Annotated in this window: 48 protein-coding genes and 14 pseudogenes (2 of these 62 only partly in view); 38 read left to right on the top strand and 24 right to left on the bottom strand. The window is 68.0% G+C overall.

Features of this window, described 5'->3' with window-relative positions; genetic code table 11:
• The 3 genes and pseudogenes from ACIP63_RS14990 to ACIP63_RS14980 all read right to left on the bottom strand — a co-directional run.
• Positions 1-433, bottom strand: partial view of a cytochrome P450 gene (locus tag ACIP63_RS14990; protein ID WP_401515402.1) — the beginning only. 938 nt of this gene lie to the left of the window's left edge; the window shows 433 of its 1,371 coding nt (coding positions 1-433); its start codon is at positions 431-433; the stop codon falls past the left edge of the window.
• 410 nt (positions 434-843) lie between these two features.
• Positions 844-1,287 carry a hypothetical protein gene (locus ACIP63_RS14985; protein WP_401516951.1) on the bottom strand — a complete coding sequence of 148 codons (444 nt, stop codon included), beginning with the start codon at positions 1,285-1,287 and terminating at the stop codon, positions 844-846.
• Between the two features lie 11 nt (positions 1,288-1,298).
• Positions 1,299-1,914: pseudogene (locus ACIP63_RS14980) on the bottom strand (hypothetical protein); the annotation flags it as partial.
• 25 nt (positions 1,915-1,939) lie between these two features.
• On the opposite strand from ACIP63_RS14980, the gene ACIP63_RS14975 reads away from it, so the two are divergent.
• The gene (locus tag ACIP63_RS14975) at positions 1,940-2,065 is read left to right on the top strand and encodes a hypothetical protein (RefSeq protein WP_401515399.1); all 126 of its coding nucleotides are present in this window, start codon (positions 1,940-1,942) and stop codon (positions 2,063-2,065) included.
• Positions 2,066-2,166: 101 nt separating this feature from the next.
• On the opposite strand, the gene ACIP63_RS14970 is transcribed toward ACIP63_RS14975, so the two are convergent.
• Both ACIP63_RS14970 and ACIP63_RS14965 read right to left on the bottom strand, forming a co-directional pair.
• Entirely contained in the window at positions 2,167-2,382 is a 216-nt protein-coding gene (locus ACIP63_RS14970; RefSeq protein ID WP_401515396.1) for a DUF6243 family protein, read from the bottom strand.
• Between the two features lie 433 nt (positions 2,383-2,815).
• The gene (locus tag ACIP63_RS14965) at positions 2,816-5,404 is read right to left on the bottom strand and encodes a glycoside hydrolase family 9 protein (RefSeq protein WP_401515393.1); all 2,589 of its coding nucleotides are present in this window, start codon (positions 5,402-5,404) and stop codon (positions 2,816-2,818) included.
• 1,295 nt (positions 5,405-6,699) lie between these two features.
• Between ACIP63_RS14965 and ACIP63_RS14960 the strand changes: the two genes are divergently transcribed.
• The 4 genes and pseudogenes from ACIP63_RS14960 to ACIP63_RS14945 all read left to right on the top strand — a co-directional run bounded on the left by ACIP63_RS14960 (position 6,700) and on the right by ACIP63_RS14945 (position 11,214).
• Complete coding sequence (locus tag ACIP63_RS14960; RefSeq protein WP_401515390.1) at positions 6,700-7,194, top strand: hypothetical protein; 495 nt, start codon at positions 6,700-6,702, stop codon at positions 7,192-7,194.
• Positions 7,191-9,143: an ATP-binding cassette domain-containing protein gene (locus ACIP63_RS14955; RefSeq protein ID WP_401515387.1), complete on the top strand. Its 1,953-nt coding sequence runs from the start codon at positions 7,191-7,193 to the stop codon at positions 9,141-9,143. The genes ACIP63_RS14960 and ACIP63_RS14955 overlap by 4 nt, the downstream gene beginning before the upstream one ends.
• Positions 9,144-9,352: 209 nt before the next feature.
• Positions 9,353-9,591 (top strand): annotated as a pseudogene (locus ACIP63_RS14950) (IS5/IS1182 family transposase); the annotation flags it as partial.
• An 825-nt stretch (positions 9,592-10,416) separates the two neighbouring features.
• A complete protein-coding gene (locus ACIP63_RS14945) occupies positions 10,417-11,214 on the top strand; it encodes an inositol monophosphatase family protein (protein WP_401515384.1) in 798 nt (265 codons plus the stop codon).
• Between the two features lie 55 nt (positions 11,215-11,269).
• On the opposite strand, the pseudogene istB (ACIP63_RS14940) reads toward ACIP63_RS14945, so the two are convergent.
• From istB (ACIP63_RS14940) to ACIP63_RS14920, 5 genes and pseudogenes are all read right to left on the bottom strand, one after another.
• Positions 11,270-12,067: pseudogene (gene istB, locus ACIP63_RS14940) on the bottom strand (IS21-like element helper ATPase IstB).
• Positions 12,064-12,351, bottom strand: coding sequence for a hypothetical protein (locus ACIP63_RS14935; protein ID WP_401515382.1), 288 nt, complete (start codon positions 12,349-12,351; stop codon positions 12,064-12,066). Before ACIP63_RS14935 ends, istB (ACIP63_RS14940) begins: the two are co-directional and overlap by 4 nt.
• 418 nt (positions 12,352-12,769) lie before the next feature.
• Positions 12,770-12,994, bottom strand: a complete 225-nt coding sequence (locus ACIP63_RS14930; protein ID WP_401515379.1) for a hypothetical protein — start codon at positions 12,992-12,994, stop codon at positions 12,770-12,772.
• Positions 12,995-13,282: 288 nt separating this feature from the next.
• A complete protein-coding gene (locus tag ACIP63_RS14925; RefSeq protein ID WP_401515376.1) occupies positions 13,283-14,443 on the bottom strand; it encodes a serine hydrolase domain-containing protein in 1,161 nt (386 codons plus the stop codon).
• A gap of 58 nt (positions 14,444-14,501) precedes the next feature.
• Positions 14,502-15,590, bottom strand: coding sequence for an alpha/beta hydrolase (locus ACIP63_RS14920; RefSeq protein WP_401515374.1), 1,089 nt, complete (start codon positions 15,588-15,590; stop codon positions 14,502-14,504).
• Positions 15,591-15,771: 181 nt separating this feature from the next.
• Between ACIP63_RS14920 and ACIP63_RS14915 the strand changes: the two genes are divergently transcribed.
• The 4 genes from ACIP63_RS14915 (at position 15,772) to ACIP63_RS14900 (ending at position 21,393) form a co-directional block, all read left to right on the top strand.
• Entirely contained in the window at positions 15,772-18,324 is a 2,553-nt protein-coding gene (locus ACIP63_RS14915; protein ID WP_401515371.1) for a helix-turn-helix domain-containing protein, read from the top strand.
• A 539-nt stretch (positions 18,325-18,863) separates the two neighbouring features.
• Positions 18,864-19,772 (top strand): zinc-binding dehydrogenase, encoded by a 909-nt coding sequence (locus ACIP63_RS14910; protein WP_401515368.1) that lies wholly within the window; start codon positions 18,864-18,866, stop codon positions 19,770-19,772.
• A 100-nt stretch (positions 19,773-19,872) separates the two neighbouring features.
• Complete coding sequence (locus ACIP63_RS14905) at positions 19,873-20,790, top strand: cupin domain-containing protein (protein ID WP_401515365.1); 918 nt, start codon at positions 19,873-19,875, stop codon at positions 20,788-20,790.
• A 174-nt stretch (positions 20,791-20,964) separates the two neighbouring features.
• Positions 20,965-21,393, top strand: a complete 429-nt coding sequence (locus tag ACIP63_RS14900; RefSeq protein WP_401515362.1) for a hypothetical protein — start codon at positions 20,965-20,967, stop codon at positions 21,391-21,393.
• A gap of 406 nt (positions 21,394-21,799) precedes the next feature.
• Here the strand turns inward: ACIP63_RS14900 and ACIP63_RS14895 are convergent, their stop codons facing one another.
• Positions 21,800-22,432, bottom strand: coding sequence for a hypothetical protein (locus ACIP63_RS14895; RefSeq protein WP_401515360.1), 633 nt, complete (start codon positions 22,430-22,432; stop codon positions 21,800-21,802).
• Positions 22,433-22,502: 70 nt separating this feature from the next.
• Positions 22,503-23,018, bottom strand: a complete 516-nt coding sequence (locus tag ACIP63_RS14890; protein ID WP_401515357.1) for a DUF6228 family protein — start codon at positions 23,016-23,018, stop codon at positions 22,503-22,505.
• Between the two features lie 140 nt (positions 23,019-23,158).
• Between ACIP63_RS14890 and ACIP63_RS14885 the strand changes: the two genes are divergently transcribed.
• Complete coding sequence (locus ACIP63_RS14885; protein ID WP_401515354.1) at positions 23,159-23,848, top strand: SMI1/KNR4 family protein; 690 nt, start codon at positions 23,159-23,161, stop codon at positions 23,846-23,848.
• A 30-nt stretch (positions 23,849-23,878) separates the two neighbouring features.
• On the opposite strand, the pseudogene ACIP63_RS14880 reads toward ACIP63_RS14885, so the two are convergent.
• Both ACIP63_RS14880 and ACIP63_RS14875 read right to left on the bottom strand, forming a co-directional pair.
• Positions 23,879-24,222: pseudogene (locus ACIP63_RS14880) on the bottom strand (transposase); the annotation flags it as partial.
• Between the two features lie 73 nt (positions 24,223-24,295).
• Positions 24,296-24,988 carry a cysteine hydrolase family protein gene (locus tag ACIP63_RS14875; RefSeq protein ID WP_401515351.1) on the bottom strand — a complete coding sequence of 231 codons (693 nt, stop codon included), beginning with the start codon at positions 24,986-24,988 and terminating at the stop codon, positions 24,296-24,298.
• Positions 24,989-25,044: 56 nt separating this feature from the next.
• On the opposite strand from ACIP63_RS14875, the gene ACIP63_RS14870 reads away from it, so the two are divergent.
• The 4 genes from ACIP63_RS14870 (at position 25,045) to ACIP63_RS14855 (ending at position 27,259) form a co-directional block, all read left to right on the top strand.
• Positions 25,045-25,557 (top strand): PadR family transcriptional regulator, encoded by a 513-nt coding sequence (locus ACIP63_RS14870; RefSeq protein ID WP_401515348.1) that lies wholly within the window; start codon positions 25,045-25,047, stop codon positions 25,555-25,557.
• A gap of 179 nt (positions 25,558-25,736) precedes the next feature.
• Complete coding sequence (locus tag ACIP63_RS14865; RefSeq protein WP_401515345.1) at positions 25,737-25,946, top strand: hypothetical protein; 210 nt, start codon at positions 25,737-25,739, stop codon at positions 25,944-25,946.
• Positions 25,947-25,958: 12 nt separating this feature from the next.
• Positions 25,959-26,474 (top strand): GNAT family N-acetyltransferase, encoded by a 516-nt coding sequence (locus ACIP63_RS14860; RefSeq protein ID WP_401515343.1) that lies wholly within the window; start codon positions 25,959-25,961, stop codon positions 26,472-26,474.
• Between the two features lie 410 nt (positions 26,475-26,884).
• The gene (locus ACIP63_RS14855; protein ID WP_401515341.1) at positions 26,885-27,259 is read left to right on the top strand and encodes a hypothetical protein; all 375 of its coding nucleotides are present in this window, start codon (positions 26,885-26,887) and stop codon (positions 27,257-27,259) included.
• A gap of 34 nt (positions 27,260-27,293) precedes the next feature.
• Here the strand turns inward: ACIP63_RS14855 and istB (ACIP63_RS14850) are convergent.
• A pseudogene (gene istB / locus ACIP63_RS14850) lies at positions 27,294-27,836 on the bottom strand (IS21-like element helper ATPase IstB); the annotation flags it as partial.
• A 195-nt stretch (positions 27,837-28,031) separates the two neighbouring features.
• Between istB (ACIP63_RS14850) and ACIP63_RS14845 the strand changes: the two are divergent.
• The 7 genes and pseudogenes from ACIP63_RS14845 (at position 28,032) to ACIP63_RS14815 (ending at position 34,990) form a co-directional block, all read left to right on the top strand.
• The gene (locus ACIP63_RS14845; RefSeq protein ID WP_401515338.1) at positions 28,032-28,889 is read left to right on the top strand and encodes an MBL fold metallo-hydrolase; all 858 of its coding nucleotides are present in this window, start codon (positions 28,032-28,034) and stop codon (positions 28,887-28,889) included.
• A gap of 436 nt (positions 28,890-29,325) precedes the next feature.
• Positions 29,326-29,931 (top strand): DinB family protein, encoded by a 606-nt coding sequence (locus tag ACIP63_RS14840; protein WP_401515335.1) that lies wholly within the window; start codon positions 29,326-29,328, stop codon positions 29,929-29,931.
• 313 nt (positions 29,932-30,244) lie between these two features.
• Entirely contained in the window at positions 30,245-30,589 is a 345-nt protein-coding gene (locus tag ACIP63_RS14835) for a hypothetical protein (RefSeq protein WP_401515333.1), read from the top strand.
• Between the two features lie 133 nt (positions 30,590-30,722).
• Positions 30,723-31,718: an ArsR family transcriptional regulator gene (locus ACIP63_RS14830; protein WP_401515330.1), complete on the top strand. Its 996-nt coding sequence runs from the start codon at positions 30,723-30,725 to the stop codon at positions 31,716-31,718.
• 520 nt (positions 31,719-32,238) lie between these two features.
• The gene (locus tag ACIP63_RS14825; protein WP_401515327.1) at positions 32,239-33,291 is read left to right on the top strand and encodes a transposase family protein; all 1,053 of its coding nucleotides are present in this window, start codon (positions 32,239-32,241) and stop codon (positions 33,289-33,291) included.
• Between the two features lie 129 nt (positions 33,292-33,420).
• Positions 33,421-33,579 (top strand): annotated as a pseudogene (locus tag ACIP63_RS14820) (helix-turn-helix transcriptional regulator); the annotation flags it as partial.
• Positions 33,580-33,634: 55 nt separating this feature from the next.
• Entirely contained in the window at positions 33,635-34,990 is a 1,356-nt protein-coding gene (locus ACIP63_RS14815) for a hypothetical protein (RefSeq protein ID WP_401515325.1), read from the top strand.
• Between the two features lie 632 nt (positions 34,991-35,622).
• Here ACIP63_RS14815 and ACIP63_RS14810 read toward each other — a convergent pair.
• Positions 35,623-36,021: a hypothetical protein gene (locus ACIP63_RS14810; protein ID WP_401515322.1), complete on the bottom strand. Its 399-nt coding sequence runs from the start codon at positions 36,019-36,021 to the stop codon at positions 35,623-35,625.
• 660 nt (positions 36,022-36,681) lie between these two features.
• Here ACIP63_RS14810 and ACIP63_RS14805 point away from each other — a divergent pair.
• Entirely contained in the window at positions 36,682-37,227 is a 546-nt protein-coding gene (locus ACIP63_RS14805) for a hypothetical protein (protein ID WP_401515319.1), read from the top strand.
• Between the two features lie 116 nt (positions 37,228-37,343).
• On the opposite strand, the pseudogene ACIP63_RS14800 reads toward ACIP63_RS14805, so the two are convergent.
• A pseudogene (locus ACIP63_RS14800) lies at positions 37,344-38,578 on the bottom strand (IS701 family transposase).
• A 469-nt stretch (positions 38,579-39,047) separates the two neighbouring features.
• Between ACIP63_RS14800 and ACIP63_RS14795 the strand changes: the two are divergent.
• From ACIP63_RS14795 to ACIP63_RS14785, 3 genes and pseudogenes are all read left to right on the top strand, one after another.
• A complete protein-coding gene (locus ACIP63_RS14795; RefSeq protein WP_401515317.1) occupies positions 39,048-39,986 on the top strand; it encodes an aldo/keto reductase in 939 nt (312 codons plus the stop codon).
• A gap of 22 nt (positions 39,987-40,008) precedes the next feature.
• Positions 40,009-40,356, top strand: coding sequence for a MerR family transcriptional regulator (locus ACIP63_RS14790; protein WP_401515316.1), 348 nt, complete (start codon positions 40,009-40,011; stop codon positions 40,354-40,356).
• A gap of 242 nt (positions 40,357-40,598) precedes the next feature.
• Positions 40,599-40,949: pseudogene (locus ACIP63_RS14785) on the top strand (hypothetical protein); the annotation flags it as partial.
• Between the two features lie 48 nt (positions 40,950-40,997).
• On the opposite strand, the gene ACIP63_RS14780 reads toward ACIP63_RS14785, so the two are convergent.
• Positions 40,998-42,800, bottom strand: coding sequence for a cholesterol oxidase substrate-binding domain-containing protein (locus ACIP63_RS14780; protein ID WP_401515313.1), 1,803 nt, complete (start codon positions 42,798-42,800; stop codon positions 40,998-41,000).
• Between the two features lie 342 nt (positions 42,801-43,142).
• On the opposite strand from ACIP63_RS14780, the pseudogene ACIP63_RS14775 reads away from it, so the two are divergent.
• From ACIP63_RS14775 to istB (ACIP63_RS14760), 4 genes and pseudogenes are all read left to right on the top strand, one after another.
• A pseudogene (locus tag ACIP63_RS14775) lies at positions 43,143-43,481 on the top strand (transposase); the annotation flags it as partial.
• Between the two features lie 185 nt (positions 43,482-43,666).
• Positions 43,667-44,044: pseudogene (locus ACIP63_RS14770) on the top strand (class I SAM-dependent methyltransferase); the annotation flags it as partial.
• 123 nt (positions 44,045-44,167) lie between these two features.
• Positions 44,168-45,586, top strand: a complete 1,419-nt coding sequence (istA, locus tag ACIP63_RS14765) for an IS21 family transposase (protein WP_401515310.1) — start codon at positions 44,168-44,170, stop codon at positions 45,584-45,586.
• On the top strand, positions 45,583-46,353 hold the full coding sequence (gene istB / locus ACIP63_RS14760) for an IS21-like element helper ATPase IstB (protein WP_401515307.1): 771 nt from the start codon (positions 45,583-45,585) through the stop codon (positions 46,351-46,353). Before istA ends, istB (ACIP63_RS14760) begins: the two co-directional genes overlap by 4 nt.
• Before the next feature lie 15 nt (positions 46,354-46,368).
• Here the strand turns inward: istB (ACIP63_RS14760) and ACIP63_RS14755 are convergent, their stop codons facing one another.
• Complete coding sequence (locus ACIP63_RS14755; RefSeq protein ID WP_401515305.1) at positions 46,369-46,755, bottom strand: hypothetical protein; 387 nt, start codon at positions 46,753-46,755, stop codon at positions 46,369-46,371.
• Between the two features lie 76 nt (positions 46,756-46,831).
• Between ACIP63_RS14755 and ACIP63_RS14750 the strand changes: the two are divergent.
• From ACIP63_RS14750 to ACIP63_RS14740, 3 pseudogenes are all read left to right on the top strand, one after another.
• Positions 46,832-47,260, top strand: a pseudogene (locus tag ACIP63_RS14750) (class I SAM-dependent methyltransferase); the annotation flags it as partial.
• A gap of 158 nt (positions 47,261-47,418) precedes the next feature.
• Positions 47,419-48,486: pseudogene (locus ACIP63_RS14745) on the top strand (IS701 family transposase); the annotation flags it as partial.
• 4 nt (positions 48,487-48,490) lie between these two features.
• Positions 48,491-48,823, top strand: a pseudogene (locus ACIP63_RS14740) (IS5/IS1182 family transposase); the annotation flags it as partial.
• A gap of 29 nt (positions 48,824-48,852) precedes the next feature.
• On the opposite strand, the gene ACIP63_RS14735 reads toward ACIP63_RS14740, so the two are convergent.
• The 4 genes from ACIP63_RS14735 to ACIP63_RS14720 all read right to left on the bottom strand — a co-directional run bounded on the left by ACIP63_RS14735 (position 48,853) and on the right by ACIP63_RS14720 (position 50,990).
• Positions 48,853-49,122, bottom strand: a complete 270-nt coding sequence (locus ACIP63_RS14735; RefSeq protein ID WP_401515302.1) for a hypothetical protein — start codon at positions 49,120-49,122, stop codon at positions 48,853-48,855.
• 70 nt (positions 49,123-49,192) lie between these two features.
• On the bottom strand, positions 49,193-49,453 hold the full coding sequence (locus ACIP63_RS14730) for a hypothetical protein (RefSeq protein WP_401515300.1): 261 nt from the start codon (positions 49,451-49,453) through the stop codon (positions 49,193-49,195).
• 213 nt (positions 49,454-49,666) lie between these two features.
• A complete protein-coding gene (locus ACIP63_RS14725; RefSeq protein WP_401515298.1) occupies positions 49,667-50,251 on the bottom strand; it encodes a S1 RNA-binding domain-containing protein in 585 nt (194 codons plus the stop codon).
• Between the two features lie 118 nt (positions 50,252-50,369).
• Positions 50,370-50,990: a TetR/AcrR family transcriptional regulator gene (locus ACIP63_RS14720; RefSeq protein WP_401515295.1), complete on the bottom strand. Its 621-nt coding sequence runs from the start codon at positions 50,988-50,990 to the stop codon at positions 50,370-50,372.
• Between the two features lie 36 nt (positions 50,991-51,026).
• Between ACIP63_RS14720 and ACIP63_RS14715 the strand changes: the two genes are divergently transcribed.
• Together ACIP63_RS14715 and ACIP63_RS14710 are read left to right on the top strand one after the other, a co-directional pair.
• Entirely contained in the window at positions 51,027-51,824 is a 798-nt protein-coding gene (locus ACIP63_RS14715) for an alpha/beta fold hydrolase (protein WP_401515292.1), read from the top strand.
• Positions 51,824-52,827, top strand: a pseudogene (locus ACIP63_RS14710) (IS481 family transposase). Before ACIP63_RS14715 ends, ACIP63_RS14710 begins: the two are co-directional and overlap by 1 nt.
• Here the strand turns inward: ACIP63_RS14710 and ACIP63_RS14705 are convergent.
• Positions 52,824-53,474, bottom strand: a complete 651-nt coding sequence (locus ACIP63_RS14705) for a TetR/AcrR family transcriptional regulator (protein ID WP_401515290.1) — start codon at positions 53,472-53,474, stop codon at positions 52,824-52,826. The pseudogene ACIP63_RS14710 and the gene ACIP63_RS14705 sit on opposite strands and share 4 nt — an antisense overlap.
• Positions 53,475-53,550: 76 nt before the next feature.
• Between ACIP63_RS14705 and ACIP63_RS14700 the strand changes: the two genes are divergently transcribed.
• The 4 genes from ACIP63_RS14700 to ACIP63_RS14685 form a co-directional block, all read left to right on the top strand.
• Positions 53,551-54,393 carry an arylamine N-acetyltransferase gene (locus ACIP63_RS14700; RefSeq protein ID WP_401515287.1) on the top strand — a complete coding sequence of 281 codons (843 nt, stop codon included), beginning with the start codon at positions 53,551-53,553 and terminating at the stop codon, positions 54,391-54,393.
• Between the two features lie 333 nt (positions 54,394-54,726).
• A complete protein-coding gene (locus ACIP63_RS14695; RefSeq protein WP_401515284.1) occupies positions 54,727-55,197 on the top strand; it encodes a DedA family protein in 471 nt (156 codons plus the stop codon).
• A 568-nt stretch (positions 55,198-55,765) separates the two neighbouring features.
• Positions 55,766-55,990 (top strand): hypothetical protein, encoded by a 225-nt coding sequence (locus ACIP63_RS14690; RefSeq protein ID WP_401515281.1) that lies wholly within the window; start codon positions 55,766-55,768, stop codon positions 55,988-55,990.
• 376 nt (positions 55,991-56,366) lie between these two features.
• Positions 56,367-56,863: the 5' end (the start) of a PQQ-binding-like beta-propeller repeat protein gene (locus ACIP63_RS14685; RefSeq protein WP_401515279.1), read on the top strand. The gene runs 1,009 nt beyond the window's last position; 497 of the gene's 1,506 nt are visible here — the first part of the coding sequence; the start codon lies at positions 56,367-56,369; its stop codon lies off the right edge, out of view.

Genomic DNA, 56,863 nt, shown 5'->3' with positions numbered 1-56,863 from the left:
TGGCCTCGCGGACGTCGAGCTGACGGCCGGGGGCCCACGAGTCGACAGCGGTGGTCGTCGCGCCCCGCATGATGTCGACGTACCGGGCGATCTCAGGCCGGGCGAAGGCGGGTTGGAGCTGGCGTCGCTTACGGACGTGCTCCTGGCCGGCGGCGGTGACGACGGAGTCGCCCAGCAGCTGACCCATCTTCTCGAAGAAACGTCCCTTGTCGAGACCGGGGCCGAGGTCGGTCAGCATGGTGCGGATGAGATCGGGGTCCTGGACGATCAGAGTGCGGGTACCGGGCTGGAGAGTGATCTCGACCAGCGGGCCGTAACGGGCACGGAGTGAGGCGATGAAGCCGAGGTTGTCGCGTACGAGCTGTACCGCGTGACCCAGCAGCGGGACCGAGCCAGCTGCTCTGGGTATGGGGGGAGGCGCTACGAGCGTCACGAAAGCATGCCACCTTTCGAGCTGATCTTGGGCGTCATATGGCTTCCCTGATCGATCCTCGGGGCAATCCACCCGGCGACGTGGTATGCGCCACGGAGAAGGACGTTTGGCGCGTGCCGACGAGGGACAGTCCCCGGTGGCCGCCGCACGAGCGGGGATGGATGTCGGGACCGGGCCGGCGCTCCGGGTGTCTCGCGTTCACCGGCCGGTGGGGTGGACTCCGGTAGCGGCTGAACTCCACCCACGGTTCCACCCGTGGGTCCAGGCGCTACGAACCCGTCCTGGGACTCTTGAAGGCACGACAGCGACCGAGCGGAGCACCGCCATCGGATCAGGACTGACCTGACCCGGCTGACGCACCCGGAGACGGACGGCCGGGCCGGCTCACGGCATCCGGCGGAGGTCCAGCATCATGTCGAGGGACAGCGAACCGTCCGCGCCGACAAGGAACCGACCGGCGGGAAGCCGTACTTCTCGTAATACCGGATGGCGCGAGCGTTGTCGGCGAGGACGTCTCCGCACAGGATGATCCCCGTCCTGCCGAGCCGCCGCGCGACGTCCCTGATGAGCTCCGTGAGATCGATGGCGGCGTCCCTGTAGCGCGCGATGCCGGCGAGAGCGAGGGCGAGACCGAGTTCGAGAAGGCCGACGATCCTGGAGGACGGCACTTCCTCGAGCACCAACCTGAGCTTGTCGTAGCGCGCGATCGCATCACCCAGCTTCCGGGCAGCCACGATGCCGTAACCGCCGAGCGTGCTGAGCCCCCTCGATTCCGGGGGCTGGCCATCGAGGAGACAAGCCAGACGCTCGGTGTCGGCCGGGGTGAGAGGGCAGCCGAATCTACCGGCGACCACGATTCGGCCGCGCTGTAGCTCGTACCGATGTCGACGAGCCGCATCCTGCCCGTCCCGGTGTCGATGAGGGACACCTGCTCAGGCCGTTCCAGCTCGGCGTCCTTGTCCGTCTTGTAGTCGCCGAGGGCCACGGGCGACTCGTCGGACCCGGCCTGGTTGCCGATCCGGCCGTACTCCGCGGGGCTCTTCACCTTCTTGATGGCGCCGTCCTTGTAGACCAGGACACCATCCTCGCAGCCGATGACGACCGCCTCGCCCTGCGCGGCCGCTTCCCCATGGCCACCGGGGCTCCTCGCTGCGGGTGATCTCCTTGCGGTCCTTGTCCAACACGGCGATGCCGACGCGCTTCTCCTCCGTACCGAGCGTGGTCACCAGCTTGCCGTCGGCCAGCTGGATGGCGACACCGTGGTGCGGGGCGGCGGAGGTGTACGTCCCGGCCTTCGGCTTCGTCCCGCCCAGGTCCTCGGGATCGAAGACGGTGACCACACCGGTGCCATCGGCGAAGAGGATGGTCCTGCCCGCGTGCCGGACGACGTGGCCCGGCTTGCTGCCTTCGAACTCGACCTCGGTGAGCTGGCGCCCTGCCGCGTCCAGCACCCGGAAACCGGTCGCGGTCGAGACCATCACAGTCCAGGCGACCCACGACCCCGAGGTGGCCAGATCGGCGGGCCATCTCCTGCTGCTCCAGGACGGCCGGCTGCGAGGACAGGGCGACCCCCGGGCGGTGCTGACCGGAGACGCGATCGACGAGATCTGGAGGCTGCCATCGAGGACGTGAGGCACGGTAGCGCCACCGTCGACGGCGGCAGCAGGGCTCGGCCGCGCGTCGCGGTCCGGGCCCTGCTGCTGTGCGGCGCCGCCCCCTGCGGCGGTGGTGCGTCAGCTCTGTGCGGGGTCGTCGTCCGCCTGCCCGGCGCCCTCGGCCGCTCCTGCCCTCTCGCGCATCTTGCGTACCAGCTCGGCCTTCTGGTCGGCCGCACCCTGGCGGTCGAGGTTGCGGTGCGGACCGTTGTTCTGCCGTTCGGCGCGCGACAGCCTCTTGCGCTGGCCGCCGCCCATGCCCACGGGGTTGTTGATGTTCTTGCTCACGGTCATGGGGTTCTCCCGGATAATGATGTGAAGTGATCTACGGATTCATCGGTGAGGGACGGGCGGCGACGTCGAAGGACGTCAGCAGGGGCTCATCACGCGCTCACTCGTAAATCGTCGTCTGGAAGAACATGACAAATACGTTACCCGGTTCCGGCGACGCCGCACACCAACCCCGCGGTGCCCCGACGCCGGTCGGGTCTTCGGCGAGCGCGCGTCTCACCCGTTCCCTGCCGTAACCATCGCCTCAGGCCCCAGCACGATCGCCGCTCGAGCAGGCCCGACCGTGTCGGCGCACCACGTCGGCGGGATCTCCGCGCCCAAGGCGTACCCGCCCGCACCTGAGCCGCCGCACAGCAGGACCGCGCCCGATGCACGCCCGGGGGCGGCATCCCGCGAAGGGCTGCCACACCCGGGCTCGTACGCACCAGTGGCGAGGTCAGCCCGACGTGCAGGCCCGGCCGTTCAACTTGAACGACCCCGGATCCGGCGCCGGGCCCGCGGCCGAGGTGTTGAAGCCGAAGTCGACCGACGCGCCCGGGGCCAGGGCCCGGTTCCACGGGAGCGGCCTGGCGCTGACGGTCCGGCCGGACTGGTCGAACTCCGCGCTCCATGTGTGGCTCAGGCGCTGCTCGCCGGGGAACAGCCACGTCAGCGACCACGGCGAGACCGGTTCCGAGCCGGTGTTCTCGACGCGGACCGTCACCGTCGAGCCGCTGTTCCACGGGTGTGAGGAGTACGCGACCTTGCAGGTACGGGCCAGGTCGGCCTGGCCGTCGCCCGCGTCGTCCAGGTAGGAGGCGATGAAGGCCAGCGGCGCGTTCCAGTTGATGGTGATCTCGTTGGTCGCCCAGGAGCCGATGTCGTCGATGTAGCACATGGCCGGGGCGCAGCCGCTCAGCTTCTCCGCCGCCACCGGATCGCCGGACGCTCCCGCGGTCAGGTTGGGCCCGCCCGCGACGGAACCGGGTGCGGGGTGCGGCAGAGCGGGGTCGTTCTGATGCGCCCAGAAACGGTGGTGCTGGTTCCGGGAGTCCCGCTCGCCGTAGCCCGTCACGTACGACTGGTTGAGGGGGTTGCGTCCGAGCAGGTAGTCGGCGCCCCGCAGCACGGCGTCCTGGTAGACGGCGTCACCGGTCAGGTCGTGGGCCGTGGCCAGGACGGTCATGTTGTTCAGGACCTGACTGTTGGAGCCCCAGACGTAGTCCTCGCCGTTGGGGGCGTACGGAAGCCCGTACACCTGCGCGCGGGACTGCTCGGCGTAGCGGTCGGCGGCCGCGGTGACCACCGAGCGGACCTCGCCGAGCTGCGCCGACGTCAGACCGTTCGGCACGGTGGCCAGGGTGAGCACGCCCAGTCCGCCGGTGGATCCCCACGAGATGCCGCCGCCGGCCGGGAAGACCGCGTCCGTGTCGCCGTGCAGGTCGGAGGAGAGCACCGCCTGGCGGTAGGTGTCCTTGCCCGTCGTGGTGAACAGCTCTGCGGCCGCCCAGTAGAACTCGTCCGAGACGTCGTTGTCGCTGTACGCGCCGCCGCCGATGCCGTCGTTCGGGTCGGCGAGCACGTCGGGGTGCTTTTCCGCCGCGGTCCACGCGCCCTCCGCGGCCCGCAGGCAGCGGTCCGCGAAGTCCTCGTCGAAGGGGGCGTAGAGCCGGGCGCACTGGGCGGCCGAGGCGGCGAGGTTCAGCGTGGCCGCCGTCGAGGGCGGATGCAGCTCACGCTGCTGGGGATCGAGATGCGGCTTCATGGGCAGCCCGGTCCACTCGGCGTCATGCATCTTGTGGTGCGCCATCCCCGCCAGCGGCTCACCGGCCGGGACCTGCATCTTGATCAGGAAGTCCATCTCCCAGCGCGCCTCGTCCAGGATGTCCGGCACCCCGTTGCCGCGTTCCGGCACCCGCAGCTCACCGTCGCCGAGCTCTGCCGACTCGGCGTTCGGTGCGGTCAGGGTGCGCTCGTACGTGGACATCAGCTGGGCCACCGAGATGCCGCCGTTGACGACGTACTTGCCGTGGTCGCCCGCGTCGTACCAGCCACCCGACACGTCCAGCCGGTAGTCACATTCCCCCGTCCGGCAGGGGACGTCCGTGTCGCCCTTGTTGGGCGCGACTCCGATGTGGCCGGCCGGGCGCGCGTACTCCTCACCGACGAGGTCCGCCTCGATCGGGGTGCCACTGCGGTTGTGGTAGAAGTACGCCAGCGCGTCGGAGCGCAGTCCGTCGTACAGGTCACCACGGATCGAGAACGCCTCGCTCACCTCACCGTCGACCTCCACGGTGTAGCCGTCGCCCGGGGTAGTGAGGCCGTCGAATTCGAAGGTGTGGACCCGCTGGCGTGAGCTGGGGTCCTCTCCCTGCGGAACGGTCGTACCGGTGGCGGCTGTCGAGCCGTCCCCGGCCTTCACCGTCCATGTGAGCGGCGTGTCGGCGTCGGTGACCACCGTGCCGCTCTTGGGGCCGTGGGGCAGGTATCCGACCTGGTTGACGCGCACGGGCGAGCCGGTGTCCGGCACGTACACGGGCGGTTCGGCCCCGCCCCGCAGCGATACGTCGTCCAGACAGAAGTCCGTCGCCCGCTCACCGCCGCCGATCTGCAGCTGCACCGAGGCGGCCGGCAGGTCCACCGAGGCCGTGAACGTACGAGTCACCTGTGTGACGTCCGTACCCACGGGGTCAGCGGTGGCGAGCGCCGTGGTGTACGGCTCCGCCGCCTCCTGGACCCGGGTCTGGACGGTCAGGGGGGCGGTCGAACTGGCCGTGTAGGAAAGCTCGTAGCTCTCGCCCGCGACGATCGGGACATCGTTCTGGCCGATGATGACGTCCCAGGCGTTGGCCGTGCCGGCGGGCACCTCCGCGCACAGCCGGCCGTCCGATACGGCCGCCGGCGCGTTCGCCGTCCACCACCAGGGGGCGGTACCGGCGTCGAAGCCGCCGTTGGTGATCTGTTCGGGGCCGGGTTCGGCTGCGAGGGCACCGGACGTGCCGGGCAGCGCCAGCGCCGCCGCGAACAGTAAGGCGGCGGCTGACATCCCGAACACGCGTCTCCCGTGCCGGGGGCGGACGCGCACGGGCCGTGCGGAGAGTGGTGAGGCATTCACCGGGAAGGCCTTTCGTCGACGGAGGCGGTGGGCGCGGGGGAGCGGCACCCCGGCATATGGGAGCGCTCCCATTCGCATTGTGGGGGTGGATCGTACGTTCCGCCAGGGTCATGACAGCTCCAGGTTGTGAGAGGCGGCGTCGAGGTGGAAGCGGCGGGCCGCATCGGGCGCGCCCCGCTGGCGGTCGTCGGCCGCCTCACCTCGTACGGCCGGTGGCGATGGCGTCGTGGCCGAACGACGCGGCGAGGGGCCCGCGCGATCAGGTCGGGCCGTCTTGTCCGCCCGTTGTCATCGACCCAGCGCGTCAATACCGTGTGCATCGCGGCCAGGCATGCGCCGGTCGCCCGCCCGCGCGCGGAACGCGGCCTCAGGGTCGGTCGCGTCCCCGAGGGCGTCGACGACGGTCTCTTGCAGTGCGTACCGGCTGTCCAGGTGCCGGGCCCGGATCGATCCTGCGTGGGCGAACGTCAGCTCCTCGACGAATTGATGCTCCCGGTGCTCCGGTCCACACTCCGGTGAGGTCGGCACTCATCTCCGTAGAGACACGGGCGTGTTCGGTCAGAGTGCGTGCGTGACGTGAGGCTACGACGCCGTGATCCGCCGAACGGCCCTTGGGGCGGCACCACGATGCGGACAGATCAAGCCATTCAGCCGCCCGCTCAACCACGGGGATTCGCCGAGCGGGCAGCGAATCCTTTCCCCCGGTTCCGTCACAGGCCGACGGGTTGAGTCGCGGTTCCCGGCCCACCGCCAAAGCGCCGCTCGGATTGTCCGGATCTCGGTATGTACCCGTCGGATTGTCAGTGGTGTGGCCGAAGGTTCCATCCGTAGTTCCATCCACCCCTCACCGAGGAGACCGGTGCTTTCGACGTCCTCGTGCAATCCCCCGCTCGGGTTGCGAGCCCATCGCCGTCCCCTTGACGAGTGAATCGAACGAACCGGGGACCGACCGCACTTGCCCCCTGCACCTCTCCTCGAATCTGTGCTCGACAGGTCGCCCTGACTGTCCCGTATCGGCCCCGTGATCAGCAACGTTGTTCGGGGTGCTCCACCCGGCCCCCTACCAAGGAGAAGTCCGTGAATCCCGTGGTTCCTCTGCCCGCCGACCACCCCGCGTTCGAAAATTCTTCGGCTCAGCGCATCAGGACCGAAGCGTTCCAGCGCCCGGCTGACGCGCGCCGTGCCCCGTTCGCATCCGCCTCACGACCCTCACCGAGGTGGGGGGCATGAGCGACACGAAGCACCTGGACCTCTCCCCGCAACCGCGGATGTACGAGAGGGAGACGCTTGCACTGCGGCACGCGGCGCCCGCGTCCGCTCCGGGGGCCTGCCGGGCACCTCGGCTGCGCGCGTCCGGCGCCGAGCACCTGGCGCCGCTGACGAACGCGGTGCCCGGCTGCCGGCGCGCCGAGGCAGACGAGGCGCTGCGCGCCCCCGCACAAGGTGCGGCCAGGCGCCCGCACGAGGCAGGTGATCGGCTGACTTCGGGGGAGCGCACACTCGTACGGGACCCGGCGGCCGAATCGCTCATGGCGGGAACGCTGCCACTCGGGTTCATCCACGGCGACGCCCGGCCGAGGAACCTGCTCCGGGTGAGGGGCGCAGCGCGGATCGATGTCGAACGCTCCCGGCTCGCGCCCGGCGTCCAGGTTTTCATCGCTTCGGCCTGCGGGGCGTGGGCCGACAGGCCGGACCGGCTGATGACGGGGGTGTTCGTATGAACCGGCCCCGCATCCCCGGCCGACGCCCGGCGGCCGCCGCGCCGCAGCCCCTGTCCACGGCGGAGGGCAGGACGGCCGTGCCCGCCGCACGCTCAGCGGCTCCGCAGCCCTCCGCTCCCCCCGAGCTCGACTACAACGGGCGCAAGCACCGCCGGGCCATGGACGATGCCACCTTGTGGGAGATGGCCCGCCGCATCCCGATGGCGCTCGCCCAGTCGGCGCGGCTGGCCTGGTCCGTCGACCGGCGTATGACGATCACGATCCTCGTGTGCCAGTTGCTGTCCGGCCTCGGCACGGCCGTCATGCTCACCGCGGTCTCCAAGGCGTTGCCCCACCTCGCCACCTCCGACGCCGGCACCGGGCTCGGGCAAGCCTGGCCGGCGCTGACCGTCGCCGTCGTCGCGATGGCCCTCGGTGCCGGAATGTGGATCCTCGCGGACTGGGCCACCCGCCGGCTGAACCCGAAGATCGCCTCCGCCGCCGACCTCACCCTGGTCGACCTCCACATGAAAGCCGAACTGTCCGCCTACGACACGGAAGGGTTCACCGACCGCAGCCAGGCCGCGGAGATCGGCGCCCTGCGCGCGGTCGACCTCGCGGACGACGCCAAGACGCTCACCAACGGCTTCGTTCAGCTGGTCTCTGCCGCGACCGTCCTCACCTCGCTGCACCCCCTGCTCCTGGGCGTGCTGCTGCTGTCGGTCGTCCCGAGAGGCCTGGGCGGGGTGATCGCCGCACGGATCGACTACCGCGTCCACGACCGCACCGTCTCCGCCCGCAATGTGCGCGGCATGATGCGCTGGTGGCTCACCACCTCCGAACTCGCCGACGAACTACGCGCCAACACCATGCGCCCCTACATGCACTCCTGGTACAGGGCCATGTGCGACCGGGTCGAAGGACGTGAACTCGAGGGAGCGCGCCCGTACCTGCTCGTGACCCTCCTCGCCGCATCCCTCGGAGGCCTGTTCACGCTCGGCATGTGGGCCGCGCTGGCCGCGCTCGCCCTCTCGGGAGCCATGTCCACGGCGATCGCCGGCACGGCCATCGTCGCCTCGCAGACAGCCGGGCGTGCCCTCAACGCGATCGTGCGGTACGGCGCGGTGATGTTCCACCACGGCCTCTACCTCAGCGACTACTACACCTTTGTCGACGAAGTCCGCTCCATGACTTCCGCCCGCGGCACCGCCCATGCCGAGGCTCCGCAGCAAATCACGCTGGACGCGGCCGGGTACACCTACCCCAACAAGGAGACTCCCGCCCTGCACCCGGTCACCCTCACTCTCAACCGCGGCGAGGTCGTCGCCCTGGTCGGCGAGAACGGGGCAGGAAAGTCGACCCTGATCCGCCTGCTCACAGGCCTGACCCTGCCGACCGGCGGAACCGTCCGGTGGGACGAGACCGACCTCGCCACCGCCGACGCGGAATCCACCTGGAGGCACGTCGGCCTCGTCCCTCAGAAGAATGGCCACTGGCCGCTGCGCGCCCGGGAGAACATCACCCTCGGCCAACCCCGCGAACACACCGACGCACGCATCTGGGACGCCGCGGACCGCGTCGGCATGACAGAGGCCCTCCAGGGGCTCCCGGATCAGTTGGACACCCTGCTGGCCCGCTCGGTGTGGGGCGGGCACGAACTGTCCGGTGGTCAGTGGCAGCGCTTGGCCTGCGCGCGAGCGATGTACCGCGAGCCGGCTGTGCTCGTCCTGGACGAACCGACCAGCGAGATGGACGCCCGAGGCGAGCACCTGATCTTCCGCAAGCTCCGCGAGATGGCTCCGGACCGTATCACTGTGGTCGTCACGCACCGCCTGGACAACGTGAGGATGGCCGACCGCGTCGTCGTCCTCGACCGCGGTCGCATCCGCGAGGAGGGCACCTTCGACTCCCTCGTCTCGACCGAGGGAAGTCTCCTGGGCGAGCTGTACGCCCTCGCCCAGGACCGCTGACCGTCCCCTCGCCTCGCAGGTGGGGCCGCGTGAGCGCGGCCCCACCCCACGCCCCTGACCCGCCTCGCCAGGAGCTTCAAGATCGCCGACAGAGTCAAGTCAGGCCACAGCACATGCCCCGCCAACAACCGGCAGGCCGACGGACGTTCGTCGCCGGGCTCGCCTGCTCCTGAGCCGAAGACCACCAAGCACACGCAAGCAAGAGCTTCCGACGAAGGCGTCAGATCAAGCACACGATTCCCGACCGAAGGACCAGCGGGCCAACCGCAAACGCCGTGGCAGCGACGGCGGTCGGCCCAGCGGCTTCGACTCAAAGATCTACAAGCGCCGCAACGAAGCCGAACGGATGATCAACCGGCTCAAGAACCACCGGGCCGTCGCCACCAGTTACGACAAACGCGCCTACGTCTTCCATGGCACTGTCACCGCCGCCGTGATTCGGCTATAGCTCCGGACCTGAGCAGACCTAGATTCGCATCCCCACCGAGGCCAGCGTCCCCCTGGCACGAATCCTGGACCTGAGACCAGCAACCGACGAGAAGCTCCAGCGGGCGTTGAGCAAGATCGACCAGGACCTCACCGCCCGGATCCGTGGCCTGAGGGTAGCGCAGGGGCGCCTGCGCCAGCTCGCAGCCGGGCACCGCTGCCCGCCGAGGTCCGTACCATCTGGAGGACCTGGCCCGCTGGGGATTCTTTGTATCCGACGAACTGCCTCAGATGGATGCAGCATCCGAGATACCCACCCTCATCCAGGGCACGGTCAGCACCTCCTCCCCGGCATGGCAGCGACTCGACACCCTCATTCGCAATTCGCACGCAACTGGACGCATGGCTCGATACGTACGACGAACCGGCCCACTACTTGCGATCACACTCGCTCAGGTGAAGTGCAAGTAAGAACCGACTGCTGGGAAGCTGCCCGCGACGCCGACAGTGCCGGCAAGGAGGAGTGGCTCGCCGCCAAGCGCGTCGAGGAACAGCAGGCCGCCGCGCTGTGGGCCGAACAGTTCGGGGGCATCGGTGACGAGGCCGCCCCGTGCCAGGCTCACCCTGTGGCGCGGCGAGGCCTCCGGCGCCCCGTGAGTCGGCGAGGAATTCCGAGCCTATGGGTGCTGGTTCGGGCGTCTGGAACGATGTGCCTGCGCATGCTGGCCTGCTGCCTGGCTGCGTCAGTGGCAACTGACTCCAGCCGTAGGTCAGTTCTGACTCCGCTCAGGGCCGCCAGGAGCAAGATCTGAATGTGAGAAGTGGCTCCGCAGGTATTCTGCACGACATGATCAACTCATACGCGGGCCTTGACGATGCCGGGGTTGCGATAGCTGCGGCACGTGCCGGCGCAGATGTGGTGCGCAACATGTACGGCCAGCGGCTCACCCGCATCGATAAGGGCGCCGGGGACTTCGCCACCGCCGCCGATGTCGAGGCCGAGAAGGCGATCCTCGGTGTCATCCGTTCCGCTCGACCCCATGATGCGGTCCTCGGGGAGGAAGGCGGGCAGCAGGGTGCCGCCGAGGCTGTGCGCCAGTGGTTGGTGGATCCCTTGTGCGGCACACTGAACTACGCCGTCGGCAACATGCTGGTGGCCGTCAACGTGGCGCTGCGCAACGGTGCGGCGACAGTGGCCGACCCGTTCAGTGGCGAGGTCTTCTTCACTGACGGCGAGACCGCCTGGGCGCGGCACGATGGGGCCGATGTACAGCTGTCTCCCACGTCCGCCACCCAGCTGGTGGACGTCAACCTGGATCCGCCGTTCCCGAGCGCCCCCGGCTTCCGGGCCGTGGGCTTGCTGGCCAACCCCGGGTTCGTCGAGCGGTTCCGGCCACGAGTCGTGTCCACGACGCTGGCGTTGGCTTGGGTCGCAGCTGGCAAGCGCGCCGCGTATGTCACCGATGGCGGCGACCTCTCCGCGAGCGTGCATTTCGCCGCCGGCATCGCTCTGTGCCAGGCCGCCGGCTGTGTAGTCACCGGGATCGACGGCGCCCCGATCGGGCAGGCAGGCCACGGACTTGTCGTGGCCGCCGACGCCGAAACCCATGAGCAGCTGATGTCGATGATCGGCAGCCGAAGCTAGAACTGCACCTGGAAAGCAGCCCTCGCGTCGGCCGTGGCTGGGTGGGGGTGTCAGGTCAACTCGCCGCTGCTGCTTCCGTGCGGGCCCGGGTGACGGCCAGCCGGTAGGAGTCGGTGCCGGTCTCGATGATGTGCCGCCGAACGTGAGCCGGTCCACGATGGCTGCGCGGAGCTTCGGGTCGGTGAAGGTCTTGGTCCATCCTCCAAACGATTCGTTGGAGGCTATGGCCACAGAGCTCTTCTCCTCGCGCTCGGTTAAAACTTGGAAGAGGAGTTCGGCTCCGCGTCGGTCCAGTTCCGTATAGCCGAGCTCGTCGATGCAGAGAAGGTGGACGCGGCCGTAAGCAGCGGGCGATCGTCTTGGCGAGGAGGTTCTCGTTGGCGGCTTCGACGAGTTCGTTGACGAGTTTGGTCGCGAGGACGTATTTGACCCGGTAGCCGTGCATCGCGGCCTCGATGCCGAGCCGCGATCAGCAGGTGTGATTTCCCGGTTCCCGAGTCGCCGGTCAGGCACAGCGGCATGCTCTTCTTGACCCAGTGGCAGGAGGTCAGGGTGTCGATCGCGGCCGGGTCGGTGGCCGGATTCGCCCCGAAATCAAACGACCTCAGCGACTTGTCACGCGGGAACCCGGCCGCCTTGATGCGCCGTTCGGAGCGGCGCCGGGCCCGGTCGTCGCACTCCGACATCAGCAGCTCGGCCAGAAACCCGCGGAGGTGATCTGGTCCGGTGCGGTGACCGAAGCGAGCTCTGGGTACTGGGCCCGGATGGTGGGCAGTCGGAGCATCCGGCATGCCTGGTCCACGGCCGCGTCCGCGGCCTCCTCGGTCAGTACCCGGTTGCGCTTTGCGGTCATGATTCCCCCTGTTGGGCGGATGATCCGGCGTGCGGGCGGCGCAGCCGCAGGAGGTCGTCGTAGGCGGCGACCGGCGGCAGCGGCCTGGGGTCGGGCGGCAGTGCGGCCAGCCGGCGCGCGGTCAGCGACGTCACCGTCGCCCCGCCCGCCACCGGGCGCGTAGTCCGCTCCTGGGACGGGGCGGGCGCGGCCGTGTCGGTGTCGACGGCTTTGCGGGCCTCCAGTGCGACGGCGTCCGCGGTCAGCGCGCCGGCCTTGAGTGCGGCCGCGATCCCGCCGATCACACGCCGCCGCCCGGGGCGGGCCCGTAGCAGCCCTGGTAGGGAGAACCACGAGCTCGATGAGGCGGTGGGCGTCCTCCCAGGCACCGTGGGCGGGGGTGGCTGGCCCGGAGGGGGCGCCGTCTGATCTGCCGCCGCGCTCGGCATCACCGGACCGTTCGGCGCCTGTGCTGGGTCCGGTTGGGGAGTGAGACGTGGGTCGTTGTCGTCCGCCATGGCACTGTGGCCTTTCGTGTGTTCGGCTGAAGTCCTGGGAGCGCTTCTCACCGGGCGTTCTCCAGCCCGCGATTGCAGCCCGTGCCGCGTGGGCGAGCGAGGGAGCCGCGTGGGGCCTGCCGCCCGGATGCATGTCCGCGGAAGACGGCGGCCTCGTACGGGAGGTGCGGCCCGTCACGACGCGGTCGCTCGGGCTGCTGGCGGCCTACCGCTGACAGGCGGCGACGATCACAAGCAGGAGGAAGGCGATCCCGAGCATCGGCAGGCACCCGAGGGAGTTGGGGTTCTTCTGGTTGATCTCGACGATGCCGCCGAGTGCGAGTCCGGGGTGGGTTTCGGCGTAGTGGGCCGCCGCGAGATCGCCGATCTCGGATTCGGTGGTCCACCGGGTGGCGAACCTGCATTCGCCGCACCGGTACCGGTGTGCCATGTCAACTCCTTGGTGCCGTGGGCCATAGGGGATGAGGGAGGAGTGCGTGAACACCGAGCGCCGGCGTACGAAGAGCCGGCCGTGAGGGTGCTCGCAGGCAAGGGGAGGGAGAGAGGTGAGTGCGCGCCAGCGCGTGTGCTGGACGGGCGGCCGGTGTGCGCTCCCCTGTTGCGTCGGCCGCCTGCTGCTGGGAGAAGCGGCCGACGACGCGCACACCGGCCACGTCAGGGGTGGTGGTGATTCGCTGCGGTGATCGAGGACTCTGCGCGGGAACGCCGGGTGTCAGCGTCAGTCGCGCTGCGGTGCGTCCTCGCACAGCGCCGTGTCCAGCAGCTGCCGCAGCTGCGCGTCCGGGTGCTGGCCGACCTGCACCAACAGGTTGGTGACGATGGAGACGTAGCGGCCGTCGTCCATGGTCAGGGTGAAGGTCTGGTAGCCCGGGACACCACCGGAGTGGCCCCGCGCCGTACCGCCGCAGGAGGGCTCGTACGTCTGGAGGCCCAGGCCGTAGCCCGTGCCGGTGTTCACCTGCCGTGCGGTGCGCATCTCGGCGAGGCTCTTCGCGGAGAGGATCTTTCCGGTGGCCAGCGCCTGGTAGAAGGTGCTCATGTCCTCCAGCGTGGAGACCATGGCTCCCACGCTGCTGTACAGCGAGGGGTCGTACGAGACCGCCGGCACCCACAGGTAGAAGGGGCCCGCCCGGACGCCGTGGTAGCCGTTGACGGCCGGCGTGGGCAGGGCGCGGTCACCGGGTGCGGGGAAGAAGGTGTGGGGCAGACCGAGCGGTTCGATGACGCGTTCGGTCACGGCCTTGTGCACCGGCTGCCCCGTCAGCTTCTCGATGAGCATCCCGAGGATGTAGTAGCCGGTGTTGGAGTAGGTGAAGCCCTCACCGGGGGCGGAGACCGGGGCCGAGGCGTCCAGTGCGTACCGCACCACCGTCGACAGGCTGAAGGTGCCGTCCGGGTTCGACGGGGGCGTCTTCAGCCCGGGGGAGGGGGAGTAGGCGCCGAGACCGCCGGTGTGCTGGAGCAGATGGCGCACGGTGATGCGGGTGCCGTCGTAGCCGTTGCCGGTGACGACACCGGGCAGGTAGTCATCGATCGGCGCGTCCAGGGAGACGCGGCCTTCCTCGGCCAGCTGCAGCACCACCACCGCTGTGAACGTCTTGGTCTGACTGCCGATACGGATGTGTTCGTCGGCCTTGATGGGGCGGTTGGCGTTGACGGTTCCCGTACCCGCCGACAGGGTCCATGACTCGCTGCCGTTTCCGGCGTGGACGGCGGCGCCGGGACCCGCCACCGCCTGGAACGCCTTGAGCGCGGCGAGCGTGTCGGAGTGGTCGGACTCGGTGGTGGTGGCGTGTGCCGCAGAACTGGACAGCGTGAGTACCGTCGCGCACACGGCGCCGATGACGGAGGCCAGTTTCGTACGGTTTCGGGTGGTCATTCGGTGTCCGCTCCTCGGAGAGGTCTCGCTCGGTCGGGTTTCTGCCGGTCCTGCCGGCTCAGTTCTTCGCGGCGGCTTCGAAGGCGGCTTCCAGGCGCGGGACGTAGTCCGCGTAGGCCGGGCCCCAGCACCCGTAGGTGTGACTGCCGTCGCACTGGGGGGACAGGGAGGCGCCGTTGCCGTAGTCGACGAGCCGGCTGGGGATGCCGAGCTGGTCCAAGCGGTTCTTGACCGTGCGGGCGGCCGTCGCCGTGTTGGCGTCGATCACGCCCTGATCCCCGGTGTAGAGGGTGACCTGGGTGTTCTTGAGTTGGGACAGGTTGGCCGGGGCGGCGGGGTCGTAGGCGTTCCAGCGGTGGTCCGCGCCCAGGACCGGATACGGCGAGCCGAAGACGGCGTCGCTGTCGACGTACGGTCCGTAGGTCGGGCAGCCCTGGCTGCTCGATGTGCTGAGCGCGCACCAGGCGCCGGGCAGATTGAGCTCCGTGGCGAGTACGGCCGCGCGGACCGTGGCCATGGAGAAGTCGATTCCACCGGAGAGGGAGGAGGTGTGGCCGAAGAGGTCGGGTCTGGCCTGGGCGTAGTGGAGTGCGCCGGATCCGCCCATGGACAGCCCGGTGACGGCCCGGTGTTCGCGGTCAGGGAGGGTGCGCATGTTGGCGTCGATGTAGGGGACGACCTGTTCGAGGTGGAAGGTCTCCCAGTTGGCCGCCCCTACGGCGGTGTTCTGCATGTACCAGTCGGCGTACCAGCTCTTGAGACCTCCGTCGGGGACCACCGTGATCATGGCGTCGGAGTGCAGGGCCGGGGCGGCGGCGGCATCGTCCACGTTGCCGCCGCCCCCATGGAGGAAGTAGGTCACCGGCCATCGCCGGTCAGGATCGTCGGCGTAGCCGCTGGGCAGGAAGATCCGGATGCGGTGCGGGCCGGCCACCTCCGGCGTGGTGACGGTGATCGTGAAGTCGGTGCTGGAGCGGACTTCGGTGCCGCCTGCGACCTGGCTCAGGCCGAAGCCGTCCTTGAAGTCGATGCCGGGGACGGCCGGGGAGTCCGCCCAGGCGGCCGATCCCAGGGACACGGCCGGAAGCAGTGCCGCCGCGAACAGGACGCCGGCGAGGCGACGATGGCGGGCTGATGGAGGTCTCACTCCGGTACTCCCTTGTGTGAGGTCGCCGACGGGCCGTCGGCACGACCACGATGCGGCCCACCGGGTTCGGAGAACAGGGCATGTGCAGGTCAGGAGGAGGTCATCTGTGACCGGTCATCCGTGACCGGTCGTCTCGATACGCTCGGGGGGTACCGGTGTCCATAGAAGGCGAGAGTCCGGAGTGACCAATGAGTTAGGCACGCGAATGCGTCAGCTGCGCAAACGCGCCTGCCTCACCCAGGAGCAGCTGGCGGAGCTGGCCGAGGTGAGCGTGAGCACGATCGGCCGGCTGGAGAACGGCAGACTCCCCGAGCACCGGCTGAGGACGTTGCAGAAGGTGGCGGAAGTCCTGAACGTGTCGCCGGAGGAGTGGCAACGGCTCACCGCGACCCTGGACCTGACACAGCCGGCCCTCGCCGACCGGGCCGAGGTGCTGACACCCGCCGGTACGCGGGAGGAGCCGACCCCCGCTGCTCAGCCCGAGGAGCTGGAACCGACCGGTCAGCCGGGGGAACCGGCACCAGCCGTTCACCCCCAGACTCAGCCGGGGCCACCGGCACCAGCCGCGCCGCTCCCCGACCCCGAGCCGGCCGTTCCGTCGCCGGCCGGCCCGCTCGTCGACGCCGCCGCCTCACTGGCCCGCGAGGTCGGCCGGCGCTGGCAGCGGGAGGAAAGACATCGTCGCGTCCATGACCCGTTCCCGCTGCCCGTGCGATTCCAGCCGGCTCCCGCCGTCCTGATGGACCGTCCGGAGAACATCCAGCGCCTGCAGCCGGGAGTCCCTGCCCGGGATCTGGAGCTGAACGGCGACCTGCGGACTGTCGCCGACACCTACCGGAGTGTCGAGTCGCAGCGACTGGTCATTCTCGGTCGCGCCGGCTCGGGGAAATCGATCCTGGCCATCAAGTTCGTCCTCGAGCTCCTCGCGGCCCCGACTTCCTCACTCCGGGTGCCGGTCATTCTCAGCATCGGATCCTGGGACCCGCTGACCATCACACCGCGAGACCTGCTGGTCGACCATCTTCTACGGGACCACCCGCATCTGGCCCGTACGACTCCCGAGGGTGCGACGCTGGCCGCAGAACTCGTCGACTCCGATCTGATTCTGCCCGTCCTGGACGGATTCGACGAGCTCGCCGAAGCGCTGCGTGGCCCCGCGCTGGAAGCACTCAACGCCACGTCCCACCCAGTGCTCCTGACCAGCCGACGGGACGAGTACGCCCGAGCGGTCCGCGACGTGCACGCGCCTCTGGTGATGGCAGCCTGCGTCGAACTCGCCGATCTGACCGTCGAGGATCTGGCCGCGTACCTGCCCCGGACCGACCGCCTCGGCGACTCCCTGGGCAGCCGCGGTGCCACAGGCGTGTGGGGTGCCGTCCTGGACGAACTGCGGGTCAGTGACACCCCGGCGAGCATCCAGCTCGGACAGGTCCTGGGAACGCCCCTGATGGTCACCCTGGCGCGGACGATGTACAGCGAGGTGCCCGGCAACGACCCCGTCGAACTGCTTGACACCGCGAGCTTTCCTACCGGGCGTCACCTCGAGGAACATCTGTTGGCGAACTTCGTGCCCACGGTCTACCGGCACCGAACCCCCGAACGGGCCGACCCCGCCCCCGGACAGCGCAACCGCGACCCTGACCAAGCCGAACGCTGGCTCGGCTTCCTCGCCCACAGTCTGGCCAGCGGTACCCACGAGCGTCGAGACCTTGCCTGGTGGCGGCTCGGCGCGTCCGTGCGTCTGCCGATGCGCGTCCTGCACACCGCGCTGCTCGGCGGACTGTGCATGTTCGCGGCCAATTGGCTTGTGATGCTTTTCGCCGTTTCCTTCGGGTACATTCCGCCCGTGCAGACCTCAGTGATGCTTGAGGTGGCGGTGTTCGGGCTCTGCTCTGCGGTCGTCTTCGGTCTCGCGCACTGTGCCCTGGCCGCGGTGGGCCGTACCGTGGCCGTGCCGACCCAGGTACGACTCAGGCTGGCGGCCGTGGCCCCCGGGGTCGATCACAGGCCGGGTCGCGAGATCCTCACGCGCTTCGGGGTCGGGCTGCTGGGCGGCTCTGTGCTGGGAGTCGCACACGCCTGGACGACCGCGATGTTTCGCGCGTTGGCCGGAACCGTCCCGCACGCGGATCTGATCGGAGCGGCGCTTCAGGACACGCTGGCCCTGGGACTGATCTTCGGTCTGACGGCCGGCTTGACCTTCGGACTCGTCGCAGCCTTCGAGGCACCCGTGGACATCGCCGCCGCGGCCACGCCGATGCGACTGCTGTCCGTCAACCGGTCAACCGCCACCCGGCAGTTCCTCGTACTTGCTGCCGGTGTCACTGCCGGACTCGCTGTCTGTGGACACGTCGTCGTCGGCCTGCTCCAGCAGGTGCTTCCCTGGACGCTGGTGTGGCCACTGGAAGAGGCTCTGCTTCTGGGGGCGGTCGGCGGGCTGGGCGGCTCGGCGGCGTACGTGCTCGCACTCACGGCGTGGGGGCAGTGGCTGACGGTGGCCCGGTTCTGGTTGCCGCTGACGGGCAGGCTGCCGTGGGACACCGCCGCCTTCCTGGACGACGCATATCGCCGGGGGGTACTCCGGCAGGCCGGTGCCGTTTACCAGTTCCGGCACATCCGGCTGCAGCAACACCTCGCGCGCGTCTACGGCCGCTCCGGCCGCGTCGCCAGCGACGTGAAACCGGGCTCGATGCGCCGCGCCTCCGATGAGAGGGCGTCGTCGGAAGGCCGTTGAGGGTCTGCTCGGCGGCGGCGGTGGCGGTGGCGGTGGCGGTGGCGGCGGTGGCGGTGGCGGCGTGCGGGACCCGCTGCGGACGCGTTCCCGTCGGGAGCGGCGTGCCCAAGCGGTGTTTGGTCTCGCCCGCGTGGTCCGACCTGGAGGCCGCGTAGGCCCGGTCGGGGTCAGTCCTCGACACCGGCCTGGGCCCAGGAGGGCCACCGCCCACCTGGACCCCCGGGCCGCCCGCCACCGAAACGGGCCCTGGCCGCCGCCCTCGAAGGCCGGACCGTCATCGCCGTCGCCCACCGCCTGCGGGCGGGCCGGATTGCCGGCATGTCTGCCCAGCACAGGGCCATCGACCAGATGGGCGCAGGGCTCGACGCGCCGTGAACCGCACTGACACAGATCGTCAACTGAGTGATCCTCACGGGGCTGGTCGCTGTCCCGGTCCTGCGAAAGGGTTCCAAGAAGGCGGCAGTGCGGCTTTTGCGCACTTGACCTGTTGCCGCGCCGAGTGTTCAGGCACGTCCACGAGAGAAGGAAACACAGCCCTTATGCGCGCCCTTGTGGTCGATCACAGTGAGGCCGGACCCATCCGGTTCGCCGATGTCGATGAGCCCGTACCGTCCACCGGTGAGGCGCTGGTGGAGATACGGCACATCGGTCTCAACTTCGGCGAGCTGAATTACGTGCACCAGTGGCCAGCCGGCGCCGTGCACGGTCACGACGCGGCCGGCATCGTGGTGCGCTCCGCATCCGACGGCTCGGGGCCGCCCGAAGGTACGCGCGTCGCCGTGGGAATGGCTCCCCACGCGTGGGCGGAGCGGGTGGCAGTCAGCCCCGCCTCGCTCGGCACCGTCCCCAAGGGCGTGGACCTGGCCGATGCCGCCGCGCTGGGGATCGCCGGAGTCACCGCATTCCGGGTGCTGCGCAAGCGTTCCCTACTGGCGCGTGACGTGCTGATCACCGGCGCCAGCGGGGGCGTGGGGCACTTCGCCGTCCAACTCGCGGCGCTGGCGGGCGCCCGGGTGACGGCACTCGTCGGTTCGCCGGAGCGGTCCGCCGGACTCCGTGAGCTCGGCGCCGACAGGGTCCTGACCGACCTGGCCGAGACCGGGGACCGGTTCGACCTCGTCCTGGACACGGTCGGCGGGCCGCTGGTGGCCCAGGCATGGAGTTCCCTCGCCGAGGGCGGCACCATCCACCTGGTCGGTTACTCCTCGGGGCAGGAAACCACCTTCCCATCAGGGGCCTTGTTCGGCTTCGGTGAGCCCCGCAGCATGGCCACCTACGGCGACATGACGCCGACCGGTGGGGAGCTGACGGACCTGCTGGGCCTCATGGCCGCCGGGAGGCTCTCGGCTCCGGTCGGACTGCGAGGCGACTGGCAGAGCGTGGACGACGCCGTCCAGGCGCTGTTCGCGCGGAAGGTGCACGGAAAGGTCATTCTTGACGTGGCCTGAAGCTGTGGACGAGGACACATGCGTCGTCGTCCGTCGTCCGTCGGCCGTCGGCTGTAGGCCGTCGGTGGGCGGTTCGCGGCGGTGGACGAGAATGGACCCCATGGATGTGCTGGCGGAGGTCTTGCGTGTTTCGGGTGCGCGTGGGGCGCTCGGGGTCATGCTGAAGGCCGGAGGAACGTGGGGCCTGTGGTTGGACTCCTATCCAGGAGCGGCACTGCACGTGGTGTCCCGCGGCACTATGTGGCTCCACACCACAGGCGAGAAGCCTCTTCAGGTGCAGGCCGGGGACGCCGTCCTGGTGTCGCCGGGCACCGCACACGGGATAGCCGGCGGCGCCAACGTGACGATGGGTTCCTGCGATCGTGAGGCGGCGGCCCGGGCTTTTGGCGATGGCCGGGCCCTGCGGCTGGGCTCGGCACCGGAGCAGACGGAAGTGATCGTCCTGCACTATGAGCAGGACCCGGAGGTGCGCACACCGGTGCTAACTTCCCTCGCTCGGCCGATGCACGTCACAGCCCGGGAGAACGCGCAGCTCAGAAGGACCGTCGAACTTCTCGCTGCCGAGCTCGCACAGCCGCAGATCGGCACCACCGCCGCCATCAACAGCATCGTCGACCTTCTGCTCGTCCAGTTCGTACGCGCCTGGCTGGCCCGCCACCCGCAGGAGCAGTCCGGCTCATGGCTGGGAGCGATGCGTGATCCGGTCGTGCGCGACGCTCTGGCATGTGTCCACGCCCAACCGGGACACCCCTGGACCACGGAGACCCTGGCCGCCGCGACGAGCGTCTCCCGGGCGACGCTGTCCAGGCGTTTCCGGTCCGCCCTCGGTCAGACGCCGGGCGCGTACCTGACGCAGTGGCGCATCGACCTGGCGTCCGTCCGGCTCCGCGATACCGATGAGCCGGTCGAGTCGATCTCCGGCGCGGTCGGATACGGCTCCCCGCACGCCTTCAGCCGTGCCTTCAGACGTGCCCGAGGCACGGCCCCGGGCGAGTACCGTTCTCGACTTCGCAGGTGATCCGTCCTCGTGACTGAGGGGATCGCACGTTGAGGTGTCGCGCATTCCTCGTTGAGCCGGTCCTGGTGTCACCGTGTGTGGTCGCCGGGAGCGTATCGGCTCCCATCCCCGTAGGAGCGCGGGAGGACCATGGCATGATCCACCGTCATGGGGAGATACCAGTGGGGGAAGACCGTGGCGGGAGCTCTGCTCGTTGCCGCGGCGATAGCAGCCATGAGCGGCTGCGGGGGAAAGGCGGACGCGTCTGCCGACAAGAAGGAGGCGGTACCAAGCGCGAGCCTGACCGCGTCCTGGCACAGTGCGACTCTGCAGGACGCGGCGCGCATGTTCCAAGAGGACTTTCAGGGGCTGGCCACGGTCGACTGTTCCGCAGACTGCGGGCCGGGCCTGGTGAAAATGTTCAATGCCGCGCACCTGCTCACGGAGCTGATGAAGGAGTCCGGAGCGCCGGAAGGCGTCTACGATGAGCCGCTTCGTCTGTTCGGCGAGCTGGAGAAAGGGTTCACCGCGGCCGCGGGACTGAGCGGGGAGGCCCGCCTCCCTCCCATGCTCGGGCCGGCGCGTGAACTGAACAACTGGCTCACGACCAACCCGGTCCAGTAGGCGACGGGCGCCAGGCGTGGTCGTCGTCCGCGCACGCTGTTGCTGCAGCCTGTCGACCGTGGCCTGGATGCCGCAGAGCCCGATGAACGTCGGCGGCACCATCCGGCTATTGGCCACCTGTGCTGGGGTTGCGACGTCCCCCGTCGACCGGGCGAACGCGAACCGTGGGCCGGTCTGAACTCACGGCTGCTCACTCATGGACCTGGCGGTGCCGGAAGAGGCCGAAGATCTGATCGGTGCCGATCAGTCCGCGACCGTCGCCATCCGCGCCTTGGCAGAAGATGCCGGCAACGCGGACGTCTGCCAGGGCGCGCTTCGACACATCGCCGAAATCGCCACCGCGCCGGAAATCGAGGCGACGTCCTCGATGAGACTCAGGGCTCCTGACTTCGACGGAGCCGAAGTCTCAGTAGCACACCTCGCGGGCCTCGTACCCCCTGAGTCCCGCTGTGACGAGAGCGGGGAGGAGTGCTTGCAGATACCAGGCAACGTCGGTGAATTCCGGTGCCGCGGGGACACGGCGACGGTCAATACCGGGAACGAACGAAACAACCGTGCGACCAGCGTGGAACATGAGCATGCCTCCTGTCTTCGCCTCTGAGTGGTAGACGTCGAGGGCCACCGTGTACGGCAGGTGGGCCCTCGCGTCCAGCACCGCCAGCGCCTCGCCGATGTGCTCGGGTGTGCTGTCGTGCCACTCGTAGGAGTCGTCCTCGTCATTGACCATGTATGCAACGTGGCCGACTGGTGTCACGGCGGACCAACCCATCGTTGTCAGGGCGTCCAGAAGAGCGCGTACCGTGGTCGGCCGCGTGAAGGTGAAATCGATGTCGGCGTCTCTGGATCCCACGGGGCCTCCATGCGGCTTGATCGATTGCGTTTCCGTCTGTAGGTCTCCGATCCCGCGTTCCGCGACGAAGACGGCAACGTCATGCCGAGGGTCGGCTGAGTCCTCGCGGTAGAAAATCCACCGGTGGGCCGTCGGCACGGCCTCGGATTGGACACGGGTCTCCCGTTCACCCGCGACGAGCCGGACCACTGCGGGCAGGAAATCCTCGGGCGCACTGGGGATGTAGGGCGCAGTGAGCTCGGCCGTTGCCTGATGCTCCTCAAGGATGATGTCGACCCATGCGTGTGCCCCGGTGACCAGATGATGCGGGTGCCGGAGTCGGAATGCACTGTTGCTCTCCGGCGAGGAATTGCCGGATGTCGGAAGCCAGGGAAGCCATTTGCTCGCCGGCCTCCAGCCAGGTGGTCACTGATGCGGCCCAGCCGCCCGCGGCCGTCGGCCATGGGCGCAAGGTCCAGGTCAGTCCGACGTATCCGCCGGAGCGGAAGACAGCCGTTACCGCCAAGTCCCGGTCAATGGTCTGCCAGTTACGTTCGCCGTCCCATCCTCGGTAGTCGGCGGCGAGCCCTTCCAGGAACGGGGCGAGATCCCTGTCCCAGATCCAGGCGACGACCTCGTTGACGCGCGCGGTCAGCCCCGGGGCTTCCAGCTCGACGGCATAGTGCACAGAGTCTGCGTCGAAGCTGAACCGGTCGCAGAACGCGATACCGACGCACGCGTTGTCCTGGCAGCGGATCGTCACACGGGGCCCGGTGCTGTCGTCGGGAGAGGTCATGGGCAGAACGCTAGGTCAGGACCGCGTGCGCCGTCATTCGGATTCATGGCTGTCGGCCGGCTGAGCCTCGGAGGTGGCTTGTCAGCGTGCGGTGGTGTCCAGCAGCCTCCGCTGTCACTGGCCCCCCGTATCGTCTGGGCATGATTGATCAGCAGTGGAACGGTGTACGTCAGCGCGTGGCCGAGTTGGGTACCCAACCGGCGAGTGGCAAGGTGTTCGGCTCGCTCGGCCACAGGTGGACGCTGGAAGACCCGCTGGCCGATGACGAGCTTGCTGAACTCGAAGCGCAGATGGGTGTGCGGTTGCCGGATGACTACCGGAATTTCCTCACCTCCGTGGGCGCAGGCGGCGCGGGTCCCGCCTACGGCCTCTTCCCCGTCCGCCGCATACAGGGCCGCTGGCGCTGGGAAGGAGATGGCGCCGACCTCGCCGACCTGACCATGCTTGCCCGGCCTTTTCCCGCCCACGGCCCTGACCCCGAGGAACTTGAAGCACTTCTCGCAGTGCGCCCGGAGGAAGAGGAGTTCGAGGAAATAGAGGACTTCGACGACGCCATCGAAGCGTGGGACGAGCGCTGGGAACCCCTGATGTTCGCCCCCGAGCGCACCGCCGGCGCCATCGTGATCTCTCACCTCGGCTGCGCCCAAAGGGAGTGGCTGATTATCAGCGGCATCCACCGCGGCACCATCTGGTCCGACTGCCGGGCAGATGACACCGACCTCGTCCCCCTCCTCGACCGGGCCGGGAAGCCGGTCACCTTCGCCCGCTGGTACTCCGACTGGCTGGAAAAGGCGGAGCTCACTGCACATCAGCCGTCTACGAACGCCTGACACTGGGCACTGGGGCGAGTCGTGACTACGAGCGTGCGTGTTCACCGAGTCGACGGCGCACCTCGACCAGGCCAACTCGCCGCGGGATCCGAGTTCGTCGGGGACCAGGCGGTGCAGCTTGGACCAGACCCGTGCCTTCGTCCACTCGGTGAATCTTCGGTGGGCTGTCGCACCGGGCGGACCGAACGACGCCGTGGGCAGCTGCTGCCACGTACAGCCTGAGGGGGCCACGAACACGATCGCCGCTAGGACCTCTCCCGATCACCATGACGGCGCCGACCGCCACCTTGCGGCCGCGGCGGCGTCTCCGGCACCACCCGCTGGAACATCTCCCACACGTCGTCCGGCGCCAGCCGTTCAACGATCCCCGCCATGGCCAGCAGCCTACCGAGCCACTTGAGATGGCTTCTGAGCTACAAGATCCGCCGGACAGAACCCAATGCCGCATCAGTCAACGTTCGCCCTGTCGGCTACCTCTCGTGGGCGGGTGTCGGCTGTGCCCAGTCGGCTCGCGATCTCCTCGGCGGTCAAGACGAGTGCGAAGCCTTTGCGCAGTACGGCGAGTTCTGGTTCCTGCCTGGATTCGTCGTCGGTGGCCGTGACATCTGCCCCGAACACGACCTTGTAGCCGCGCTCGTATGCCTGCCGGGCTGTGGTGCCACAGCAGTAGTTGGTGAGCGTTCCCGTGACAATGACCGTGTCGCGACCGAGGTTACGGAGCATCGTGTCGAGCGGGGTGTCGTAGAACGCGCCGTAGGAAGGCTTACGAATCAGGGCCTCCTCGGGGCGCCGACCCATCTGGTCCCACACCTCGGCCGGGCCCGGCCGATGCCAGTCGGTGTCGGCGTGCGGAAGGTAACGCAGGGCCTTGGGCCGGTCCAGCCCGAGATGCGTGTCGTCGAAGATGGTCCAGATCACCGGGACAGAGGTGGATCGGCATCCCTCGACCAGTCGACGCAGCCTTGGTGCCATCCGGGTCGCCGCCGGCACCCAGTAGGGGCTCCAGCCGGGCCGGACGAATTCATCCTGCATGTCGATGACCAGTAACGCCGTCCGCTCCGGCCGTACATCGAAGGATGCCCGGCCGTGCTCGTAAGCGTCACGCGCCCGCTCGGTCACCCATTCCTCGGTAAACGACATCCTCACCTCCTTACATCGATTCGAGGTACATCGTTTCGATGTGCGAGACTAGCAGAATGCTGGAACTCGCGATCCTGGGATTCCTGGCCGACGGGCCGCTGCACGGCTACCAACTGCGCCGTCAGATAGCGCACTTGTCCGGTCACGCTCGACCGGTCAGCGACGGCAGCCTCTATCCAGCGATCAACCGACTCGTCAACGCCGGACTGCTGGATCGCAGAACCGAGCCGGGTGCCTCGGCCGCCCAGCGGCACACCCTGAGCCTCACCGCAACCGGCCGCACCGAGCTCTTGCGGCGGCTGCGGGACGCCGACGGCCTGGACATCAGCGACAGCACCCGGTACTTCACCATCCTGGCCTTCCTCTCCCAACTCCCCGACACCGCCGACCAGCACGCGGTACTGCGTCGGCGCCTGGACTTCCTGCAACAGCCCGCAAGCTTCTTCCACGACGGCGATCGCCCACTGCGCGCCGAGGACACCGGCGACCCCTACCGTCGCGGCATGCTCACCATCGCCCGCGCCACCAGCCACGCGGAACGGTCCTGGCTACGGGAGGTCCTGGCCTGACGGCACTGACAGGCCCCGCCGGCCTGCATCCTGGACGCTCTGTCCTCCCGCGAGACTGCGCGGGAGGCAGAACCAGTACGCGTCCGGGAAAACGATAACGACGAGGGCCGGCGGTTTCTGCGGATCAGCTGCCGTGGCACCGGGTCGTCGAGGCCTGGCGGCGGGCACAGGTGGTGCTGGTGTCCGCGCAGGGCCTTCGGTTCTCGACCTGGAGCCTGACCAAGCTGGCGGCGTTCCTGGTCACCGAGGGTGTGGTCGACGACAGCCAGTTACTGACGCAACTGCGCTTGGCCACTGCCGGCTTGCCGCGCGCACTCTGTGCCATCGCGCCCCGCACCGGCCAAGTTCGCGGAATGCCTCGCGTGCTCGCGGTACGTCTCGCGCGCTGACAGACTGGACAGATGGTCGAAGATCTTCCCTCAGGCCTGAAGGCCCGACACCTTGCCGAGACGGACCACCCCCGCGTGCTCGCGGTACTGGACGCGTGGTGGGGCGGCCTGAAGGGGGAGGCGGGAGCGACGGAACGTGCGCTGCTGCTGCCCCGGCTGTACTTCCAGCACTTCACCACCACCAGCTTTCTGGTCGAACGCGGCAATGGAGAAGTTGCTGCCTTCCTGGTCGGCTTCCTGTCACAGACACAGCCCGAGACCGCCTACGTGCATTTCGTCGGCGTCGATCCGGCGCTGCACGGGCAGGGTGTCGGGCGTGCCCTCTACCAGGCCTTCTTCGCACTCGCTCGGTCACACGGGCGCCGTTTCGTGCACTGCATCACCAGCCCGGAGAACACCGCGTCGCGGGCATTCCACACCCGACTCGGCTTCACGGCCTCAGCCGTGAAGCCGGACTACGACGGCCCCGGGCTCGACCGGATGGCGTTCACCATCTCCCTTCGCTCGGCACCGACGGGCATCGCCTGAAGGGTGGTGCAGCAGGCTGTGGGGGAAGATGCGGCCAGAGGTTCCGTGCCTTTGTGAATCACGCACGCGCCAGGCTAAGGGCTGTCCCGTAATCCCTGGTGGATCAGCGCACGGCGTCAGATGCGGTGCATCGCAAGGCGGAGGGGCGTTCGCATACTGGATGTATTCGGGCGTTCCGATAACGCAGCGAGGTGCCGTAGCTGTCGTCGTGCGCCCGCCAGGGATTACGGGACAGCCCTTAGGGTCTGCGTCTTGGAAGTGCCGTGCGCAGGAAGCTGTATGCCGCGTTGTCGGCGTACCAACTCTTCTCCCCAGTTGCGTACGGTCGAACGTCCCAGCTCTGACCGCGGGCAGCAGCACAGCAGAGGATCTCGGTTGAGATCGATGCCCCAACCGGGGACACTCGCGCGATGAGCCCCAGCACATCGTCTGAACCGATCGAGCGAGGGTGGGACGAGCCCTGGTATCGGGTCCGCATGGAGGATTTTGAGGCGTCATTCCTGCCCAGCGACGGCGAGGACTTGGACGAGGTCTGCAACGTCGATGTCTTCGTGACTCTGAAGGATGGATCTCGGTGGACCGCGACCGTATTCACCGTCGTGGAAGTCGAGCGTCTGATGGAACTCTGGGCAGGAACCGACGAGGCCCTCGGGGGCCGGTACTTCTGGGTCTCGGACGGCCTGGTCGTCAGAGATCCCGGCATCGACAACATGACCGGCGTGATCGCCGGGCTGATCGAGAACGGTGAGTTCTCCAAGATCTTTCAGCAGGCGATCAACAACTGATCAAGCGCTCGGTTGCCGGAAGCGACGTGGGTCGTCAGGCCACGTCGTTGTCCCGCTCGATGGCCTTGAGGCGGTTCTCGAGCCGGAAGCTGGGGCCGTTGATGGAGATCACTTCGCAGTGGTGGAGGAGGCGGTCGAGGATGGCGGTGGCCAAGACCTCGTCTCCGAAGACCTGGCCCCGCTCGCTGAAGGTCTTGTTCGAGGTCAGGATGATCGAGCCCTTCTCGTAACGCTTTGAGATGACCTGGAAGACCAAGTTCGCCTCAGCGCGTTCGAGGGGCTGGTAGCCGACCTCATCGATGACAAGAACGCTGGGCCGCAGGTAGGTGCCGAGCCTATTAGTCAGACGGCCGGCGGCCTCGGCGGCTTTGAGGTTGCGGACCATGTCGTCGAGGCTGGTGAAGTAGATCGAGTAGCCGGCCAGGCAGGCCGCGACCGCCAGGGCGACGGCGATGTACGTCTTGCCGACCCCGGGCGGCCCGAGCAGGGCCGCGTTCGCCTTGCCGTCGACGAACGAGAGGGTAACGAGGTCCTTGGCCGTGCGCGGGTCGAGGCCGGGCTGGAACGAGAAGTCGTATCGGCACCTCGACGGGGAGTCGCGGCCAGGGATGAGCGTTCGCTGCCTGTGAGTCAGCGACCGTCAGGGGGGCACCGGCACACTGCCGAATCCACGCAGGAGGGAACCGCCCGGCCCGCGTTCGTGACAGCGCCGACAGCCGGGGTACCGCCGATCGCAGCCCGCCTACGCGGCAGGCATGGCAGGATCGCGGGCATGTCTCTCAGTGTTCCCCGTCTCCGGATCGGCTCGACCGAGATCATCGCTCTCGCCGACGGCGAGGGCCCATTCTTCTCCCCGCGCGCCGAGGCCTTCCCCGAGGCCACGGTCGCACAGTGGGCCGAGGCCGACCGCTACGACCCGGGTGCGGTCGACGCCGAGGGCAGCTGGCGGCTGCAGTTCCGCGCGTACGCGATCCGCGGCGACAAGGGCCTCACCGTCGTGGACGCCGGGATCGGTCCGGCGGACAGCCCGGCCGGCTCGTGGGCGCCTGTGCCCGGTGCGCTCCCCGAGTCGCTCGCCGCCGCGGGCATCGACCCGGCCGAAGTCGACACCGTGGTGCTCACCCATCTGCACACCGACCATGTCGGGTGGGCAGTCGTGACCGAGGACGCCGTACTGGCAACGGCCGGGACGGCGGACTCCAAAGCTCCGACCGGCGGTCGCCGCCCCTATTTCCCGAACGCCGAATACCTGCTCCAGCGGGCCGAGTACGACGCCATCGACAAGCTCAACCCGCAGCTTCGCGAGACCCTCACCTCCCCGCTCGCAGCCGCCGATCGGCTGCGGCTTCTCGACGGGGACACGCTGCTGCGCGCCGGGCGCGTGGTCACCACGCCCGGTCACACGCCCGGACACCAGAGCGTGCTGGTCGCGGACGGGCGCGAGCTGGCGCTCGTCACCGGCGACCTCTTGGTGCACGCGCTCCAGCTGCTCCACCCCGAGCTCGCCTACGTGCACGAGGTGGACCCCGAGGCGGCCAGGCGCTCGAGGGAGCGCATGCTCGACCGCGGAGCCGCGATTAAGCTGCACCTGGCTACGCCGCATTTGACGGAGCCGTTTCTCTCGACGTGATCGCGGGGGTTCGGGGCAGGTACTCCCGGATCGTCGCTGATCGACGTCACTCAAGACAGCCGGCCCCGCCACAAGATCGCGGAACCAGCCTTGCTGATCGTTCGAAATGAGTTCACGGTCATCAGTCGGCAACCGCCCGGGATGCCGGTGCCGACGGGGCGGACGATCCGGCAGCAGCGGAGCCGCACGTTCCCACGGGTCATCAGGAACAAGATCAGCAGGCACCCACCAGCTCCCGCCCACACAGCACCCAACTTCCGTGCCCCACACGCAACGTCACGCTGAAACGACAAATAGGAGGTTGTCCTACACGGCAAGTTGCGCGAGCTCCTTGTAGCAGGTCAGGTGCGTTGGCCATGGCCTCGGCTCTGCCAGTCGTTGCGGACCACGTACGGGATCTTGAGACCACGCGCAGCCCATGGCAGGCTCATGCTGCATGATCGATGAATTCGCGAAAGACAACCTGTGCGGGAGACTGCGGCGGGACCGCAAGGCGCTGCTCTGGAAACTCGACGGTTTGTCTGAATACGACGCCCGCCGGCCTTTGACAGCGACCGGGACCAACCTTCTCGGCCTGGTCAAACACGTGGCCACCGTCGAGGCCAGGTACTTCGGCGAGGTCTTCGACCGCCCTTTCCCGGAACCGCTGCCCCGGTGGCAGGACTCCGACGGCAGCGATCTGTGGGCGACCGAGGACGAGACCCGCGATCAGATCATCGGGTTCTACCAGCGAACGTGGGATCACTCGAATGCGACGATCAACGAGCTTCCCATCGACGCCCCCGGCCACGTGCCGTGGTGGCCGGAGCCTTATGCCGACACGAACCTGTTCGCCGTCTTGGTCCATGTCCTCGGCGAGACCATCCGGCATGCCGGGCATGCCGATATCCTGCGCGAGGGCCTCGACGGTCGGACCGGGTTGCGCCCCGAACACGAGGAGCAGATCGACGAGGATGCCCGTGCGGCCTTCTGCGTGAAGGTTGAGCAGGCTGCCAGATCGGCCGCACAGGTCAAGGCTGTCGAAGCGTCTGGTTCCTCATGAACACTGAGGGCTGGAAGCCCCGTTGCTGTCCTTCGCTGCTCGTCCGCAAGGTGGGGGACCGCTCCGTGTGACGAGTGGGCACGTTTTCACGGCTGCGGTGTGCGAGCTGACCAGCGGCCGTCCCTGGCGGCATCTGCCGCCGAGATCAGTAAGCTGCACGTGCTGTCCGATGCCCAGGGCACCCCGCTCGCCGTCACCTTGTCCGGCGCGAACACGCACGACTTCCTCGCCCTGAAGCCGCACATCCGCTGCATCCCCCGTCCGGGACCGCCGGGGACCACGGCGGCGCCGGCCCGTCAAACTTCATGCGGACATGGCGTACTTCTCCGCCGAACACCTGGTCTGGCTGCGCGAGCGCGGGCTCGTCGCGCGCATCGCGCGGCCAGGCGTCGAGTCCGGCGAACGCAACGGTCGGCACCCCTGGAAGATTGAACCGTCCACCGCTTGGCTCTTCGACCACCGCCGCCACACCGTCCGATACGAACGAAAGGGCTCACACTTCCTCGACCTGGCCGCCCCGCTGACCTGCTGGGGGTTCGCAAAAACTCGCCACGTGAGACACCCTCTGAAGTGCTGGATCGTAGGCGAAGACGCAGCGCGTCAGACCGTGCGCCGCTCCTGCCCCCTGTGTGCTCTGCATTTACAGTTCGAGCGGTGAACCGTAAGTGCCTCGATCCATTGCAGCCCAGGCGAAACTAAACAGGTGACTCACTTCTGTTGAACCCCCGTTTATCGCGTATTGATCTCCGCGACCTACGATCTCCTCCTGACCACACCGAACGGGGTACGACATGCTCCGCATTCATTTCAGCGATGCAGATCTGGCAAGAACCAGGATTGCCGCCGCGCCTGATCCGCTCTGGGAAGTCGCCTCGAGTATGCACCGATTACAGTCCCGCAGAGGGCGGTGGGCCTACGCCGGGTGGTACCGCATGGCAAGGCAGCAGACGCGGGAGAGGGGGCTGGGGCGTGTCCTGCGGAGCGTCTTCCTGCCCTTGTACCCAAGGGCCGCCTACTTTCCGGACTTTCTGACGCCTGCTGATGCGGTGGGGGACTTGAACGCCGGACTGGAATCAATTCTGGCCACGCCTCCGCGACAAGTCCTCAAGGAAGTTGCCATCCTCGACCGGACCGTCGGTGCTCCCTCGTGGGCCAGGCAGCTGGCCCAACTGGACACGCGCAAGGAGTTCGCGGGGATGCTGCGGGCGTACCACGACGCGGTGCTCGCCCCGTACGAGGATCAGGCGCAGGCCCGGATCGAGGCGGAGAGGGCGGCGCGTGCCCGTGGGGTTCTGGACGGCGGAGTCGAGGGCATGCTCTCGGGACTCGGACCGATGCTGTGCTGGCGCCCGCCCGTCCTGGAAGTCGTCTATCCCAAGCAGGTCGAGGACCGGGACCTTTATCTGAACGGACGTGGGCTCACCCTCGTCCCTTCGTACTTCAACTGGGGTGAGCCGGTTGCCTTCGCCGACCCGGAAATGCCGCCCGTGCTCTGGTACTCGCTCCTCCACGAACCGAGCCCCCCGCGTGGCGTCGATGGCCCCGGGAAACCACTGATCACCCTGCTCGGGCGTGCGCGAGCGGTCGCCTTGCGTGCCGCGTCCACCGGCGCCACGACCGGCGAGATCGCCCGTGCCGCCGGAGTCTCGGCATCCTCCGCCAGCAGACATGCCACGGTGCTGCGCGACTCAGGCCTCATCACCACAATCCGGAATGGCCCGACCGTGCTGCACACCCTCACTCCGGCAGGCGCGTCCTTGCTGCGCTCCGTGAGCCCGACGGAGTGACCAGCACCAGGGCGTATTCACTGATGAGCAGGCCGTTGCTTGTCTGTATGTGTCCCATCGGGGATCGCTGAAGTGACGCGGGACCGGATCAAGCCGCTCATACCGACTGGTCGGGTTCGAGGAGGGCGGTGGGCCGACCACTGCCGCACTCCGGAGGCCATCGTGCGGAAAATGTCTCGGTGGACTCCAATGTCTGGCGGGCTCACCAGCACGCCGCCATACCCACGAAAAGGGGCGCCGAACCGGTCCGAACCTGCCGATCACGAGCTCCGGTACTCCCGCGGCGGCCTGGCACCAGGCCGCATTGCACCTCATTGCCACCCTTGTCCGGGCGCGCCAGGGACATGACTGTGGAGGCTGCAGGCCCAAGCTTGAGACGAAGCCCGAGAAAGTAGGTGCTATGACATGCCTCTGGCACAGAAGGGGGTCCGTCCAGAAGTCACTGCCGACGATGCGGCAATCTGAGCGCGCAGTCCGGTATTCGAGAGCCAAGGCGCCGTCATCATCGGGGTTGCGAGTGATGGCGATCAACACTGCCTGTTCCCCGTCTAACGAGCTCGTGCACGGTCAGCGGTGGGACGTCGACCTCTGGATGGTCGATCATGGTCGTGTGGTGGCGAACGCGACGCGCACAGCGATCATCAGCGACCGGAGGATCACGGGTCTGTCGGCCACGGTGATCGCTGAACTCGTCGCCGAGGTGGGACCGTTGTGGCATGAGCGACACCAGGCCAGGCTTGCGTCCCGACCGCGGAAGCGTGCGGTGGGCGCCGGTGCGAAGCACCGGATGGTCTTCATCGACCGCCTCTTGGCCACGCTCGTGCACCTTCGCCACGGGGTCACGCATGACGTGCTGGCCTGCTGGTTCGGCGTGGACCGCTCGACTGTCACCCGGGCGATCGGCGAGGTGCGGCCCCTGCTCGCGGAGCGGGGATGCACGGTCAGCCCCGGCGTGCGGCTGCGAACCCTGGCCGAGGTCGTTGGCCACCTCGGCGCGACCGGGAAGACCGGCATCATCGACGGCACCGAAATCCGAGTCCGTCGCCCGGCCGTCGGCCGCAAGAACCGGGACAAGTTCATCTCCGGCAAGAACAAGAAGAACGCTGTGAAGGCCATGGTCTTCACCGACGGGGACGGGCGGCTGCTGTTCTGCAGCCCGACCGAGCCAGGCAGCCGCGCGGACATCACCCATGCCCGCGAGTTAGGGCTGGTCAAGCTCCTGGCTGACGGTCCAGCGGTCGAGATCCTTGCCGACGCCGGCTATCAAGGCCTCGGCGCCCAGACCGGCGGACGCGTCGTGACGCCCCCGCACCGCAAATTCAAGAAGAATGCCCCGGACTGGTACGAGGAGATTCACGAGCGCCGGCGCAAGGCCCACTCCTCACACCGCATCCGGGTCGAGCACGGCATCGCGCACCTGAAGAACTGGCGGGCACTGGCTCGTCACCTCGGTCGGCGCGAGCACATGGACGACACCGTTCAAGCCATCGCCGGCCTGCTGTCCGGCAGCAGACCGCAGACCTGTTCCCGGCTCGGACGTGAGCACCGAGGCCCGGGTCATTGCGTGAAGTGATCTTGTCCGGGTTCGTCAGGTGAGGCCGAGGGCGGTCAGGGGGCGACGGTAGTCGCGGGCGGTACGGCGGAGGGCGGCGGCCATGTTGGTCTGGCCGTTCTGGCGGTGGACGCCGACGGCGAGGTTTCGCAGGGAGGCCTCGACGAGGCGATCGCCCGCCGCCTCGGCATGAAGGTCCGCACCTGCCGCGGCCCCGCCGCCCTCGGCAGCGGCAGCCGCGCCCAACTCAACTACCTCATCGCCCGCTCGGGCATCCTCGACGACCGCACGGCCGACCCGGCGGACTGAAACCGGCTTTCCTCCCCCGTACAACCATCCGCCGATCTCCGCTGTCTTGATCCCCGTGAAGAAGACGCTCATCGCCTCCGCCGCCGCACTCGGCGCGCTCGCCGCCGTCACCGGCCCGGCCGCGGCCCCCGCCGCGGCCGCCTCCGACGCCCTGTGGCTCTGGTCCGACCCGTACGAGATCACGCTCGCGGGCCCGTCCGAGGACGGCTCCCCCGCACCGTCGCAGTCGCTGACCGTGCAGATCAGCCACGACAACACGGCGACCACCGTCCCGGCCGGCACGCTCACCGTCGACGCCTCCGAAGTCGCCTCGTTCGCCGAGGTCACCTGGCCCGCGAACTGCCGCCCGGAGAACGAGACCACCGCCGTCTGCACCACCCCCGAACTCCCCGGCGGCGCCAACGCCCCCGCCGCGCGGATCGGCCTGACCACCAAGCCGGGCGCCACCGACGGCAACGACGGCTACGTCCGCTACACCGCCCAGGCCGGCGGCATGAACGCCTACCCGGGCGAGACCTACGTCGCCGTCAACGACGGCCCCGCGCTCGGCCTCACCCAGGCCGAGTACCGCACCGGCATGGCACCCGACCAGCCCTTCGACTCCTCCGTCGTCCTCGGCAACCAGGGCAACCGCACCGCCGACCGCACCCTGCTCACCGTCTTCACCTCCCGCGGCATCCGCCTCGGCATGTCCGTCCCCTCCAACTGCGAGTCCACGAACGCCGTCACCGGCCGTACGTTCCTCTGCGTCCTGGACGAGCGGACGACCCCGGGCTCGTACCACTCCCTCCCGCTGAAGTTCCGCACCAAGGACATGGCCCTCTTCGACCGCGTCGACTATTCGGCGCAGCCCTACTCCGAGCAGGCGCTCGCCGAGGCCCGCACCGGCCGCGCCTTCACCCCGGGCGCCGGCCCGGAGCTGAACCTCACCCCGGCCGCCGCCCCCTCCGACGAGCTCCAGCCGTACCGCAGCTTCACGGTGAAGACCGTCAACCAGGCCGACTACCGGCTGACCGCCTCCACCGTCTCCGGCGCGGCCGGCGACACCGTCCCCGCCACCGTCACCGTCCACAACGCGGGCCCCGCCTGGGTCGCCTCCCTCGGCGCGGGCGAACCCGCCGCGACCGTCGACATCGACATCCCCGCCGGCACCTCGGTCGCCTCCGCCCCCGCCGCCTGCTGGTCCCAGTCCGAGACCCGCTACCGCTGCAACACCCCCATCTACCTCACCGAATCCGGCAAGCCCGCCACCCACACCTTCCCCTTCACCCTCCACATCGACGAGGTCATCCCGAACGCCACCGCCCGCGCCGCCCTCTACAACGACGCCTACGAACCCGCCGTCCGCACCTTCGACCCCGACCTGACGAACAACACGGCCACCCTCACCGTCAACCCCTCGACGAGCTGACGCACGCCCCCTCCGGCTGCCCGGCCCGACCCCTGCGCCGGCCCTGTACGAGCCGGGCAGCCGACCCGCACCGCCCCGGTAACCCCACCCGCACCACCCGTGGGCGACTGGCCCGCCCAGAGGACAGAACGGGCGGGCACGGGCGGACCAAAGCGCCGAGCGCCCGACGCCGCCCACACACGCACCCACACCCGATCTCTGGCAGATAGTCCGGAACAAAATAGTTCGCGGAAGCACCGGGCAGTTGTCGATCGAACGGATCTACCTGATCACCAGCCTCGACGCCGGCGCCGCAACCGGCCTTGCACTCGCCTCCTTGATTGGGACGCGTACGCCATCTGCCCGGGGTCCGACACGAAGGCAAGTGGTCCTTGAACCGCGGAATGACCTTCGTCAGCGCCGCATCGCCCGGGTGGCGCCAGAGGTGGTGCTCGATGAGGGACGTCAGCGGGGCGGGCAGGGCAAGTCCACGGACTACCGGAGGTGCCATGGCGGACAGATTCGCACGGCGAACAACACCAAGAAGACAAGCTGTAGCTCGTCGCCTTCCGCAGGAGCATGGAGCGGGCCCGCCAGGTGTTCGCCGGCGGGCCCGCCCCTTACCTACTGATCAGTCACTGCGGTTGTCGCGGTCAGGCGGCGTATGAGCCCGACGCGGAGCTGGTGGTCTGGAAGAAGAACACGAACTCCTGCGAGTCGCGGACGTCGGTGGCGATCACCTTCCAGGAGCCCGCAGAAGCCCACTTGTAGTCGCTCTGGCAGTCGAAGGAGCCGCTGCTGAGCTTGAAGCACACCTTCACGTAACGGCCGCTGGCGCCCATCTTGAGATTGATGTCGTTGCACCTGGTCGACGTCTTGAAGACGCTCGTCGTGCTCCGGCCGGATGCCTTTGAGAAGGACGAGGCCCCGTCGTAGCAGCTGACCTGGGCGCTCACGTCGCCCTGCGGAGCGGCGACAGCCACCGTCGATCCGCCGAGCGCCAGAGCAAGACCGCTGACGGCCACGGCGAGCGTCTTGAGGTTCTTCTGCACGTTTTCCCCCTAGGACTGTTGTGCACGGTGAGACCCACTCTGCTGAGTGGCGCCGCATCCGGCCACGCTGTTGCGGCGGACCGCAAAAGCCGAGCTCATCGGGGGAGAACGAGATGTCGGCGTCCGCTTCGCGGGCAGGACGCGGCCCTTCTTCACAGAGCTGGTCTCGTCCACGATTGCGACCTGACCCGCGCATGATTACCGGGCCGGTCCGGCACCACGCATCCACGCCGTCAGCAGGCCGATCTCGCTGATCGTCCGCCCGATGGTGGAAGAATCCGACGGCCGAGCGATCCGGTCACCTCGTCCTCAGCGATGCCGCCGATCGGGCCGATGCCTGGATGAAGCCGGTTCTTGGCGATCTTGCCCTCAAGCACACGGATGAACGCCAAGGGTGGGCGGCATCTGCGAGCCCGGACCTCCTCAACGGCCGGGAGAGGACGGCGGTGACCGGAGATCCAGAGGAGCCGCCCAAGGGCTGTCCCGCAATGATCACGAAGCCTTCGCTCGCGGACACACGAGCGGAGAGAGGGAGACCGTGCGCCGCACGAGTCGGCATGAGGTTCGTTTGCTGAGCCCAGGAAAACCGTTGGACGCGCTGGCGGAGGCGCATCGTAGGGTTCGTACGTGGGCACGCGGTCGACGGAGAGGGAACGGTGGATGGCGGGACTGTACGAGATCTGGCAGCGGGCGGAGGTGTCGCGCAGGCTCGACGTGTTGTCGGGCTTCATCGCGATGTGCTCAGCGGGGGACGACGACGCGCGACGCCGTCTCGCCCAGCTGACTTCCGACGCGGACGAGGCCCTCTCCGCCTCGCCTTCAGATCTGGTGCTCGCTTCGGAGTACCTGGACGAACTCGTCTGGTGGGCTGACGCGGAGTGGGCCGATCACCCCTATCGCCCTGTGGAAGCCCGGCCTGACGAGGCCGACCGACAAACGCGTGACTACGCCAAGGACATCCGGCACGCCACACTCCCGGTCCGCGTCCGGGATGAGATGTGCCGCATCGAACTCAGTCTCGAGGTGCGGTTTCTGGCCTTGTGCCGCCAACCAGGGTTGGACTGCCGGATCCGCCAGGATGTCTTCTACGTCGCCGGGCGTGCCGCGATGGCCCTCGACCTCGGCCATCTCGAAGCGGCTGAGCGGGAGATCCGGCGTATGGAACAGGTGGGCTCCGTGGCGCCGCAGGAAAGCCGCTGCGGCTGATTCGTGGCCTTCCGAGGAGCTAACGCGATCCGCAGGGGGCGGCCGTGGGGCCTTCCGCTGGAAGACCGAGCCCTGCTGGTCGCGGCGTACTAGTGCTCCAGCTGTAGTCGTGATCTTCATGTCTGGAGTGCGGCTTGTCGGCGGTAGTGGCTGGCCCGTGATCGTGCTTGGTGGCGGCGTCGCCAGGTGGACCAGCCGAGCCGGTGGGCGAGGTCGTTCGGCGGCCGGACGGTGACGGTGAGGAAGAGGTGCTGGATCTCGTTGCAGGTCAGCGGGGCCAGGTCGTCCGGTCCGGCGTGATGGGTGTGTTCGTCTGTGCGGACGACGGCGAGGAAGGCATGAGCGAGCATGGCGAGGGTGACCCAGCGGCTCCAGGACGGATAGCGGCGGACCCGGTGTTCGTCGAGCCCGGCCAGGCCCTTCTCGGCCTGGAAGGTCTCCTCCACCCGCCATCTGGATCCAGCTGTCCTGAGCAGGGTGTGCAACGGTGCCGGCCTGGTGGAATGGCAGCGGTAGTAGGCGAGTTCGCCGGTGCTGCGGTTGCGTCGGACCAGCAGCTGGCGGTGGCCCGGTGCCGGGTCGGTGAGGTCGATGACGGCCCAGTCACAGAAGCGGTGGCCCTTCGCACCGCGTCCGGCGGACAGCCTCTGCCAGGCCCTCTTCGGCAGCTTTCCGGCCAGTGCGTCGGCGCGGAACTTTCCCGCACCGGTGGTCACTTCGGCCGGGCAGTCCACCGCGAGGACGTAGCTCAGGCCGCGTTGCTCCAGGGCCGCCCGCAGTTTCGGATTGCCGCCGTAGACCCCGTCGCCGGTCACCCAGTCCACTTGGTGCCCGGCGTCCAGGAACCGTTCGATCATCGTGCGGGCCAGCTCCGGTTTGGTCGCGACGCTCTCCTCGCCCGGTCCGGCCGCCCGGCACCGCTCCGGGTCCGAAGTCCACGAGCGCGGGATGTACAGCTCCCGGTCCACCGCCGCGTGCCCGCGCCCGCCCGCGTAGACGAGATAACCGGCGACCTGGGAGTTCTCGATCCGGCTGGCGGTGCCGGTGTACTGGCGCTGGACCCCGACGGTGCGGGTGCCCTTCTTCGCGTCACCGGTCTCGTCCAGGACCAGCACCGCCCCCTCTCGTGCAGATGCTCCACGACGTACTCGCGTACGTCGTCGCGCACTGCATCGGCGTCCCAGGAGGCCCGGCACAGCAGATGCTGCATGCCGTGCGGGGTGCTCTCCCCGGCCCACTCCGCGATCGTCCAGCAGTACTTGCGCGGCAGGTCCGACAGTATCCCCAGCACCAACCGCACGGCCCGCAACCGGGGTTCGACCCGGGCGAACCGGCCCGAGATGCGGCCCATGGCCACCTCGAACGCCTCCCGCCAACGACCTGGATCTATGCCGTGACCAGTGACCTGCGGCCACCGTTGATCATCGTCAGTCCACACAACTCACGATGATCAACGGTGGCCGCACCCGTCTCCGCACCGGCTCCCACCAGTGAGCCGAAGCACGATAGGTGTCACCAACGGCTGCCGCCGACCCGCGGTTTCGGCACGGCGCGGCACAGCAGTTGTCACCTGGTCAGCGTGCCACTTGTCATCAACAGCACGGAAAGCATTGCTGTTGTCACCACTGGCTACCTGAGTTGCACGGCGGCCGGCCGTCCAGCGTGACCTGCGCGGCGGGCCGCTCACCCAGGATCGCCGTCCATGCGGGCGTCGTCACGCGAGCCCGTTGCACGCGGCGCTCGGCCCCGGAGGACAGGACTCGAACCTTCCCTACGAACACACTTGACCTGGAGCGCGCTCCAGATCCGAGCATGGGGACATGAACATCACAGACCCCCAGATCGTCCTTGGAACGATGGACTTCGGCACCCGCGTCGACCCCGACCAAGCCTTCGCGATCCTCGACTCCTTCGTCGCCAGCGGCGGCGTCTGGCTCGACACCGCGAACTGCTACTCCTTCTGGACCGACCCCAGTGGCGTCGGCGGCGCCAGCGAGCGCCTCATCGGCGAGTGGCTGCGGGCGCGACCGAGCGCGCGCGACGCGGTGCGGATCGCGACAAAGGTCCGGCAGAACCCGCTCGTCCCGCACTCCTGGCCGGCAAGTGCCGAAGGGCTTTCCGCCCGCGCCGTTCACGCCGGCGTGGAGGAGAGCCTGGGCCGTCTCGGAATCGATCACGTCGATCTCCTCTGGGCTCACGCCGAGGACCGCACCGTGCCGCTGGAGGAGACGGTCGGCGCCTTCGGCGAGCTGGTCGCGAAGGGAGTGGCTCTACGGGTCGGGGCGGCGAATCATGCTGCCTGGCGCGTCGAGCGCGCCCGGTCACTCGCCCGGGAGCAGGGCGTTGAACCGTGGACCGCCCTGCAACTGCGCCACTCACTCGTTCAGCCACGCCCACTCACCCCCCTGGCGGAGAACGGCCATCGCCTGCTCGCTGACGAGGACCTGGACTTCGCGCAATCGGAAGGGCTCACCATGTGGTCGTACAGCTCGCTGATGTGGGGTTCCTACGTGCGCGCAGACAAGCCGCTTCCGCAGACTTATGATCATCCCGGTACCACCCGGGTGCTCTCGGTCCTGGACGACGTGGCCAGCGAGCTGGCGGCCACGAGGAACCAAGTCGTCCTCGCATGGCTGATGCGCCGGGGGATCGACCCCATCGTCGGCGTGAGCCGGGTGGAGCAGGTCGAGGAGGCACTCGCCGCACGCCGTGTGCGGCTCGGCGGCGAGCACCTGGCGCGCTTCGCCGAAGCGCGGTAGCGGCAGTCACAAAAGGAGTCCCATGACCACCCTCGCCCCGGCAGCGGTTGCCGACCGCACCGGCGTCTCCATCGACACGCTGCGCTACTACGAGCGCGAAGGGCTCATCGGCCCTGTCCGGCGTTCCACCGGCGGGCGCCGGGAGTACACCGAGGAAGACGTCTTCTGGATCGGCCTGGTCACGTGCTTCCGCGAGGCCGGCCTCGGCATCGCGGACCTTCGGGGGTTCGTCGCCATCCTGCGCGGCGAGCACCCTCCGCAGGACCGGGTCGCCTTCCTCCGCGAGCGCCGTACCGCCCTGGAAGAGCGGGTGGCGGCACTGTGCCGGGCCATGGAGGTCCTCGACGAGAAGATCGCCTACTACAGCTGAGCGCCGGGGGCTCCGAACTCAGCTCGTGCCCTACCCATCGCCCTCGAACCCTTCGCCATCTGAAGCAGACAACGGGATATCGCCTGCCATTTGGCAGGCGATCCCGCCCCGCAGATGACAACAAACTCGACTACGTGACACCTATCGTGCTTCGGCTCAACCAGCAAGATCACGATCTACAGCTGGAGTACTAGGGCGCTTATTTGGTTGTGATCAATCTGCGGGATCGACCCTCGTGGCTGGGCCTGATCGCGGAAGCCGTGAAGCGGGGTGAGGTGGACTTGTCCCTGGTCAGCGTGGACTCCACCACCGCCCGGGCCCACCACGACGCTGCCGGGATGCACCTCGGCCGGGGCGTCATCACCGCCCTGGAGAACGCCGCTGCCGAGGGGAAGAAGGCTCGGCAAAAGGGGGCGACCCGGAAGGACAAGTCGGGCGGGACGCCGACAACGATTCGGAGCGGGAAGGGCGACGACGTATCCGGCGTCGGCACAGACTCCGGTTGAAAGCCGCCCTGCTCGGGCACTCACGGGGCGGGCAGACCAGCAAGGTCCCACCTCGCCTCCGACCGGAAGTGCCGCCCACTGGCGCTCTGATCAAGGACCTCACACGGACCAATCCTTGATAACAACCAAATACCCCTAGCGCACCAGCTGATCCGTGAAGCCGTTGCCGAAGACCCGGTGAGGATCGAGCCGGTCCAGGATGGAGACGGCTTCGGACCACTGCCCGGCGCCGTACGAAGCGGGCACCGTGGACTCGATGATCTGCTCGTCGGCCCAGGCTGCCGTATCTGTATAGCCCCAGCCCTTGGACCATTCGACGCGCGCGAGCGCGTAACCGCCGTCGAAGGTACTTATCAGGAAGCGTTCCAGTTCCCGGTAGAACTCGTGGGCTCCGGGTGAGGTCGGCTGGGTCAGCACGTCCACCCACACCACACAGTCGTACTCCGGGTGGTCGGGGTGCGGGCGGATTACGGAGAGCAGCGGCGGGCGTGCGCCCGGCGCAGCGGAGTCTTCGGGCTGGTCGAGGCCGCTGACTCGGATTTCCACCTGCCCGTTGATCGGGAATCTGCCCGCCGCGGCCCAGGCCGCCAGCCGTTGCCGGTAGTAACCGGCGAACTCGGAGACGACGCGCTGGACGTCGGCGCGGCGGGTAAGGATCCCGTACCCGTTGGCGGTCTCACGAAGTGTTGTGGGGCGCAAGTAGAACTGGAGGGTGTGCGAGGGGCCCCACAGATCCTTCGCGAGGGTGGCGGTCAGTCCGGTCGCCGCCACAGTGTACTGCGCGGCGCCGAGCGTCGGCGCGAGGTACCAGGAGCCTGCGACGAGAAGCCCGGCCAGCCGGGCGACCGGGGTCGGGACGAGGTCGCTGAACGGGTAGTTGTACGGGGCGTGCACCGGCCTGGAGGTGACCGGGCGCTCAGGGCTGAGGCTCCATACCTTGAGCCAGGGCCGGTCGGTGAAGGCGAACCAGATCGCCTCCACCCGCCCCGACTCGGCCATGAAGTCCGCGAAGGTGTTTCCCCGGGCGGCGAGGGCGCTGCCCGGAGCGGCGAACAGTTCGTCGGCGGTGAGGTCGACGCGGCTCTGACAGCGCAGCGGGATGTCCTCGCCCGCTTGGATCTCGGCCTCCACAATGAGGCCGCGCCCGAGGTGGGTGGCCAGGGCTTCGCACTCCTCGTCTGTTCCTCGGTGGAAGGTCTTCACGACGTAGGCGTCCTGGGCGGAGTCCCAGACGACGGCGGTGAGGGACAGGACGAGGTTGCTGAGGCTGCCGTAGGTGTGGCCGGGGCGGGCAGACTCGCCGTCCGCGGGGACGCTGGTGCCGTGGGCGTCGATGGCCAGTGTGCCGCCCAGGGTCAACTCCCCTGGCGCGGGAGTGTTGGTGACGCCCAGCCCATGATCGGCGAGGAAGGCCATCAGCGTTTCGAGGGTCACACCGGCCTGCGCACGCACTGCGCCGGGGGCGCCGGCGGGCGGGGTCGTGAGTTCCATGTGTGTCAGATGCTCGGTGGTGTCCAGCAGGAGGACCTGCGCGTCGGGCTCGGTGGCCGGGACGATCGTCAAGGGCGACCAGTTGTGCGACTTACCCCGGGCACGCAGCCGCCAGCCGTTGGCATGGGCCCAGTTGGCGAGGTCGGCGAGATCCTGGCCGGTGCGGGGCGCGCAGGCCCACAGCCCGCTGTGGGTGATCTCGCCGGCCCAGTTGATGTACGGAGAGCGGTAGGGCACGAGTCCGGCGGGGAGTTCGGGTGCGACGCTCGGAACGACGGCGGACGCCGCCGCGGCCGGGGAGGCCCCGGCTATGGCGGCACTGAGCGGGAGGCCTAACGCTCCGGCAGCCGCCGCGGCGCGGAGAACACCACGGCGGGAGAGGCCGGACGGCTCGGAGGGACCGGAGGAAGTGACAGGACGTGACGAAGACTTCGAGTGATCAGACATGACCTGAATGTATGGGGAACCAGCACGTCACCGAAGCTCCATGACACAGACCGCCGAAACCGGCACCCGAACGTCAAACCTGCAAACTGCACCCGTCCGCAATCGTCACGAGTTCCGTCTCACAGCCTCACAGCCTCACAGCCTCACAGCCCCACAGCCTTCGGCAGGTCCGATGTACAGATCGCGATGCAGACCGCCGCTAGGCTTACGACTGGTGAAGAGGCGGGGTTCACACCCCGCACAATTCGCTCGTCAGCGGGCATTGTCTGTCGGCGGGGCGATCTGCCACGCGCCTCGGAGTAGGTCGTGTGTCGCCGTATAGCCCAGTGGGGGGTCCGCGGGTGCGTCGGGCGCCCCCGCACCCGGTCCGACCCGGTCGCCGGGGACAAGGCCTACTCGTCCCGCGGAAACCATGCCTACCTGCGCAAACGCCACATCAAGGCAGTCATCCCGGAGAAGAAGGACCAGGCCGCCAACCGGAAGAAGAAAGGCAGCAGAAGCGGCCGGCTCGTCAGCCACGAGGCCAGCCTCTACAAGGAACGAAACACCGAGCGCCTGATCAACAAACTGAGGGCCTGGCGCGGCATAGCCACCCGCTACGACAAGACCACTCAGAACTACCTCGCCAGCCTCCACCTTCGCGCCTCAACGATCTGGATCAAGGACCTCGCACGGACCAGCCCTCGATCACAACCAAATACGCGTCCTAGTACTCCAGTGTGGTTTCGTGATCATGTGCGGGTCGACTGCGCCCGGGCCTGCCCGAAGGTCGGTGAGTCGAGCCGCAGTTGCAGGCGGGCTCTGTGGGCAGACATATTGATGGCCGCGCCAGGAACCGAACTGCTGCAGCACACGTCTCCCGCACCATGACCTCAAGCGAGCACCAAGAGCACGCGTTTTCCACCAGGCTGGTTTCACCGTCCTCGGTAAGTGTGGATTCGTCGAAGGTCAACGACTACAGCAGCTTCGCCGAGGCGTACACGGCCGCGAACGAAACCAACCTGGTCAATGCCTACTACGAGCGTCCCGCGATGCTGGCCCTCGCCGGAGACGTGGCCGGCCGGCGGACCCTCGACGCCGGCTGTGGCTCGGGGGCCCTGTTTGCCGCGCTGCGCGACCGTGGCGCCATCGTGAGTGGCTTCGACTCGAGTGCCGGGATGCTGGAGCTGGCCCGGCAGCGGCTCGGCGACGGTGCGGACCTGCAGGTGGCGGACCTGGGCGGCCCGCTTCCCTACCCTGATGACTGTCGGCGTACACGTGAACGTCCCCAGCCTCGTACGAATGAAAAGGGACAGTTGCTGATGCGGTGAGTCCCGCGGCTCGGCACTCTGCTGCTTGGTCGATTCGGGAGGCGGAGGGGGCTGGCAGTGGTCTTGGATCCGCAGCGTTGGCTGGAGCTTCGACGCTTTCGGGGCCTGCTGGAGTCCGGGGCGATGAGCTTGTCGGAGATCGCCAGGGAGACCGGGCTGGATCGCAAGACGGTCCGCAAGTACCTGTCGGCGCCGGGTCCGGCGACGCCTCCGCGACGGTCGCCGAGCGGACGGTCACGGGCGCGAGTGATCGACGAGTTCGGACCGCTGATCGACTCGATGCTCCGGGCCGAGGTCCTGATGAAAGCGGCGGTCATCCACGAGCGGCTGGTCCAGGAGTACGGCTTCACCGGCAATTACCAGCGGGTCAAGCTCTACGTCCAGACAGCCAGACCGAAGGTCGCCGAGGAACTCGGCATCACGCCCAAGGAACTGGCCGGGATGCACCGCCGCTTCGAGGTCATCCCGGGCGCCCAAGCCCAGGTCGACTGGGGTGATGAGGGAAAGATCCTCGCTCACATGGGCATCGCGAAGGTCTATTCCTTCCACATGACGCTGTCGTACTCGCGGGACCCGTTCTGCTGCTTCACGACCAGCCAGGATCTGCAGACCTTCTTCGACTGCCACCGCCGGGCGTTCGCCCACTTCGGCGGGGCCCCGATGACGATCGTTTACGACCGGACCAAGACCGTCGTCCGCCGCCACGTCGCCCCTGGTGAGGCAGTCCCGCTGCATCCCGAAGCGGTCGGTTTCGCAGGCCACTACGACTTCGACATCGACGTGCTGGCCGCTTACCGCCCGCAGGGCAAGGGCCGGGTCGAACGGCAGGTCCTGATCGTCCGCGACCACGTCCTGTCCGGCCGTGCGTTCTCCTCCGTGGAGGAGATGGACGCCGCGTTCACCGCTTGGGTGCCGTTGCGGCGGGCCCAGATCCACAAGACGCACCGGGAGGTCATCGCGGAACGTGCAGCGAGGGATCACGCGGCCCTCAAGTCGCTTCCGGCGACTCCGTATCTGGTGGCCGAGCGGCAGCTGCGGCACGTCGGCAAGGACTGCCTGGTCGCCTTTGACGGCAATCTCTACTCCGTGCCGGCCCGCCGAGTCCGTGCTCGCCAGCTGGTCGAGATTCGGGCAACGAAGTCCCAGGTCATGCTGCATGCCACCCTCACCGACGTCCACGGCAACACACTGCTGGCTGCCCATCCCCGGGCCATCGGCCGTGGTGCTCGCGTCGTCGATGAGTCGCACTGGGACGGCCTGCCTACCGGCAGGAACCGCCGGACCACCACCGGAGACATCCCCATCCAGCCTCGCCGCGAGCGGCCGCCTGGCGAGAGAACCGGCCCGCTGCAGGCCCTGCTGAACAGGGCCGCGGCGACCCAGATCGAGGTCGGGCGCCGGCCGTTGTCGGTCTATGACGAGCTGACCGGCACCCGCCCCTTCACCACCCATAGAGCGACGAAGGAATCGTCTTGAGTGAGCTGACCGGCAACCGCATCCGCACCACGGCCGGCAAGCTCGGCCTGCCGCACCTCGCGGAGACCATCAACGAGCTCGCCCGCCGGGCTGACGAAGCGAAGATGGGCTACCTCGACTTCCTCGACCTGGTCCTCTCCGAAGAACTGGCCGTCCGCGACGACCGGCGCTTTCGCCAGGGCCTGCGGCTCTCCCGGCTACCGCATCACAAAACGCTCGATGAGTACGACTTTTCCTTCCAGCCCGACCTCGACCCCCGCAAGGTCAAGGACCTCGCGACGCTCTCGTTCGTCGAGGCCAAGGCGAACGCGGCTCTCCTGGGACCGCCCGGGGTGGGCAAAACGCATATTGCCGTCGCTCTCGCGGTCGCGGCCTGCCGGGCTGGCTACTCGGTCTACTTCACGAGCCTCGACGACATGGTCCGCAACCTCAAGGCCGCCGAAGCCACGGGGCGTCTGGCCAGCAAGCTTGGCACCTACCTCCGGCCGGGCGTTCTCGTGGTCGACGAGGTGGGCTACGAGATCCTCGAGCGCGGAGAAGCGAACCTGGTCTTCCAGGTCATCTCAAAGCGATACGAAAAGGGCTCGATCATCTTGACCTCGAACAAGACCTTCAGCGAATGGGGACAGGTGTTCGGCGACGAGGTTCTGGCCACCGCCATCCTCGACCGACTCCTGCACCACTGCGATGTGATCTCCATCAACGGACCCAGCTACCGCCTCAAGAACCGCCTCAAGGCCATCGAGCGGGACACCGACGTCGCCTGAACGACCCCGAAACCGTCAGCGCACAACCACGATCTCAGGAAGCGGCAGGCGCCAATCGCCCTGCAGGCTGACGAGCACATCACGCGCGAGGGTCCGCACCTGACACCATCCAGCGTCTGTCGCCAGCGCTTCCCTTGACCAACGCCCGGCGTGTTCCCTCCCGCTCATTTCATCTAGGACCGAGTCGATCAGCCGCAGCTTGCCCATGGCGTCCTCATTCAGAGGCATTTCCTGCTGGAAGCCAGCCGTCAGACGAAAGGCGTCATCGAACTCCAGGGCCAGTTCGTCGGTCACGACCTGGTACTTGTCGATCCAGGCCAGCTGATCGGCCGAGTCCGCACCAAGAAGGGCGAGCGCATCGATCAGGCGTTGCCAGCGGTCTGAAGCGCTGAGGATCCCCATGCGCGCATCCTCGCACGGCCACGATCCGAGCCACCGAACTGGGGACGTTCATCCGTACGCAACTGAGGAGAGAAGTCCGTACGCCGACAATGACACGTTCGACGATGTAGTGGCGTCCCTGGTGCTGCACTACCTGGAGGACTGGGGGCCGGCGCTGGCCGAGCTGCGACGCGTACTCAGGCACGGCGGTCGGCTGATCGCGTCTGTCGACCATCCCTTTGCCGTCAACCTCATTCACCGCGAGGCCGGTCGCGAGGCCGAGTGCGACTACTTCGACACCACCAACTGGACCGTGGAGTGGAGCATGGGCGGCCAGACCACCCTGGTGAGTCGCTGGAACAGGCCGCTGCACGCAATGATCGAGGCTTTCACCGGGGCCGGTTTCCGGATTACGGTCATCAGCGAGCCGGAGCCTGATCCCGCCGCCCGCGAACTGTTCCCCGAGGCCATCGCGGCCGAGCCGCGCTTCCTGTGCTTCCTGTTCTTCGTACTGCAAGCGGATTAGTACTCCGGTGTGCAGTCTCGCCATGGCCCAGGCGACGACGGCCAGTACGGCAGCGCCCGACGCGAGCGGCCGCCGCGAGATGATCAAGGGTTGTGTGGACTCCCGAAGATCGTGCGGTGGCCGCAGGCCATAGCGTAGACCCTGACCGATGGCGGGCGATGTTCGACCAGCTCATGGCCCGGATCGCGGGCAGGTTCGGACGCGTTGAGCCCCGGGCGGCGGCCCGTTCCTACCTGCTCGGGCTACTGACGGGCGTCGAGCGGAAGAACTGCTGGCAGCTGGCCGAACGAGCGGGGCATAAGCGGCCCGGGCCCTTGCAGCGTCTGCTGAGGTATGCCCGATGGGACGCCGATGCGGTCCGCGACGACCTGCGTTCCTACGCCGCCGAACACCTCGGCACCGACGATGCTGTTCTCGTCGTCGACGAGACCGGTTTCCTGAAGAAGGGCCGGTCCTCGGCGGGAGTGCAGAGGCAGTACACGGGCACCGCCGGACGCATCGAGAACGCCCAGGTCGGCGTGTTCCTCGCCCTGGCCACCACCCGGGGCCGGGCCCTGATCGACCGCCGGCTCTACCTGCCCGAGCATTCCTGGAGCACCGATCCCGAGCGCCGCCGTGAGGCAGGAATACCCGAGTCGGTGGAGTTCGCGACCAAGCCCCGCCTGGCCGGGGAGATGATTACCGCCGCGTTGGACGCCGGGATCGCCGCCTCCTGGGTGACCGGCGACGAAGCCTACGGCCAGGACCCCCACCTGCGGACCGTCCTGGAAGCACGCGGCACCGGCTACGTGCTGGCCGTCGCCTGTTCGGCCCGGGTGAGGATCAACCACACCACAGTCCGCGCGGCCACCTTCACCGGGCGCCTGCCCGCCACGGCCTGGCAACGACACAGCGCCGGAAGAGGCGCGAAAGGCTACCGCCACTACGACTGGGCCTGGATCCACATCGGCACCGGAAGCCACCGCCACCTGCTGATCCGCCGCAACCGGACCACCGGCGAACTCGCCTTCTACCTGTGCTGGTCACCCACCACCGCGACACTGGCCGAACTCGTCCGCGTCGCCGGTGTCCGCTGGAGCATCGAGGAGTGTTTCCAGGCCGCCAAGGGCCAGGTCGGACTCGACCACTATCAGGTCAGGCACTGGACATCATGGCACCGGCACATCACGCTCGCCATGCTCGCCCTGGCTTTCCTGACCGCCGTCGCCGCCGACGCGGCCCCCGGCCGACCCGCTGGCCGGAACTTCCCGACTCAGGAAGGCATGGGAGGAATCCGGCGCCAAGGCCGCCGTCGGCAAGACCACCACGATCGCCCACTGCGGTTGCCCAGGCACCCGACTCGTCATCCCGCACCGCCGCGAGCGCGGCCAGACCGAACTCCGGGACTGGAGATAAGAACACAACAAGTCCCACAAGCAGGTCCGCGCGCGTGTCGGGTTCGCCTTCGCCCGCACGAAGACCTGGAAGATCCTGCGAGACTGCCAACTCAAAAGCGACGGAGTCCACCACTCTGTGCTCGGCAACGCTCGGATGCCGCAAGACCCACAGCTCAACGCATTCTGAAAAGTTAGGCCGTCTCTTTCGGACCATGCTTAGGCGGCGTCCCACTCTGCTGTCAGGCAGCTGAGTTGCGTCTTGCTGAGCGGAGGCTCAAAGCCTTCGGGGAACATGAGCGTGAGCGGCTGCGGCCACATGCTTTCGGGCCCGTGCTTCTCACAGTGCAGAGCCACGAGATGCGGTCCCTCCCCGCAAGCCTCGCGCTGGTAGATGCGGTCATGCGCCTGGCAGAAGTACGAGAATTCCGTGCAGTCGTCCTCATCAGTCGGCTCGTAGAAAACGGGATCCCGGACGATCAGCGTCACCGGTTCCTGACGGTTGAACTGGGGGATGGGCCGAGGATCGCACCACAGCAGTCGAGTAGGAAGCACGCGATCATTCTGTGCCTAAGAGGGCTTCGAGTCGGCGCGCAGACCAAATGAAGCTGCCCGCGAGATGAAGTGCCGCCAGGTAGTTCACGGCGGTCTTGTCATACCGAGTGGCCAGGCCGAGCCCCTGCTTGAGTTTGTTGATGCAGCACTCGACCGTGTTGCGCTGCTTGTAGGCATCCCGGTCGAAGGCCGGTGGCCTGCCGCCTTGGCTGCTGCTGCGGCGGCGTTTGCGGTTGGCGGCCTGGTCAGGGGGCTGCGGGGTCACGACCCGGATCCTGCGCCGACGGAGATGGGTTAGGGTCGCGCGGGACGAGGATGCCTTGTAAGCCAGGACCATGACTCGCATAAGCTGCCGGTGATCCCGCCCCCTGCCGCAACGCCCGTTGCTGACCGGCAACATGGCCGCAACCGTGCCCACTCGGCATCCGTGGGATCACCCCGCCCTATGCTCACCTCAACAAGTCGGCTGCGGCGGCCGTCACGTGGGCAGCACGCCCCCTGCGTACTGGCCGCTCTCCGGCCTGGAGAGGAACACCTGGCGGGCTGGCAGGTCGACTTCCCGGACGACGACGGCAAGCTCATCTCCGGCCTCGAAACCTTCTGCCGGACTCGCCGCAGGGCGCTTGTCGATCTCTCTGAAGGGAACCAGCCCCAAGATTCCGTCCCCGAGGTCGACGAAGACGCCGATGGGAACCACCTTTTCAACCGTTCCGCGGAATTCCTGGCCACCCACTGTGCGGTCGGCGAAAGCCTGGAAGGGGTCGGGCTCCAGCGCCTTCAAAGACAGCCTGGCCTCAGCGTTGTAGGTGTCGGATCCAATGAACTCGCACGCGACTCGCTGCCCCACCTGAACAACATCGGTGGGGTCCTTGAAGCGCCGCCAGGACAGTTCGGGGAGACCGAGGAAACCGACACCGGGGAGGGTGGGGTGTCCAGGCCCGTCGTCCAGGGCCACGAAGACCCCGAACCGTTCGATCGCCGCGACGGTGCCGGACAGGATGTCGCCGCAGTGCAGGGACTCAAGGAACGCCCACAGTTCCGGGCTCTCAGACTGCCAATCCATACCCACAACCCTGGCACACGACGTCCTGTGCCAGTCATGTCCTCAAGTTTTTGGAGCGACCGTCCATGTCTCAGCCGTCAGCACCTTGATCGCCCGGACAAGTCCTAGTTGTTGCGGGTCAGGGCGTTGGTGACGTGAGTTGTTGGCAAATCAGTTGGTGAGCAAGTTGCGCCGTCGCGAGCAGATCCTCGCGAGCCGTGTCGACGTTGGACCGCACTGACAATCCGTGCCAGACGGATTGGATGAGCCCGGTCAGGACCGGTGCGTTGGTGCCCGCGGTTAGGTCCCCGTCCTGGATCGCTCGCTCGATGCGCACGAGGAGGGCCTGCTCGTTCGAGCTATGCAGTTCGGCGACGTAGGCGCTGGTATCGAGCGTGCTCGTGCTGTCGGTCATCACGGCACTGCTGATGAGACACCCCGGGTGTGTGCCGCTGGGCTGGGTGAACTCGTGGACCGAGTCGGTCAGGATGCGTTCGATAACGGTCTGGATGACGTTCTCGGCGACAGCCTGCTGGTAGATCTCGCGGTACCGCTCGGCATAGGTCCGCACCGCTTCCTCGAACAGTCCGGCCTTGCTGCCGAAGGCGGCGTAGAGGCTGGACGTGGAGAGCCCGAGGGCCGCGGTCAGGGTGCGGGTCGAGGTGCCGGAGTAGCCGCGTCGCCAGAAGAGGCGAGCGGCTTCGAGGACCGCACGGTCGCGGTCGAAGGCTCGGGGGCGTCCACGGTTGCGTTCGGTCACGCTTGCATTATAGATCGTTCGCTCCATAATGGATTAATGGAGCGAACGATTCAGAAGAAGCTTGCAGTCGGCGGGGACAGCTGGGTCACGGTCGATGTATACGGGGAGCCGGATGCTCCGGGCCTCGTCATCGTCCCGGGCGTCATGAGCGATGCGCACACGTGGCGCCGGGTCGTGGGCGCCGTCGCGGCCTGGCCCTCAGTGGTGGTCGTAAACCGTCGGGGACGCACTCCCGCGGGGCCCTTGCCCAATTCCTACTCGCTGCGGACAGAGGTCGAGGATCTCGGCGTGGTCCTTGACGAGTTCGGCAGCACGAGGGCACTCTTCGGCTGGAGCTACGGCGGCTTGATTACCTTGCTAGCCGCCAACGATCGCCGGATTCCCCATGTGATCGCCTACGAGCCGGTGATGCGGCCATTCGGACGCCATGCAGTGCCGGACCTGAAGAGCGCAGCAGAGACGGCGGACTGGGATCGCTGCGTCGAAATCGTCAATCGGCAGATCTCCGGCTTCTCCGCTGCGCATGTCGAGGAGCTTCAGGCCGATCAGCACGGTTGGGCGACCTTGCGTCGCTTGAGCGAACCGCTGTACGCCGAACTCGGCGCGCTCAACGCGGCGCCGCCTCCGGATGTGATGGCGCGACAGGCAGATCAAGTGGACCTGATCATCGGCCAGTGCAACCGCGGAAAAGCCCCCTACGGAACGTCATTCGACAATGTGCGGCAGCACGTCGCTCACGCCGGAGTCCACGAACTCGCCGGCCAGGGCCATCTGGCCCACATTCAGGCGCCGGCAGAGCTTGGACACCTGCTCAACAACCTCGCCGCCATCTGATAGGCACCCATGCCAACGCGCCGCTCTCCACTGAGGGCCGCAGACGACTCGTCGAGCGGTACAAGTCACGTCCGATCGCCCACGTTGCCGCGGAGATGGGTATCTCCAGGGCATGCGCCTCCAAGTGGGTCAACCGGGATGGTCGTCATGGTGAGCTCGGCCTGCACGACCGGTCCTCCACACCCCACCGCCAACCCACAGCCACACCGGGTGAGGTAGTGGAGCGGATTGGGCAGAGGCGCCGAAACCACAAGTGGTCCGCAGGACGGATCGCCTTCGAACTCAGCCAAACCACGCACGCCGTGAGCCGTCGCACCGTCACCCGGCACCTGGCCCATTTCGGTCTGAGCAGACGACGATTCATCGACCCCGAGGGGCCACACCACGCGGACACCACGCACAATCACCGCTCGCCGACCGCCACATGGTGCACATCGACGTGAAGAAGGTCGGACGGATACCTGACGGTGGCGGATGGCACGCCCACGGCCGAAACAGCGATCACTCCCGGGCAGTCAGCCGGAACAAGAAGAAGGCCGGCCGTGGAGGGTACGTGTACCTGCACTCGGCGATCGACGGACACACCCGCCTCGCCTACATCGAGCCTTTGCCAGATGAGAAAGCCTCGACGGCGATTGCGTTCCTGCACCGGGCCAGGGCGTGGTTTGCCGTAACACGCCATCACCCGGATCGAACGGATCGTCACCGACAATGGTGCGTGCTACCGGGCAGATGCGTTCACCGCGCCCTACTCGGCTCACGGAACCAACGGATCCGACCGTACATGCCCCTGCACAACGGGAAAGTGGAACGGTACAACCGGATCCTGGCCGAAGAGTTCCTGTACGCGCGTACGTAGACCTCCGAAGCACAGCGCGCCCGGGGGTTGGCGGTTTGGAACATCCACTGCAACTACCACCGACCCCACACCGCCCTCGGCGGACAACCACCCGCAGCAGCACTCGGGCAGACCGTCACCAACGTCATTTGCCCATACACCTAGTTGCCAGGATCGAGGTCGGCCGCGGTGATCCCCCGGTCGGGTAGGTGCTGGGTATCGTCGCGAGCTCGCAGGCTTTCGAGCATGAGGGCCAGAGAGCGATCCGCGCTCCGCTGGGTGAGCTCAGCGCGCAGGCCGGGGATCGGTCGCAACAGCAGGGCGATCAAAAGCGCCAAGTCGCCGGTGCCCACGTCCGGGCGCATGTCACCGTCGGACTGGGCACGGCGGACGAGACGGTCGAGGATCTTCAGCAGGATCTCGCGTAGTCGGCGGTTTTCGGGGTCTTCCTGAAGGTCGGCCCAGGTGCTGGCGAACCAGACCGACAGCCAGGTCGCCACCCGCAGTTCGGTTCTGGCCTGGTGGACAAAACGCATGAGTGCTCGCCAGGCGTCGGGCTCTTCGTCCTCGGCCGTGCGGGCGATGGCCACCACGCGGTGAAACCCGTCCAACGCCACCGCGCTGATCAGCGCCTGCCGGTCCGGGAAGCGACGGTAGAGGGTGCCGGTCCCGACGCAGGCGCGGCGGGCCACCTCCTCGGTCGGTACGTCGGGCCCTCGCTCGGCGAACAGCGCCCGGGCCGCCTCGATGATCTGTTCACGGTTGAGCCGGGCATCGGCCCGCAGTTCGCGCCCGGAAGTCGAAGGTGTCACCCCAGCACTATATCTGAGAGAACTTCCTCCTTATTATGAGTTCAAGTGGCGGATCTTCTCTCAGTAAGGGGTCTGGATGACTCTCGACGCGATGCTGCACCGGATCGGGCACCGAGGTCGTGTGGCGGCTGACCGGGAGACGCTCTTCGCCCTGCACCGATCCTGGCGGCGTACGGTGCCGTACGAGAACCTCGACATCCAGCTCGGCCGGCCGGTCAGCCTCGATCCCGAGGCGTTGTCCGACAAGCTCATACGACGGCGGCGCGGCGGCTATTGCTACGAACAGAACGCAGGCCTCGCCATGTTGCTGCGCCTGGCCGGCTTCGAGGTCTCGATGGTCGAGGGCGGTGTCATGCGCCAGGCCCGTGGGGATGCGATGTGGGGCAACCACAATGCGCTGATCATCGACCTCGACGGCAGGCGATGGGTTGCCGACGCCGGTATCGGAGACGGGTTCCTCGAACCGCTCCACCTGTGCGAAGGGACCCACACACAAGGAGAGTTCACCTACCGGCTGGAGCGCCTGACCTCTGACACCTGGCGCTTCCACCACCACCCGGGCGCGACGATCGCCTCGTACGACTTCCGTCTCCAGCCATGCGAGCCCGCCGATTTCGCCGCCCGCTCGCACGAGCTCTCCACGTCTCCAGAATCGCCCTACGTCACCACGCTGATCGCCGCGCGGCCCGTCGCCAGGCACAACTCGCTGCTGCTGTCACGTACGGTGCGGCAGTACAGCGCCGACGGCAGGAGCTCCTGGGTCATCAGGGGCGTGGACGGGTTCGCCACGACGCTTTCCGAGAGATTCCTCGTTCCGCTCGAAGATCTCGGGCCGGACGGAGTCGGCCGACTCTGGGAGAAGGCAGGCGCCCAGAACGATCTCTGGCGGACGCGCACCCAGGAGACGGACCGACACTGAGTACCAGCCGCGCTGTCAACAGCCCACCGTGCCTCCCGTCGGGGGAGCCAGAGGAGGCCGACCTCCCGCACCTGCCGTTCCTCGGGCAACCAAGTGCCGACATCCACCATACGCAAGTTCGGTTAGCCTGACCTTGCCTGGGATGAGGTCCCAGGGCGTACGAGTTCGGGTTCCAGTGCCACCATGTGAACCTGGCAGACGGAACGAGTAGAGGCAGGGCGTAGGTGAGAAACAAAAACCGGGCACGTGAGCGCCGCGCACCCGGCGGGGTGAAGCCGTCCACGCGAGCGGCGAGGGACGCGGGTTCCCGCCCAGCGTCCGGGACGAGGCGCCGTGGATGAGATCGTGCTCACCGCCGGAACCCTGTACGTGATCGTCCTGCTTCGCGCCGGAGGGACGTTCGCCGTCGGATGGCTCGCCGGCGCCGGTGCCCGGCGCAGCAGCTTCGCCAGAAGAATCTCTTCGGCGAAATTCCGGTCTGCCGAGCGGGCGATCCAGCGGTGGGGCGCGCCGGTAGTGGCGGCCTCCTTCCTCACTGTCGGTTTCCAGACCGCCGCCAACTTTCTCGCGGGCAGCATGCGCATGCCCCTGCCGCGCTACCTCCCTGCCCTTTTCCTGGGCGGAGCCGCCTGGGCGCTCATCTATGCGACCGTGGGGCTCGGCATGCTCGCTGTTCTGGGAAGGCTCTTCGCCGAGCGGACGCCCCTCGGAGTGGCCGCCGTGGCCGCCGCCATCTTCGCGGGGTGGGGGGTGGTGGTGGTGTACCGCAGAAGAAAGGCGGCCCTGGCCTCCGTCGAGCACTGACAGCCGCTCGCCCGCAGCGTCGCCCCATCCCACCCGTGATCTTCCATCCGGGGCGCGGCTGCCGATACACCAGCCGGCAATTCGCTTCGTCGGCAGGCCAGTTCGATATTCGGCTGTCGGTCGGCCGCACCGGCCAGTGCTGGGACAACGTGCTCGCCGACTCGTTCTTCTCGACCATCAAACCCGAACCGCCCGGCACCTCAGCCTGGCCCAGCCGGGCCGCGGTCCGCACCGCGATCTTCGATTTCATCGAGGGCTGGGTACAACTTGCACCGACTGCAACAGCAGTCTCGGCTACCTCAGCCCCGCCGAGTACGAGACCACGCTCGCAGCCTGACCACCACACCAATGGTGTCTGTCAAAGCGGAACAAGATCATCCGGCGCTTTGTCGAGGAGAGCGGCTGCACGTCGATGCAATGGGGGTGATGCGCGCCCGTGTCGACCTGGCCCGCGAACTGCTCGAGCGCTCGCAGCGCAGCGTAAAGGTCTGGACTCCGGCTGTTCCGATCAGGCAGGAGTCAACGGCTACGGGGTCGCTCCGGCCGCATCCTTTTCTACACTCGCGGGATGAACAATTACACGTGCACCCATTGCGGCACCGTCGGCCTGGTGGATGGATTCATCGAGGACGCAGGCGAGCATTCGCGCGGCTACGCGCGCTGGATCGAGGGCGCGTTGGAGCGCGGAGTTTTCGGGGGTGCCAAGCGGATGGGCCGGCCCCGGCGGCAGATAGAGGCGTTCCGCTGCCCCAAATGCGGGCACCTCGAGCTGTTCGCCACCGGCGAGGTGTAGCCGCGGCTCGTTGTCGGGGGACAGCCCGTACGGGCTGCCCCGCGCCGGCCCTCCGTGCTTCGGCCGCCCCTACCGTATCTCCTCAGGCTGCCGGCACCCATCAACCGTTGCCTTCCAGGAACCTCAGGAACGCCAGCTCCCGTCGGTGGCCGCCGGACGCGGCGCTTGGGCCGCGCGTCGGGCACAACCAGGTGCGTGCCAGAGTTCATGACCGAGCTCGTGATGCTACTGCGGTTCGCGAACCACCAGTGGCCTGCCGGATACGACCCGGATACGACAACGTCCTACCGGCGTCGTTCCCAACTTCGTCCCAGCCGCCCCGCCGAACCCTCGATACCCTGGCGCGGGTCTCGTTCACCCCTCGTTACGGAGCAGCATGCCTGACCGGCCGGAGTCACACGCCACGACGCTCCACGACGAGCCGTTTCCCGAACTGCTCGGATATCCCTGCCAAGTAGTGATCAGCAGCGACGGGCAGTGGATCGCGGGCACTTCGGTGACGAACCGGTACAGCCGGGTCGCCGTGTACCGCGCCGCCGACCTGTCCTGCGCCCACCTTCTGACCTTCACCATGGAGGCCGAGACGATCGCCTTCCACCCCACGCTGCCTCTTCTGGCCATCGGCCTCGACAACGGCGCCGAGTACGACCGCGAAGGGGGCCTCACGCTTCTCGAGTGCGGCACGGGCCACCGTGTCGACTTCACGGACCCGGCGTGGGGCATCGAGCCCGTCCGCTGGCTGGACGACCACACCCTGGAGATCGTCTTCTTCGCTGTGGTCAACGGAATCGATCACCTGACGGCCCGGGCGACGGTCGTACGCGAGAACTGGCTGGGCCTCACCTCCGAGGCCCTGGACCTGACCGCACTCGA

It is taken from the genome of Streptomyces sp. NPDC088746 (assembly GCF_044751065.1).
Lineage (GTDB): Bacteria > Actinomycetota > Actinomycetes > Streptomycetales > Streptomycetaceae > Streptomyces.
The sequence above is the reverse complement of the archived record's forward strand: the minus strand, read 5'-3'. Positions and strand labels throughout refer to the sequence as shown.

Bases quoted from the DNA above. Each gene is read 5' to 3' on its own strand.
- ACIP63_RS14970 (WP_401515396.1), bottom strand. From the start codon at position 2,382: ATGACCGTGAGCAAGAACATCAACAACCCCGTGGGCATGGGCGGCGGC.
- ACIP63_RS14965 (WP_401515393.1), bottom strand. From the start codon at position 5,404: ATGTCAGCCGCCGCCTTACTGTTCGCGGCGGCGCTGGCGCTGCCCGGC.
- ACIP63_RS14960 (WP_401515390.1), top strand. From the start codon at position 6,700: ATGAGCGACACGAAGCACCTGGACCTCTCCCCGCAACCGCGGATGTAC.
- ACIP63_RS14955 (WP_401515387.1), top strand. From the start codon at position 7,191: ATGAACCGGCCCCGCATCCCCGGCCGACGCCCGGCGGCCGCCGCGCCG.
- ACIP63_RS14945 (WP_401515384.1), top strand. From the start codon at position 10,417: ATGATCAACTCATACGCGGGCCTTGACGATGCCGGGGTTGCGATAGCT.
- ACIP63_RS14930 (WP_401515379.1), bottom strand. From the start codon at position 12,994: ATGGCACACCGGTACCGGTGCGGCGAATGCAGGTTCGCCACCCGGTGG.
- ACIP63_RS14925 (WP_401515376.1), bottom strand. From the start codon at position 14,443: ATGACCACCCGAAACCGTACGAAACTGGCCTCCGTCATCGGCGCCGTG.
- ACIP63_RS14910 (WP_401515368.1), top strand. From the start codon at position 18,864: ATGCGCGCCCTTGTGGTCGATCACAGTGAGGCCGGACCCATCCGGTTC.
- ACIP63_RS14905 (WP_401515365.1), top strand. From the start codon at position 19,873: ATGGATGTGCTGGCGGAGGTCTTGCGTGTTTCGGGTGCGCGTGGGGCG.
- ACIP63_RS14890 (WP_401515357.1), bottom strand. From the start codon at position 23,018: ATGACCTCTCCCGACGACAGCACCGGGCCCCGTGTGACGATCCGCTGC.
- ACIP63_RS14885 (WP_401515354.1), top strand. From the start codon at position 23,159: ATGATTGATCAGCAGTGGAACGGTGTACGTCAGCGCGTGGCCGAGTTG.
- ACIP63_RS14875 (WP_401515351.1), bottom strand. From the start codon at position 24,988: ATGTCGTTTACCGAGGAATGGGTGACCGAGCGGGCGCGTGACGCTTAC.
- ACIP63_RS14870 (WP_401515348.1), top strand. From the start codon at position 25,045: ATGCTGGAACTCGCGATCCTGGGATTCCTGGCCGACGGGCCGCTGCAC.
- ACIP63_RS14860 (WP_401515343.1), top strand. From the start codon at position 25,959: ATGGTCGAAGATCTTCCCTCAGGCCTGAAGGCCCGACACCTTGCCGAG.
- ACIP63_RS14855 (WP_401515341.1), top strand. From the start codon at position 26,885: ATGAGCCCCAGCACATCGTCTGAACCGATCGAGCGAGGGTGGGACGAG.
- ACIP63_RS14845 (WP_401515338.1), top strand. From the start codon at position 28,032: ATGTCTCTCAGTGTTCCCCGTCTCCGGATCGGCTCGACCGAGATCATC.
- ACIP63_RS14840 (WP_401515335.1), top strand. From the start codon at position 29,326: ATGATCGATGAATTCGCGAAAGACAACCTGTGCGGGAGACTGCGGCGG.
- ACIP63_RS14835 (WP_401515333.1), top strand. From the start codon at position 30,245: ATGGCGTACTTCTCCGCCGAACACCTGGTCTGGCTGCGCGAGCGCGGG.
- ACIP63_RS14830 (WP_401515330.1), top strand. From the start codon at position 30,723: ATGCTCCGCATTCATTTCAGCGATGCAGATCTGGCAAGAACCAGGATT.
- ACIP63_RS14825 (WP_401515327.1), top strand. From the start codon at position 32,239: ATGGCGATCAACACTGCCTGTTCCCCGTCTAACGAGCTCGTGCACGGT.
- ACIP63_RS14805 (WP_401515319.1), top strand. From the start codon at position 36,682: ATGGCGGGACTGTACGAGATCTGGCAGCGGGCGGAGGTGTCGCGCAGG.
- ACIP63_RS14795 (WP_401515317.1), top strand. From the start codon at position 39,048: ATGAACATCACAGACCCCCAGATCGTCCTTGGAACGATGGACTTCGGC.
- ACIP63_RS14790 (WP_401515316.1), top strand. From the start codon at position 40,009: ATGACCACCCTCGCCCCGGCAGCGGTTGCCGACCGCACCGGCGTCTCC.
- ACIP63_RS14780 (WP_401515313.1), bottom strand. From the start codon at position 42,800: ATGTCTGATCACTCGAAGTCTTCGTCACGTCCTGTCACTTCCTCCGGT.
- ACIP63_RS14755 (WP_401515305.1), bottom strand. From the start codon at position 46,755: ATGGGGATCCTCAGCGCTTCAGACCGCTGGCAACGCCTGATCGATGCG.
- ACIP63_RS14725 (WP_401515298.1), bottom strand. From the start codon at position 50,251: ATGGATTGGCAGTCTGAGAGCCCGGAACTGTGGGCGTTCCTTGAGTCC.
- ACIP63_RS14715 (WP_401515292.1), top strand. From the start codon at position 51,027: ATGGAGCGAACGATTCAGAAGAAGCTTGCAGTCGGCGGGGACAGCTGG.
- ACIP63_RS14700 (WP_401515287.1), top strand. From the start codon at position 53,551: ATGACTCTCGACGCGATGCTGCACCGGATCGGGCACCGAGGTCGTGTG.
- ACIP63_RS14690 (WP_401515281.1), top strand. From the start codon at position 55,766: ATGAACAATTACACGTGCACCCATTGCGGCACCGTCGGCCTGGTGGAT.